Genomic DNA, 55877 nt, shown 5'->3' with positions numbered 1-55877 from the left:
TCGCCGCGCTTGCTGATCGGGGCTTCGGGGACGTTCGGCATGTTTCGGTGCCGAACTGGTCTGACAACGAGTTGCGGCAGTTGATGGCGAGGGAGCCGCGGCTGGCGAGTGTGCTGGATGCTGCACCCCAAAAGTTCAGAGAACTGGCGGTCGTGCCTTTTAATACACGGCTCATATGTGACTTGCTCGCCGCCGACGTCCTCGGCGAGAACCTGGAACGTGTTTCGTCCCAGGTGCAACTGCTTCAGCTTTTCTGGCGGGAGCGAATCGAGTGTTACGGAACGTCCGGCCGAGCTGTCATCATTCGCGCAGTGCAGTCGATGCTGGAGTCCGGCTCGCTGCAGGCACCATTCGACAAAACAGCTGCTGACAGCGGTGACCAGGTCGACAAACTTCAGAAAGGCGGGATCCTCGTCCCGATAAACGGCGGTCGGTCGTTTCAGTTCCGCCATCACATCCTGTTCGATTTCGCTGCGGCTGCGGTGTATCTGGACCCGAATGGCATCGTTAATGGCTCGCAGCGGTTTCCGAAGGATGACGGGCGCGGGCTGATGCTCGCCCCGGCGTTGCTATTCGTGTTGCATGAGCTGTGGGATCAAAGCGTCGATAGGGACCGGTTCTGGAGCGCTGTCGCCAAGCTCATCACGGACCGAGCGGGCGACCCCGTTTTGCGAAGTTCAGCAAGCCGTGCGGGCGCTGAGTTTCCCGTTGATGTCGACGATACGGCTTGGCTTGTGCAGGAAGTTGGGCGCAACAACCCGTTGCTTCCGGATGTTCTAAACCATGTGGGTGGAGCACTGGCGGTGCGCATTGACGATCACTCGTCGACGCCGTTGCAGCCATGGATTGCACTTGCGAGTGGCATTGGAGCTTATGTTGGGCGCGTGACCGGTGCGGTGCGATTCCTCGTTGCCCAGTTGCTGCCGCGTGCGAAATCCCAGGAGGAGCGTGCCGGCCTTGGGTCGGCCGCGCGTGCCTTGCTGGCGTATGCCTTCGAAAACGGCAACGCGCAATGGCTGGTGGCTTCAGCCATTGATCTGGTGCTTGATACATATTCGACGAACAGCGACGCATCTCGCACATTGCTTGCGCGGATATTTGAGGCAGAGCAACTTGAGCTACATAGCTGGGAATACGTGCCGTTGCTGGGACGCAAGATCGGGAGTATCGCGGATTGCGACCCGGACTTCGCCAGCTACATCTATAACCGCACGTATGAAATCGGTGTAACTGACGAAAGGAAAACGAGGATCGGCAACAGCCAGATTCTGTCGATGACGTCTACGGCGCGGCAGGACTATGACATGGCTCGTTACTCGCTTGCGCAATATTTCCCCACGTTCCTCCAACACCATTCATCGGCAGCAGTCGATGGGCTCGTAGCCGCAGTGGACGGATTCTTCGCCCGAGAGCACCCGCGGACCGAACCTGTTCGTGAATTCGAACTGACGGTCAACAACCAAAAGTATCGTCTGGAGGAAGATTTAAGCTGTGTGTGGGGGCATGATCCGGAGCGCGTCTACGGATATGACGCGGATTTGCTGGTGGTCAAGTTCGTAGAACATCTTAGGACGGCTACTGAACAGGTAGCTATCGAGATAGCTCGTGATGTCATTCTGCGGTGTTCGAAAGCGATTTTTTGGGCGAGATTGTTCATGGTCGCTGCCGAGCGTCGCGACAAACTCCTCGACCTGATGTGGCCGTTCGCCGTTCTTGAACCGATGCTTGTTTTGCCTGACACACGCAAAGATGCGATTGACGTTGTTACAGGGGCATGGGATCGACGCACTGCTGAAGAGCGCATCGACCTCGAAGAAGGTGCGTTTGCATTCGACTTTTCAGGCTATCAGGACGAGGACGGTGCGCGGCGCGCGTTCGTGGAACGACTATTTGCCAGCATCGGAGCGGACCGACTCCTAACGGATCGGGCGCGAGAGATGATCGCAAGGGAAATAGACGAGTCAGAAGGCAAAAACGAACGGTTGATGCATTTTTCAACGTCTTGGGAGCGCGCTGATCCTTACCAGTGGATCCAGGGTCTGGACAGGAGTTTACCGGCAAATGCGGATCTGATGGCCGCGCTTGAGTCGACGCAGGATCTGCTCGCACTTGCTCCAGGGAAGACACCTGCGAACGATGTGACTCTCGACGCTGCGCTTAAGTCGCTTGAGGCTCTTGATGTTCGCGCGAGTGCGCACGGTGTACATGCCGTGTTGCGCCTACAGGCCGAAGGTACGATCGGACAGGGGTGTTCACAGATCCTGACGATGAAACTTCTGGGGGGGAAAGCGGAGGCCCCGAATCTTGAACCCACGGTCAATCGCCTGATTGACCTCATCATGTTGGCGGCAAACTCTGCCAGCCCAGAAGTGCAAGAGGAAACGGAACAGCGTTTCGAAGAATCCGCTGCATGGGGTTCACCTGCGGCGCGGCTCGAAGCGGCGGAAGCGATTCTCGATTTGTGCTTGCAGGCTCCCGAGCGATATCGTGAACTCGCACCGGTAATCGATCGACTCCTCGCCGATCCGCATCCCGCGGTTCGCATGCATGCGGCGCTGATGCTTATCAGAATCTGGGACCTCGACAGGCACGGATTCTGGTCGAGGCTCGAAACGCGGCTGCAGAAAGAGACAAACCGAAGCGTTCTTGTGCACCTGACGAGCGACTTGGTGGACCGTCTGCTGCACGCCGAGCCGCAGAGATGTCTGACACTGCTTCGGCAATTGATCGACCGGGTTCAAGCCGACGGGCCGCGAGCAAAGGATCTGCTTGCGCATATTGCTGGACAGATCACGGTGCTATGGGTACGACATTCGCTCGAAGAGGCGCGCGAGAGTCTTGAACGCTACGTGAGTTCGCCGACAGTGCACTCCTCCGAGCTTCTTCACGTCCTGATGGCATTGCGCGGTGCTTACGTCATCGGACTCAACGCGGACAGCCCGCTCGATGCGAGTGTCCGTCAGCGCGCATTCAGCTTGACGCTGGATATTGTGTCGGCTGCAAACCTTGTGCTTGGTGAGTTGATTGGAAAGAAGAGCGCCAGCGAGCAAGAAGCCGCTACGGTGCGCGATCTCGCGCAGGTGGTCGATTCCGCATGCAACCAGCTTTATTTCACGGTCGACGAAGTAATCGACGGCACAGACATAGCACGGAACCTTGCCCCGCAAGAGGTTTTGCAGTTCGTGCGGGAAGCACAACCTGTGTTGGAGCAGATCGGGGAGTACGCGACTCCGCACACGGTCTACTACTTGTTGCAACTTGTCGAAAAAGTACTCGACTACGCGCCTCAAACCGCGCTCGACGTGACCTCACATGCGCTGTTGAATGGCGGTGCTCGCACCGGCTATCAGTTCGACCCCTTGGGTGTCGACCACTTCGTCAGTCTGGTGGGCCGGCTTCTGGCAGACCACAAGGACATATTCCAGGCACCGACGAGCCGTACGGCGCTTATCGCATGCCTTGAATGCTTCCTGGATGCAGGCTGGCCCGCTGCGCGGCGTCTGCTTTATCGACTGCCTGAGCTGATTCAATGAACAGCGAAAAGACGCTAAACGATTTCCTGACGGGGTTTGCCACGCTTCTAGACGAAGTCGAACGCGAGCTTGGCGCCGCCGCTCCGGACCCGTACGCGGGGGCAGGTCAGGGGCGGCCGCTCGAGGCTCAAACCAGGGTTCGGTTCTTCGACCGGTTTGTCTCTCTCCTTGGCTGGGATCTCGGCCTGGGCGGAGACATGGCACAGGAGGCTCGAATTCGCGCGGAGACGACCACCTACATGGACTATGTAGGCGTCACGCGTCTGACGAGAGTGCCTGTGGTGTTGCTGGAGGTCAAGGCGTGGGACAAGCCCTTTATTGGCCGAGCTCGGGGCCGCAGCGGAGCCGAAAACGCCGCAGAACTACTGGTTGAGGGTATCCGGTTTTTCTTGGACGGTGGAGCGAAAAGTGTGTCCCCGGTCACGCATGAGTGGTACGAATACATCGAACAGGTAACCGGCTACGTGAAAGGTCTCATGGAGCAGCACGGTCACGAGCTCGCACGAGCCGTGCTCGGGAGCGGCCAGTGGCTCATTATCTTCACGGCACCTGTGAAGACGTTCGTCAACGGCAATGTGTCCGGTGCGGATATCATTGTCCTGAACAGGGCGGACTTCATCGCGAATGCGCCTCGGATATTTTCAGAGCTGTCGCGGCAAGTTCTGGTTCGGGATGTTCCATTTCCTCTGCGACCTCCTCAACTGCCCGACTACCTTTCAAGCGATCGGTTGCGCGCTGCATATAGGGGTTTGCTCGTTCACTATCAGGGTAAGGGCACGACGATTTTTGCCCGCAAACCACAGCTTTTCGTCTATCCCGCGGTCGTCTTGGAACGAACAGACGGTGTTTTGCTGACGGCTGTGAAGGAGTCGCTCGAATTCGAGCTGTTCGTTTCCCGAGGACAAAATGCTGAAGGCGACCACGATAGTGGGCGGGACAACATCGACGATCACGTGATGGGCGTCCATGCAGCTTCGGAAGAGTTGCTCGCCGAATGCTCGCGCGAACTCGGAATTGCGATAGAGGTCTCTGCGATCACCGAATTCGGTGGTTTCCCGCAGGCGCTGGAGCTTAACGCGGCCCCGCAACCGAGAATTCAGTTCGTCATGCGGGCTACGGCTTCGGGGGACGAATGGATCATCGTGACCGGCGAAGCTTCACACTTTCTGAGGCGAGGTCCTGCAGTCGATCGTTGCCGGTTTCACGTATGGGCCGAGTGTCATCGCGCCGGAGAAGCGCTGATGCAGTCAGCGATCAATTTCCCACGGGTGCAAGAGCCACGGTCCTTCTTTACGGACGGTCAAAGGCACCACTGTGCCCACCGCACCTTAGACGAACGGCGCACTTCAGCCTGCTACGTCCGGTCGATTGACCAACGCGTGTGCTGCCAGGCCTGCGTGTTCTCGACGCAATGCTGGTCCGGCGAGCGCGCGAGGAATTTGCCCTGCGGCAGTTGATGGCCCGCAGCTGTGGCGACGGCGCTCATGTCGTCCGTGAACTTGAGCCGGCTAACGTTTGCACGCTGATTGATGCCGTCAACGACCACGAAGGCAACCCGAAGCACCCAACGAATACCAAGATATGAATATCAGCAATAGCGATCAACGCGATGCGGGCGCACGGAGATTGAATGACCGTTTGCTGAGTGAAGCAGTCGTCTGAACGTCTTAGCGATGCGTTGAACGAAGGTCCCTTCTTGGCCGAACTGAGCCAGACAACCTGACACTGTCTGCTTGGTCCGGTGAGCCGGGCTCTAGCAGGGCGTGAGTTGAACGGCGCGCGCAGCTTAGACTGCGTCGCGTACCCGCATGATCGTCTGGCGGCTCGTGCCAAATCGCCGAGCAAGCGCGGCCACGCTTGCCCCCGCGCCCAACGCGCGCAGCACGTCCGCCCGCTGCTCGTCCGACAGGGCGGACGGCCGCCCCATCGCCTTGCCTTCCGCCTTCGCGCGAGCGATACCAGCGTGTGTGCGCTCAATCAACAGATCCCGCTCGAATTCGGCCACCGCGTTCAACACCTGCATCGTCATCCGGCCGGCCGCGCTCGTTAGATCTACGCCACCCAGGGCAAGACAATGAACCCGGATACCGCGTTCGGCCAATCCCTCGACCGTGGCCCGCACGTCCATCGCATTGCGGCCGAGTCGGTCGAGCTTCGTCACGATCAACACGTCGCCTTCTTCCATCTTGACGAGCAACTGCGCAAACCCTGGCCGCTGATCGGCGCTTACGCTCCCCGAAATGCTTTCCGATACAACGCGGCGCTTGTCGACCGAGAAGCCGGCCGCCTCGATCTCTCGTAACTGGTTCGCGGTGGTCTGGTCGGACGTACTGACGCGGGCATAGGCAAAGGTTCGGGACATATCGGGCACTCAATCTGTACGAAATCGATGTCCGAATGTAAGGCAATGTCCAAAATATTTCAACCCTTATTTACGGACAGGGCAGAATGCCCCTGTCCGTAAGGGATCGCTTTTGGACAGGCGCATTTGATTGGAGGCCGATTACCTTCTGGTCGGTCGCTCGGACAGACAGGAAGGTGCCATTATTCGAATGACAACAACCAGTTGCAGTCGTTCTAGCGGGCCGTCTGCTATGCAGCGGTCTCCGGACCTTCGTTCGCGACGGTCAAATTCACGCTGCCGCCCAGGTTGCAGCCACTGAATCGCACGGCGCACGGTGAGGCGAACGACTGGTCAGAGAGGAGCTGCCGTTAACGCTGTCGCGCTAATCCCGGCCTGTGAGAAGTCTCTAGCGAAACCTACTCTGTGTCTGTATCCTCCGCTTCAATCGCGGGCTCATCATCACCAAAGCTGGCGAAGATGCAGGCGTCGAGTTCGCAGGGGTAGATGTCGAGCTCCGTTGCAATCCGCTGCACCAAGTCTTGAACGAAGAGGTATACCGCTTCGTCAGTCATGGCAGAGCCTCTGGGCACGAAGTTCGCACCGAACTCCCGGAGCCTTTTGAGGACTCTGCTGTCTAACGGTACCTCGTATCTGGACAACCCGATCCATTGAATGAAGTTCCGAGCTTGCTTCTGGCCCAGGCCTGGAAAGTCGCCGGAGCGCAAGTAGTCTGCGACCTGGCGCTCCTTTCGCGACGTCGTGTTCTTTTCAAGGGTTGCCAGTTGCGCCTGCAGTTGCGCCCAGCCATCTAACTTCTGAAGGTTGTTGAGAGTCTTCGCAAGATTCTTCGCGATGGTCACCGAGCGCCGTAGACCTGCTCGGGTGCATTCTGTCTCGATCAAACGTTGAACGTCCCTGGAATTCCTGCATCTCTCCAAATTGAGAGCCGGGCTGTCCGAATGGAGGAATTTGCTCGCGGCTGACTTCGGGCCGGACCGCTGCTGCGTGGTCACGTTGCAGCCGACGAGAACTCGCCAGATTTCCTCTTCCGAGAGGTCAAGCGCTTCACTCCGCTTTACGTTTCGGGCGCGACGCCGAATTGCAAAATCCTTGTTCTTGCTCTCCTCGACGAGGCGCTTCCACCGAGAAATGGTGGTGGCGCTGATGCTCCAGTTCGCAATCATTTTATTCCCCTCCCATGCGTCTAGGTCAATTCGCCCAGCGCCGGACCGGTCGTTCCCGGCCAGGTCGTCGGCGGTGCAGATCGAGCGCCGGGCCGCGGTAGCGCAGCCGTCATGCGATTCGGAACTCATCGAATGTCGGTCGACGATCCGCAGCGGACCCTCTACTTGCCCGATAGCGGCCATTGACGTGGATCGAACGCGCGAGCGCGATTGTTGTGCTTGCAAAATTCATCAATCGTCATCGGTGGCTCGTTTTTCAGCGTTGTCTTCTTTGCCAGAGGTATAACGGCAGGCGCGAAAACAACGCGACGTGCGGCGGCGCTCATGGCGGCCTCCCCGTCAGGCTTCAATAGCCGCCACCGACTGCAACGCCAGCCGCGCTATCGTCATCGAGGCAGTCCACGCAGCGCGTACTTGCGTTTATTCGCGACTCTCTTGAGCGGGCACAAACCACTCTTTTTCGCTTTCCGGCAAGAGTAAGGGAATCGCAAACTGAATGCGACTGACCGCCGTCTCTTTCGACGCCTTGTCGCCTTTTGCTCCTGCACTAAGCCCCAAAACCTTAATTCCACCTCCAACCCCGGCGCTGCTGGCGTCTTCGGCGGTAAGGGCTATGTCGAAATCCACGATTGTCGATTTGAGTCGTGCGCTTTCTGAAAATCGCTCATGTGAAGCGTATTTGTGCCCTCCATCCGAACGCGGAACAACATAGGCGCCATACTCAGAATTCTGAGCCTCGCGAATTCCCGCAATGACTTCAACGAGCGATTCTCTTATAAAATCGCGCAGCTTCATATCTCACCCCAATCACAGTTTTTTCACGCAATCGGCAATCATGAAATTCAGGGTTGAAGCCTTCGCGAAATAGTCGAGCAAGTAATTTCGCTCCCCAGATTTCAGCGATCGCATCCCGATTGCAGCCGCCCACGACAACCAATCCGACTGCCCATTTTTCAGAAGATCCGCTCGAATCTCCTTAAACCCAAAACCTTGCTCCGGGATTTCGAGAATTTTTGATCTTGCAATTTTAAATTCCGAAGATAGCTCGTAAATCCTTAGAAGAATATCGCCATAAATCTTGCAACCAGACAAAAAGTTCTCGGCAATACACCCAAGCCAAAATAGCTGATACTCAAGGAAAAAAGTCCCGATTTTTAAGTAATCAAGTATGACTGCGGCCAAATCATTTCTTTCCTTGATAGTCCCGCATATCGCGTGAATATGCTTCATCAAGTTTGGAAACCTCGCAAGCAATGCGGGGATATGCTCAAGCACACTGTCACTGTAAGATCGCAAAAATATCAGTATGCGCTCTGCATCCGATTCATCGAGAGCGTCATCTTTCAGAAGTGCGAGGAGCCCATCGATCTGCTCTTGCGACAGATTATTCTCCACTTCGTTGTCCACTTCGATAGCAGCCACGCCGGAAGCCGTAGGAACGAGTTGAATTTCGTGAACAATTTCATAAAGAGCATTTTGCAAATTTGAAAGCGTTTCCTGCACGTCTCCAGACGGCTTGTCGTAATGCGTTTTTGAAGGATTGATATTCAGCCCATACTGCCCAAGCATATGTTGAATTCGAATAAAATCCTGCTGAAGCACGGACGGATCGTTATCAAATATCGTGAAATCATCCATAAACCTTACGATCAAGGATGATTTGAGAAACTTGCTAAGATCGATGTATTTCAGAAACTCATTCCCAATCATTTTGCAAGGGTAAATTCCCTGGGGAAGAAAGTCAACGCTGCGTCCAGCATTAATTTCCCGCATATATTTACCGAAGGCATTGGCGTCCAGGGCGGAGACCTTGTCCATTGCGGAAAACCAATGTGACAAGTCATGATGATAAATGCTATTGAAGTATGATGCGATATCAAATTGAATCTTATGTTTGTATTCTGCCTCACCTTCTTCCAATGCCTTTTTATATTCCATATAGGCAACGTGAACGGGAATGTGAGAGCCATTCTTGAATCGATAACCAAAACTTCTTCGAGCAACGCTAACCTCAGGACGAAACACTCCACGATTCCTGTATACGAGATCGTATATAAAATATTCTGCAATAGGATCCAGCTTCACGGTTCGCCGCAAATGCCCCCGGGGCTTTGTCGCGTATACCCTTTGTTGTGCAAGAAAATTGTCAGTAACCACGTCTTCTTTTAATATTTTTTCATTGATGTATGTGGAGATTTCCGTGCCATGATTTTCCGCCATAAAAAGATTAAGTTTCAGCGGAAATAAGGTGGCTGGAATATCCGCCTTTAAAAAATCAATTGTTGACATGGTCTCTCGATGCGCTATGAATTTTGCTACGCCTCACAATGACAGCACGCGATCACTATTTGCGCGAAGTTTTGCGCAATGGGAGCAGCAAGTGCGCGCCGACGCCTCATGACTTTACTAGAATTTTCGTGTCATCGAAACACGGCTGGGGCTTTATTTTCTGGGCCGATTTAGTTTACTGCTCTGAAAGTATTCGCCTCTCCCATTCGCGGACGCTGTCGGCTGTAATTAACGCGTTGAGGCCGACGCGCAGCTCGGAGTGCGTGTGGCCTCGCTGCTTCATCTCATAGTAATGCGACCGGCTCCGGGCGTGCCAATTTCGCGACTGGCCGCTCTTGGCCGAACGAGCCGGTCGCCGCCCTGCGACGCGGGGTCGACGCAGATTGACCCTGAGCGGTCGCTGACACTTTTCCCGAAACGGACACTCGCCGTTCAAGTTTTCGGCAAGCGTAACGGGACGCTGTACGATCCGCTAAGGATCTGGTGAAATCAGCGCTGGGTAGTCGCGGAGATCGTCGACGATGAAAGTGGGAAACTCAGTCCGGCTGGCAATAGATGACTGGTCGCGTGGGGAGCTCGAGGCTGCAATGCTCCACTCCTGTAATGCCGTCGACGGTACTGCGAGAAAGCTGCATTCAGGGTGGGGAAACAAGAAACGCTTCACACAGGTGATCCGCGATAACTACGGCATCTTCGGTCCTATGGCGATGCCTGGCATCAACGTGGAAAGAAGCAGATTTCACCACGTGGCAATCCAAGGGCCAACGACTTCTGATGGCGTGCCTGACGTCGCGGACATCGTGTATGGAATCCATCGGTGTACGCATGGTCACGGCGATGATCTGCCGCAAGGCTTCGAGTTGGTGTCAGACGCGCGATCTCTGCACGTGACACACCTTGAAGCAAATCAACCAAGCGGGAGTATTCGGCTCAGCGATCGAACCATTTTTGGCCTTTTGGCAATCGCAGTGTTTGCACCTGTGAATCGAGCCGAGCGCGTGCCGGATGGGTATTACCTGACATACAGCACGCATACTTTCCCGATCAACGATTGGTGGGGGCGGGCCGACGATTTCTTGAGAACGCTCATGCAGATCCAACAAACGGAGCCCTTGCCAGACTTGACGCTGGATTTTTCCACGTGGAGTCGGAAGGCCGGTACGGCTGGAGTATGAAAGGTTTGACGCCGATTTCGCGAGTGCATCGTCATCTGTGCGGCGATCCCGGTTTTGTGTTGTCGACAATGTGGGCGACTGAATCGAATGGCCGTTCCTGGTTGCAGTCGCTGAGTTTTGAGGAAAGCTGTCACTCAACGTCATAGCTCAGCGGACGACAAAAAGCGCAGCTCCTTGGCCGGACAGTGACACCGTATATTGCGGTCTCAGATAATCCGAGACAAATCTTTTATGGGGGCAGACCTTTCGATATAATTGCGGTACTTGTTGGCACCTAATCGAACACGGCTCTAGGAATCTGTGGGCGATGCAAGGGAAAAAGGCGGGGAATGCTCAATCGTTGAGCATATTTTGTCGCGCTGACGAGAGGGTGCCGGGGGTGTGCTACCAACACATCCCGCCGGCGATTTTTGGCTTGGCTGCCTGTTCCATAATTGGAGGAACCACAAGAGCCCCCGCGCCTAGGAAACGCATAGCTCTTGTTAGGACGAATGATACCGCGCGCGGCGCGCCGTGCAAAGTAACTTTGCAAGATTACTTTGTGCGTCTCCTGGAAACTTCATTGCGCCCGTACTTTGATAGTACGGCGCGGTTTATTGCTGCCGCTTTCCTCTTTTTTGCGGAACAGGCCATTTCTGAACAGAAAATGGCTCTTAAGATTCTTCGACTTATTGGTGTGCTGGATTGCGTCGGCGTCAAGAAAACGACGCTGTATCGCTGGATTCGTGAAGGCAAGTTTCCAGCGCCGGTCCAGTTAGGGACCAGGAGCGTCGGCTGGCGCGCGCAAGACGTCCAGAACTGGGTCGAATCCCGCCAATCGACGCGGGAGCAAGCATGAGCGCGCCCTCCCTTACGATCGATCGCGGCGGCCCGTATGGTCGCGCGATGGGCGTGGCCGTCACGGCGCGCGACGCCGCGTTCGTGCGTTGCCGCGACGCCCGCCTCCGCAAGCTCGCAGGAATCCTCGATGACATCGAGGGTTGCTTCTGGAATCGTGGCGACGACACCGGGAAGCTCGTAGCGATCGCCGTCACGCTCGCCTCGACGCTCGCGCTCGAAGCCCCGCACCTGACGACAAAGCAACTTGGCACCGCCTGCGAGAAGTTCGTCCAGGCGATCGCCGCTGCTGAACAGGATTCGGCGAACTACCGTCGTCGGCAGTATCGACAGCTGCGGAAAGCCTATCGTGCGCTTTACAACGACATCGATGCGCAGTGCACGGACGGGACGCGCCGCTTGCAAGTTAGTGCCCTGCTGCGGGGTGTCGCGCTCGGCCAATCACTGGCGCAGGGCAGCTCGCGACTGGATATCGAACAGCTCAAGCTGGCGACCGCCGTGCTCAAGGGGGAGGCCGCCTGATGCTCGCCCAAAGTTGCTTTGCACTAGGCAATATACGGCGTGGGCGTCGCGATTTGCGTCGTCCAGTATCGCGCGGTATCCTGTGCGCGTCGCTGACACAGAAGCGACCGGGTTTGGAAGCCCGATTGTTCCAAGGCGGACGACCGCCGCAGTGCGGTTTTTTTACGTCCGTGTGCCTTCGCGCGCCTCTACGATCAATGGGTGGGCGACGGTGGGGAGGCTTCGGCCTGCCGGTTCCCTTGGACGCCGGTCTTCCAACCCTGCTGTCTGCCCGCCCACCCCATTTGGAAGTGGGGAGCGGGTTCAACCCGTCCAAGGAGGTCGCATTCAATGCGCCAGCTCTCGCACGCCCGTACCGGGCAGCAATCCCACCTCATTCAATCCATCGTCCGCGCAGCACTGCGCGACGCAGCAACCGCCAGCACGTATCAGGACGCGCTCGATGCAACCGGCGCGGCACTGGCCGCGATCGCGGCGCTCGTCCGTGCGGAGGTGCGTCATGGCTGAGCTGCGCTGCAAGATTGGCGATCTGGCGATCGTCACGCAATGCGATGCGCGCTCACGCATCGGCATGCTGGTCGAAGTGGCATCGGCTCGTCCGACGCCTGATCACGATTGGCGTGTGCGGATTTTGGGCGGCTCCGTCTCGGGGCGTAGCGTCTGCGGTCGCCGGTCTGGCGACTTCACGCACGCGGCCGTCTTTGACTGGAACCTCACGCCGATTCGCGGCGAAGCGGAGCTGGATTGCACGATCGACGTCGGGCAGCTCCTCGCGTCGATTCTGGAGGTGCGCCATGTCTAAATACCGCCTGCCGAACGAAGTTACGATGATCGCCATGTGTGCGGCCCATCAGTTCGCCCAGCTCGAAGCCCTGTTCGATGCTGTCCGTTCGCATCTTGCGGAGGGCACCTACGAGCGAGCGCTCGTCGACATGGGGCAAAGCGTCGCGAGCCGGTACTCCGCCGAAATGCGCCGCACCGCGCAGCCGGAGGTGTGCCATGACTGACCAGCGCATCCGAACCGCGGTTATCAATGGCTTCGACAATGCGCCGCCGCTCGATACCGGCGCTCCGATCGAGCTGCAATTCGCCGTGGACCTGGGCGCGATCTGCGCCGACGCATGGCTCGACCTGAAAGGCGACGTGCGGCTGCACGACTACGCGGCGCATCAAGCCGCCGCATTCGCGCGCGGTATGGAAGCCTCCATGCAGGACGCAGGCGACGTCGACGCGCACCGCGTGACGATCAGCCGGCAAGCGTTCGCGGCCGGCCTGATGGGGCGCGTACAACAGCACCTGTTTGCGGCGCTCGGCCTCGTTACGCGCGAACCGCGCACGACGCACTAAGGGGCGGTCATGGCAAAGACGAACAAGAATGCCGTGCAACCGCTCGCGTCGCACTTCGTGGCCGAGGTGAACCGTCCTGACCGCGACCGCATCGGGACGCGGATCAGTGACGCAATGGAGCTGCTAGACAGCCTGCATTGGGCGGCCGACAAGGCTATGTCCGATGACGACTACTGGCTTGTGCTGAGCCTGTTCCGCGCGTCCCTGCCGTCGATCGGTGCGGCGCTGGAGGCGGCCAACGACGCCCTTGGCGAGTCGCGGCTCGGCCGCTACGTCTACAGCAACGACGTCACGGCCGGCGGTGCGGTTCTGTCGGTGCCTCGCGCGGCTGGCTGACGCTCCGCCGCAAGGCAACGTCGAATCATTCAATTCTTCGCGCGTCGGGTAGCTGCTTGTCCGATATGGACTACTAATCGGAAGTCGACCGACGCGCGTCCAGTGGGAACCTATGAGTAACGCACCCATGTCCGAATTCGAGCGGGCGAGAGTCGCGCTCGGCTATGTCCCGCCTGACGACCGCGATACATGGCGTCAGGTGGGGATGGCGCTCAAGGCCGAGTTTGACGAGGAGGGCTTCGCCCTCTGGAACGAATGGAGCCAAGGCGCGCAGAACTACAACGGCAAGGACGCGCGCGATGTGTGGAAGTCGTTCAAGGGCGGCAAGATCACCATCAACACGCTGTTTCATCTCGCCAAGCAAGGCGGCTTCGATCCGCGCGCGCATCGGGCGAAGCCGGTCGATCCAGCGGAGCGCGAGCGGCAGAAGGCCGAGCGCGCGGCACGCGAAGCGGCCGAGCTGGCCGAGTTGACGGAGAAACAGCAGGCCGCGTCGACGCTTGCTGAATCGATCTGGTCGGCGGCCGAGCCGGCACCGGCCGATCATCCGTATCTTGTCCGAAAGCGCATCCCGGTCGACGCGCTGCGCGTCTATCGCGGCGGCTTGTGCATCGGCACGGCCGCATGCGACGGCGCCCTCGTCATCCCCGCCCGTGACGCGGAAGGCAAGCTGTGGACGCTGGAGTTCGTCCTGACGGACGGCCAGAAGCGCTATCTGCCGAACGGCCGCAAGGCGGGCTGCTTCTCGTTGATCGGCGGCCCGCTATCTTCCGCGCCGTCCACGCTGCTGATTGGCGAGGGTTACGCTACGTGTGCGACGCTCGCGGCCGCAACGGACTATCCGGCCGCCGTCGCGTTCGACGCCGGCAACCTGCACGCGGTCGCGACGGCGCTGCGCGGCCAGTATCCGGACGCCCGCATCGTCGTGTGCGCCGATGACGACCACACGACGAAGGGCAATCCGGGCGTGACGAAGGCCCGCGCGGCGGCCGAGGCCGTCGCCGGCATCGTAGCCGTGCCGGACTTCGGTCCGAACCGCCCGGCAGCCGGCACCGACTTCAACGACCTGGCTGCACACCTCGGCCCGGAAGCGGTGGCCGCCGCCGTGCGCGCTGCGCTCGCGCCGGCCGGTTCGTCGGATGCGGGCAAGCCCAAGGTCGCGCCAGCCGCCCCGAAGCCCGCCAAGCGCCCGAAAACGGCCCGCGCGCAGGATGGCAAGTCGCGGTTCGTCGTCGACGACAAGGGCGTGTGGTTTCACGGCTTCAACAATCAGGGCGATCCGCTGCCGCCGCATTGGGTCAGCACGCGTATCGATGTGATTGCGGAGACCCGGAACGAGATGAACAGCGAGTGGGGCTACCTGCTCGAATTCACCGATCGCGACGGCATCCTGAAACGGTGGGCGGTGCCGGCCGGCCTCTTTGCCGGCGACGGCACGGAGCTGCGCCGGATGCTGCTCGACATGGGCGTGAAGCTCGGCGTCACGCAGATCGCCCGCACGCAGATCGCGAACTATGTGCAGATGGCGCAGCCGGACGAGCGCGTGCGCTGCGTGCCGCGCGTCGGCTGGCATCACGGCGCGTTCGTGCTGCCCGATCGCGTCATCGGCACCGGCAAAGAGGCGTTGATCTATCAGGCCGATACGCCGATCCAGAGCCAGTTCAAGGAGCGCGGCACGCTGGACGACTGGCAACGCGAGGTCGCGGCCTACTGCGTCGGCAATAGCCGGCTGCTGTTCTGCGTCGCTACCGCCTTCGCTGGTCCGCTGCTGCATTTCTCCGGGCTTCAGTCTGGCGGCTTCCACCTGCTCGGCACGACGTCCAAGGGCAAGTCGACGGGCGGTGTCATCGCCGCGTCCGTGTTCGGCTCGCCGGACTACGTGCGGAGCTGGAAGGCGACCGACAACGCGCTCGAAGCGGTCGCTACGCAGCATAGCGACGCGCTGCTGATCCTCGATGAAATCGGGCAGGTCGAGCCGCGCCTGGTCGGCGATGTGATTTACATGCTCGCGAACGAGTCAGGCAAAGCCCGCGCGTCGCGTAGTGGCTCGGCCAAGCCGGTTCTCACGTGGCGGCTGCTGTTCCTGTCGAACGGCGAAAAGAGCGTGTCCGCGCTGATGGCCGAGGGCAACAAGCCCATGAAAGGCGGTATCGAGGTGCGCTTGCCCGCGATCCCGGCCGAGGTGGGCGAAATGGGTGTCGTGGAGAAGCTGCACGGCTTCCCGACGCCGGCCGCGCTGATCGAGCATCTAGAGCGCCACGCCGGCAGGCACTACGGCACGGCGGGGCCGGCCTTCATCGAATGGGCATCGTCGCAGGCCGATGAGCTGGCCGAGCATCTGCGCATGCGCGTCGACGAGCTGGTCGGGCAGTGGGTGCCGGACGGTTCGCATTCGCAGGTCGCGCGCGTCGCTAAACGGTTCTGCCTCGTTGCGGTGGCCGGCGAGTTGGCGACGGCGCACGGGCTGACTGGCTGGCCGCAGGGAGAAGCGGTCGAGGCTGCGCGTCGCTGCTTCGAAGGCTGGCTCGAACTGCGCGGCGGCACGGGCAATTCGGACGAAGCGGATGCGGTGCGACAGGTGCTGCACTTCCTCGTCGCACACGGCGACAACCGTTTCGTGTGGATGAACCGGGCGCAGGACGACCATCGACCGAACGCGCCGCACCGTGCGGGCTGGAAACGACTCGTGAAACACGACAAGAGCAGCATCGCCATTGAGTCGGATCAAGCGTATTACGCGGAGTTCGGCGAGAAGATGAGCGCCGAAGACGCGGAAAGCGTCGAGACGGAATACCTGATCGAATCAACCGTGTTTCGTAAGGAGGTGTGTGCCGGCTACGATCATCGGATCGTCGAGAAGGCTTTGATGAAGCGGGGCGTGTTGATGCCGCGCAGCGATGGGCGTCCGTATCGACAAGAACATATCCCCGGCATGACAAAGAGACTCATGGTGTATCGCGTCCTGCCGTCCATCTTCTCGCTCGAAATCTGAGATCCGCCGCCGCCGTCCGGGAGGGCGGTGGCGGGCATTCCTTTGCGCGGCATTTTTCGCCCGTGCGTCAAAGTTACTTTGAGCGATACGCTCCAGACGGAACTGGGTGGGCAGTTGCCGCGAATATTGCAGCAACCGTAACAATCCGGGCGTGTTTATCTCCAGTATCTCCAGCGCTCTCCAAATCGTTTGGAGATGCGCGAAGCCTTACCCCATAAGGCTTTGTGGCCGATTCCGCCGTTTATCTCCAAATCTCCAACTCGTTTTGCACTGAGCGGACAGGCGTCGACCGTCTGCTTCTACCGCGAAGCCAGACGGGGCGCGGCTCTCCGGGATTCGACGGGCGTCGATGACGTGTTTTCGAGGGGGGGTGTCCGCGATGCGCCTCGATCGGACATTGTTGCGCCTGCCGCAAGTGTCAGGGTGGCCGGAAAGCGGGGGACCCTGCGTCTAGGGCAAAGACGCGGGGGCTCACACCCGCGTCTTTTCTCTACTGACGGCAAACATAGGGGGGGCACATAATAATAAGGGGCCAAATCATCGGCTTGCCCTATGCCTAGGCCGCTTGCGTTTTACTGGTGGGAAACGCACGGAAGGGGGTCATACTCGTAGCGGTACGGATCTATCTTGCCGCCGCGATCGGAATGATTTCCGCACCGGCTTTGAGCTTGTCGAGGTAGTCCGCCCACTGTTGCATCATCGAACGTCGGGCCTTGATGAATTTCGTTCGGTTATACGCCCGCCCCAGGCTGTCAGGGACGGTATGCGCTAGTTGGTGCTCGATCACTTCCGGCTTTTCCTCCAACTCTTCATGCAGGATCGTCCGTGCCATTGCCCGGAAGCCGTGACCGGTAATCTCGGTGCGAGTGTCGTAGCCGAGCCGACGAAGGGCTGCATTGATAGCGGCCTCGCTCATCGGCCGATTTCGGTCGCGAGCACCGGGGAACACGTAGACGCCTTCGCCAGTCAGGGCGTGAAGCTCGCGCAAAATCGTGACAGCCTGCGCGGCCAGCGGAACAAGGTGATCCGTTTTCGTTTTGTTGACGAAATAGCGCCATTCGCCTTTGTCGAGGTCGAATTGCGCCCATTCTGCCTTCCGCAACTCGCCCGGCCTAACGAACAGCATGGGGGCTAGCTTGAGCGCGCAGAGAACCGGGAACGTGCCTGTGAAGCCGTCGAACGCGCGAAGCATCTCGCCCACTTTCTCCGGCTCAGTGATTGAGGCAAAGTGTGTTGTCTGCGCGGGCGGGATTGCATCTACCAGATCGCGGGCCGGATCGGCCTTGCAGTGCCCCTCTTTGATGCCGTAGCGGAATACCCGGCTAATCTCGCTGCGGATGCGATGGGCGGTAAATCTGGCTCCACGCCCGTCTACGCGCTTCAGCACGACCAGTATCTCCGGGGCGTCGATTTCAGCGATAGGGCGCTTGCCGAGCCATGGGAATACATCGTTCTCCATGCGGGCGAGCGTCTTGGCATGCTGCGCTGGCTCCACGCTCGTCTTGCGCTCGTCCATCCAGCCGCGAGCGACAACCTCAAACGAATGGGCGGCTGCGAGCAGGCTGGCTCTTTTTTCCGCCTTCTTCGCTTCACCCGGATCGATGCCGGCAGCGAGCTTTTCACGGGCTTCGTCGCGCTTCTTCCGTGCGGCCGCCAATGAAACTTCCGGATAGACGCCGAGCGAGTAGCGCTTTTCCTTGCCCCCAAACCGGTATTTGAGGCGCCACCATTTGCCCCCGCTCGGGGCGATTTCTAGATAGAGGCCGCCTCCGTCGAACAGGCGCACGGGCTTGTCGGCAGGCTTGGCGTTCCGGATGGCTGTATCGGTTAATGGCACGGGGGCAACTCCAGACAGGTAAGGCAATTTCGGATGGGTTGCCCCCAATGTTGCCCCCGCTTGCCCCCGGCTGTCTACGCACCACACGGCACTTTGCCGGAATGAAAAAACCCGCGAAGCCTTGTGCTGTCGCGGGTTTTGGGACTTCCGGGAATTTCCCGGAACTATGTCGTGGTGCCCAGGGCCGGAATCGAACCGGCACGCCTTGCGGCGGGGGATTTTGAGTCCCCTGCGTCTACCAATTTCACCACCTGGGCTTGATCCTGGCCGCGCATACGGTGGTGCGCGGCGAAACGCGGATTATGGCGGAAAACGGGGCACCGGGCAAGCAGCCCGATGCCCGGCATGCAAGTCACTGGCTCAGATAGACGAACCGGCCCTGCTTCACGATCCCCATCACACTCGCGCGCTGGTCGAGCCCCACGTGATCCTTGTCACTCGTATTGACGACGCCGTTCGGCACGACGAGCTCGTGCGCGCGTTCGAGTTCGCGCCGCAGCGCCGCGCGGAAGGCCGGCGTGCCGGGCTGCGCGACCTTCAGCGCGCGGCCGACCGCATCGGCCAGGCGCGGATACACGCCCGCCGCGTCGCCCGCGAACTGTGTGACCGTGCCGGCGCCGTACTTCGCGTCGTACGCATCGACGAACGCGAGCGCGGCCTGGCGGGCCGGGTGGTCGGCCGGCAGCGTGCGCGCGACGACCACCGGCTGGGTCGGGAACAGCGTCCCGTCGACGTCCTTGCCGCCGAGCTTGATGAATTCCGGCGTCGCGATCCCGTGCGTCTGGTAGATCGCGCCCTTGTAGCCGCGCTCGATCAGCGTGCGCTGCGGCAGCACGGCCGGCGTGCCGGCGCCCGCAACCAGGATCGCGTCGGGTTTCGCCGCGATCAGTTTCAGCGCCTGGCCGGTGACGCTCGCGTCGGTGCGGTTGAAGCGCTCGGTCGCGATCACGCGGATCTTGCGCAGGTCCGCGAAGCGCGTGAATTCGTTGAGCCAGCTGTCGCCGTAGCTGTCCGCGAAGCCGATGAAGCCGACCGTCTTCACGCCGTGGTTGGCCATGTAGCGCGTCATCACGTCGGCCATCGCGCGGTCGCTCTGCGCCATCTTGAACGCCCAGGTCCGCGCGCCTTCCTGCGGCTCGACGATCGAGCCCGAGCCGACCAGCGTGATCATCGGCGTCTGTGCGGCGGCCACCGCGTCGAGCGCCGCGAGCGCGGCCGGCGTGATGTTCGGGCCGACCACGACGTCGACGTGATCCTCGTCGACCAGCTTGCGGATGTTGCGCACCGCGGCGCCCGGGTCGGACGCGTCGTCGAGCACCGTGACCTGCACGGGCTGCCCGGCGATCGTCTTCGGCCACATCAGGATCGCGTTCTTGCTCGTGATGCCGATCGCGGCGGCCGGGCCGGTCGACGACAGGTCGACGCCGACCTTCAGGTCGGCCTGCGCGGCCGCGCAGGTCAGCACGAGGGCGACGCCGGCGGCGCGGCGCAACGAGGCGGGCAGCCGTGGCAGGGCGGGAAGCGTCATGCGGGAATCTCCGTCGGGCAACAAAACGGGGCGCGACAGGCGCCCCCGTGTTCATTTATACCTGTCCGTCAAAGCTCATACGATTCGGCTTCGCCCTTGAGCGCCTGCTCGATCAGCTTGCGGTTCAGCGTCGGCGACAGCAGTTCGACGAGCGTATACACATAGCTGCGCAGGTAGGCGCCCTGCTTGAGCGCGACACGCGTCACGTTGCTGCCGAACAGGTGGCCGACCGGGATCAGCCGCAGGCCGCGATCGCGCTCGGGATTGAACGCGATGTCGGCCATGATGCCGACGCCGAGGCCGAGTTCGACATAGGTCTTGATCACGTCGGCGTCGATCGCCTCGAGCACGATGTCCGGCGACAGCCCGCGCAGCGCGAACGCATGATTGATCTTCTTGCGGCCGGCGAACGCGTCGTCGTACGTGATCAGCGGGTATTGGGCGAGATCGTCCAGCGTGACCGGCTTGCGTTCGAGCAGCGGATGGTCGGCCGGCACGACGGCCGCGTGATGCCACTGGAAGCAGGGCAGCGACACGAGCTCCTTGTAGTCGGAGATCGCTTCGGTCGCGATCGCGAGATCGGCCTGGTCGTGGATCACCATCTCGGCCACCTGCGTCGGGCTGCCTTGCAGGATCGACAGGTGCACTTTCGGGAAGCGCTTCTTGAACTCGGCGATCGCGGCCGGCAACGAGTAGCGAGCCTGCGTGTGGGTTGCCGCGATGGTCAGGTTGCCCTGGTCCTGCGCCGCGTAATCTTTTCCGACCCTTTTCAGGCTTTCCACTTCCTGAAGAATCCGCTCGACCGACGCGAGGATGATCCGGCCCGGCTCGGTGAGCGAGCGCACCCGCTTGCCGTGTCGCGTGAAGATCTCGACGCCCAGCTCGTCCTCGAGCTCGATGATCGCCTTCGACACCCCCGGTTGCGACGTGTAGAGCGCCTTGGCGGCCTCGGTGAGGTTGAAATTCTGCCGGACGGCCTCGCGCACGAAGCGAAATTGGTGCAGGTTCATTTATAACCCTTCCGCATATCAACAGAATTTTTTAGTCGTTTGAAATATAAGGGGAGTTTATTACGATTCACCGGAGTTTTTCAAATATGGATATCTGTTTTCGTCATTAGCAATCCAGCCGGCCTCGGTTGGCGGCGATGACGACGGAACGGAGATTCGGGCGCGACGTGGCTAGGACGTCGCGCGGTCACCACGAAAACCCTGGGGTCCCCGAATGTATCAGTACGACCAATACGACCAGACGATCGTCGACGAGCGTGTCGCGCAGTACCGCGATCAGGTGCGCCGCCGGCTGTCGGGCGAGTTGAGCGAAGACGAATTCCGTCCGCTGCGTCTGCAGAACGGCCTGTACATGCAGCGCCACGCGTACATGCACCGCATCGCGATTCCGTACGGCAACCTGCGCAGCGACCAGCTCCGGATGCTGGCCCGCATCGCCCGCGAACACGACCGCGGCTACGGCCACTTCTCGACGCGCTCGAACATCCAGTTCAACTGGATCGAGCTCGAAGACACGCCCGAGATCCTCGCGAAGCTCGCGTCGGTGCAGATGCACGGGATCCAGACGTCGGGCAACTGCATCCGCAACATCACGGCCGACCAGTTCGCCGGCGTCGCGCAGGACGAAGAGATCGATCCGCGCCCGTGGGCCGAGATCCTGCGCCAGTGGTCGACGTTCCATCCCGAATTCGCGTGGCTGCCGCGCAAGTTCAAGATCGCGGTGTCGGGTTCGAAGCATGATCGCGCGGCCGTGCAGATCCACGACCTCGGCGTGTACCTGAAGAAGAACGCGCAGGGCGAGGTGGTCGCGAGCATCCTCGCGGGCGGCGGCCTCGGCCGTACGCCGATCATCGGTGCGGTGATCAAGGAAGACCTGCCGTGGCAGCACCTGCTCACGTACTGCGAAGCCGTGCTGCGCGTGTACAACCGCTACGGCCGCCGCGACAACCTGTACAAGGCGCGGATCAAGATCCTCGTGAAGGCGCTGTCGCCGGCGAAGTTCGCGCAGCAGGTCGAGGAAGAGTGGCAGCACCTGAAGGACGGTCCGTCGACGCTCACGCAGGCCGAAATCGACCGCGTGTCGCAGTATTTCCAGCCGCCCGTCTACGAGAAGCTGGCCGACACCGATGCGTCGTTCGAACAGCACCTGCTGGAGAACAAGGCGTTCGCGCGCTGGGTCGAGCGTAACGTCGCGCCGCACAAGGTGCCGGGTTATGCGGCCGTCACGCTGTCGCTGAAGGACCACCGCGTGGCCCCGGGCGACGCGACCGACGCGCAGATGGATCTGGTCGCGGACTGGGCCGACGCATACTCGTTCGGCGAGTTGCGCGTGTCGCACGAGCAGAACCTGATTCTCGCGAACGTGAAGAAGCGCGACCTGTTCGCGCTGTGGGAAAAGGCGAAGGCGGCCGGTTTCGCGACGCCGAACGTGGGCCTCCTGACCGACATCATCGCGTGCCCGGGCGGCGACTTCTGCTCGCTCGCGAACGCGAAGTCGATCCCGATCGCGCTGGCGATCCAGCAGCGTTTCGACGATCTCGACTACGTGTACGACCTCGGCGAACTGTCGCTGAACATTTCCGGTTGCATGAACTCGTGCGGTCACCACCACGTCGGCAACATCGGCATCCTCGGCGTCGACAAGGACGGCGCCGAGTGGTATCAGGTGTCGCTCGGCGGCGAGCAGGGCACGGGCCGCAACGGCGCGCGCCTCGGCCGCGTGATCGGGCCGTCGTTCTCGGCGGAAGAAGTGCCCGACGTGATCGCGAAGCTGATCGATACGTTCGTCGAGGCACGCCTCGACGGCGAGCGCTTCGTCGACACGTACGACCGCATCGGCATCGCACCGTTCAAGGAGCGCGTGTATGCGGCGCGCCAGGCAGTGAACGCGTAACCAACCGGGTAGAGGGAATTTGCAGATGGCTTCGATTATCAAGAACCGCGCAGTGATCGACGACGCATGGCAGGTCGTGCGCGCGGCGGAAGACGGTGCGCTGCCCGCGGTCGACGCATTGCCGGCCGGCAAGGTGCTCGTGCCGTTCGCGTGGTGGCAGGCCGAGCGCGCGGCGCTCGTCGCCGCGAAGACGAAGGACGAACTCGGCGTGTGGCTCGCGCCGGACAGCGAACCGGCCGATCTCGTGGCCGATTTCGGCGCGATTTCGCTGATCGCCGTGGATTTCCCGCGCTTCGCGGACGGCCGCGGCTACAGCATCGCGCGCCTGCTGCGCGAGCGCCATGGCTGGACCGGCGAGCTGCGCGCGATCGGCGACGTGCTGCGCGACCAGCTGCTGTACATGTCGCGTTGCGGCTTCGACGCCTTCGCGGTGCGTGCCGACAAGGACATCCATGACGCGCTGAATGCGTTCACGGAATTCACGCAGCGTTACCAGGGCGCGTTCGACGAACCGGCGCCGCTGTTCCGCCGCCGCGCGGCTGCGGATGCGAAGGTGAGCGCATGAGCGCCGCCATCGCGCTGACGCCGGAACTTGCCGCGAAGGTCGAGCGCCTCGATGCGCTGCTCGCGCAGATCGGCGAGCGTCACGACAAGGTGAAATTCGCGAGCAGCCTCGCCGCGGAAGACATGCTGCTCACGCACGCGATCCTGTCGAAGGGCGTGTCGATCGGCATCTTCTCGCTGAACACCGGCCGCCTGCACGCGGAAACGCTCGGCATGATCGACCGCGTGCGCGAGCGCTACGGCTACGAGATCGAGCAGTTCCATCCGCGGCAGGATGCGGTCGACCAGTACGTCGCCGAGCACGGCCTGAATGCGTTCTACGAGAGCGTCGAGCTGCGCAAGTCGTGCTGCCACATCCGCAAGGTCGAGCCGCTGAACCGCGCGCTGGCCGACGTCGGTGCATGGGTCACGGGCCAGCGCCGCGAGCAGTCGGTGACGCGTGCGGAGCTTCACGAGGAAGAACGGGACGAAGCGCGCGGGATCGCGAAGTACAACCCGCTCGCCGACTGGACGGAAGCCGACGTGTGGGCGTACCTCAAGGCGTTCGACGTGCCGGTCAACCCGCTGCATGCGCGCGGCTATCCGAGCATCGGCTGCGAGCCGTGCACGCGTGCGATCCGTCCGGGCGAGGACAGCCGCGCGGGCCGCTGGTGGTGGGAGTCGCGCGACACGAAGGAGTGCGGGCTGCACATCACGATCACGCCGATTCCCGCGAACGCCGAAGCCGGCGCCGCGCACTGAAAGCCGACAAGAAACTGAATATTGCGCCGCCTGCGACAGCGGGCGGCACGAACCCAGAAGAGAAGGACTGAAATCATGAGCACGACGCTCGAGCAATCCGCCTTTGCCCCGCCCACCGGCGCCGACAGCCGCATGGGCCACCTCGACTGGCTCGAAGCCGAGTCGATCCACATCCTGCGCGAACTGGTTGCCGAATGCAGCAAGCCGGCGCTGTTGTTCTCGGGCGGCAAGGATTCGGTCGTCGTGCTGCATCTCGCGCTGAAGGCGTTCGGCCTTGGCGCGAACCGCAAGACGACGCTGCCGTTCCCGCTCGTGCATATCGACACGGGCCACAACTACGAGGAAGTGATCGACTTCCGCGATCGCCGTGCGCAAGAGCTGGGCGCGGAGCTGGTGGTCGGCCACGTCGAGGATTCGATCAAGCGCGGCACGGTCGTGCTGCGCCGCGAAACCGATTCGCGCAACGCCGCGCAGGCCGTCACGCTGCTGGAAACGATCGAGCAGCACGGTTACACGGCGCTGATCGGCGGCGCGCGCCGCGACGAAGAGAAGGCGCGTGCGAAGGAGCGGATCTTCTCGTTCCGCGACGAATTCGGCCAGTGGGACCCGAAGGCGCAACGTCCGGAACTGTGGAGCCTGTACAACGCCCGCCTGCACAAGGGCGAGCATCTGCGCGTGTTCCCGATCTCGAACTGGACCGAGCTCGACGTGTGGCAGTACATCGCGCGCGAGAACCTCGAACTGCCGTCGATCTACTACGCGCACCAGCGCGAGATCGTGCGCCGCAACGGGCTGCTCGTGCCGGTCACGCCGCTCACGCCGATGCGTGACGGCGAGACGAGCGAGCTCGCGCAGGTGCGCTTCCGCACGGTCGGCGACATCAGCTGCACGTGCCCGGTCGAGAGCGACGCGGACGACGTCGAGAAGATCATCGCCGAGACGGCGGTGACCGAGATCACCGAGCGCGGCGCGACCCGGATGGACGACCAGGCATCCGAAGCTGCGATGGAACAGCGCAAGAAGCAAGGTTATTTCTGAAGCACACGAGGACATTCACATCATGAGCATCATCGAGAACACCGAAGACCTCGGCGTGTTGCGTTTCATCACCGCAGGCAGCGTCGACGACGGCAAGAGCACGCTGATCGGCCGCCTGCTGTACGACAGCAAGGCCGTGCTGTCCGACCAGCTGTCCGCGCTGTCGCGCGCGAAGAACAAGCGCACGGTCGGCGACGAGCTCGATCTCGCGCTGCTGACCGACGGACTGGAAGCCGAGCGCGAGCAAGGCATCACGATCGACGTCGCGTACCGTTACTTCGCGACCGCGAAGCGCAAGTTCATCATCGCCGACACGCCGGGCCACGAGCAGTACACGCGCAACATGGTGACGGGCGCGTCGACCGCGCACGCGGCGATCGTGCTGATCGACGCGACGCGCATCACGGTCGAGAACGGCATCGTGCAACTGCTGCCGCAGACCAAGCGCCACAGCGCGATCGTCAAGCTGCTGGGGCTGCAGCACGTGATCGTCGCGATCAACAAGATGGACCTCGTCGACTACAGCGAGGCGCGCTTCAACGAGATCCGCGACGCGTACGTCGCGCTCGCGAAGCAGCTCGGCCTGGCCGACGTGCGCTTCGTGCCGGTGTCGGCGCTCAAGGGCGACAACATCGTCGGCGCGAGCGAGCGCATGCCGTGGTACGCGGGCGAGCCGCTGCTCGACGTGCTCGAGTCGCTGCCGGTCGAGACGCAGGCGCATGACGCGCTGCGCTTCCCGGTGCAGTGGGTCGCGCGCCAGGACGGCAGCTCGGCCGACGATTTCCGCGGCTACATGGGCCGGATCGAGTCGGGCGAAGTGAAGGTGGGCGACGCGATCGTCGTGCTGCCGTCGAACCGCACCGCGACCGTCGCCGAGATCGTCGCGCCGGTGCCGGGCGGCACCGCGTCGGTCGCGCACGCGTTCGCGGGCCAGACGGTGACGATCCGTCTCGAAGAGGACGTCGACGTGTCGCGCGGCGACATGTTCGTCACGACGGCCGAGCCGGTCGAGCCGGCCAGGAAGCTCGAGGCCGACCTGTGCTGGTTCGACGACGCGCCGCTGTCGCAGCAGCGCAAGTACCTGCTGAAGCAGACCACCAGCACGGTGTTCGCGAAGATCGGCGCGGTGAAGCAGGTGCTCGACGTGCATACGCTGTCGCACGCGACCGACCGTCAGGAACTGAAGATGAACGACATCGGCCGCGTGGCGCTGACGCTGCAGAAGCCGATCGTCTGCGACACCTACGATGCGCACCCCGGTACGGGCGCGTTCGTGCTGATCGACGAGGCGACGCATCACACGGTCGCCGCGGGCATGATCCGCGCGTTCTCGGCGTAATCGTCAATCTGCGCGGCGGCGAACCGGCCGCCGCGGCAGGACCCTAGCGAAGCGACAAACATGGGCAAGGTATATCTGATCGGAGCAGGGCCGGGCGCCGCGGACCTCATCACGGTGCGCGGCATGCGGCTGCTCGAGCAGGCCGACGTCGTGCTGCACGACGCGCTCGTCGAGCCGGCGATGCTCGACTATGCGCCGAACGCGCGCAAGATCGCGGTCGGCAAGCGTTGCGGACAGCGCTCGACCGCGCAGCATTTCATCAACAAGCAGATCGTCGATGCGGCGCGCGAGCATGCATGCGTCGTGCGGCTGAAGGGTGGCGATCCGATGCTGTTCGGCCGCGCGGAAGAGGAAATGCGCGCGCTGGAAGCGGCCGGCATCGACTACGAGGTCGTGCCGGGCATCACCGCGGCACTGGCCGGCGCGGCAACGCTGAAGCGTTCGCTCACGTTACGCGGCGTGTCGCGCAGCGTGGCCTTTGCGACGCACAGCCGCGCGCCGGGCAGCGACGAGATCCGCGAAGCTGCGCGCGCCGATTCGATCGTCTACTACATGGGCCGCGACAGCGCGCCCGGCATCGCGCAGGAACTGATCGACGCGGGCCGTGCGCCGGCGACGCCGGTGGCGATCGTCGAGGCCTGCAGCACCGCGCGCGAACGCACGCTGACGCTGACGCTGGCGCAGATGGCGGCCGGCGACGCGCAGGCTTGGCTCGATCCCGCGGAACCGAGCCTGCTGATGATCGGCGATGCCTTCGCCGAGCGCGCACGGCAAGCGCAGGCGAGTGCGCCGGTGCGCCATGCCGCCTGAGCGCGGCTCGAACGCGGTCCGAAACGAAAAAAGCGCCGGCAGATGCCGGCGCTTTTTCTTTGGGGGCGGCGAACGCGTGGGCGGCTACGCGGCGCCGCCGAGCTGGTCGATGCAATAGCGCGCGACCGCGTCGAGCACGCCGTCGTCTTCGCCGACGGCCGTCGCGCAGCGGATTTCGACGCCCGGATGCGCGGCGCGGCATGCATCGACGAGCTGCGGCAGGTCGCGGCGCACGTGGCCGCCCTGGCCGAAGAACACGGGCACCACGGTGATGCGCGCGCAGCCGGCCGCGACTTGCGCGGCCACGGCCTCACCGAGCGACGGCGTCATCAGTTCGAGGAACGCAAGCGACACCTGCGCGGCCGGGGAGGCGCCGCGCAGCCGCGCGGCGAGCCGCTCGAACGGCTCGGCCCAGCGCGGGTCGCGGGCGCCGTGGCCGAACAGGACGATACCGTGCGAATGCATGTCGAAGCCTCCATCGCGACGCGGCGCTCAGTGCCGGTCGACCCACTTGAGCGCGAACAGGCCGAGCGCGAGATAGATGAGGCCCGGCGTCGCGGCGGTGAGCGGCGCGGGCCACGTGTTCAGCGTGCCGATGTGCGAGAACAGCGTGTTGAGCAGCTGGAAGCTCATGCCGAGCATGATGCCGCCGAACACCTTCACGCCGACCACGCCGGCCCGCGTGTGCAGATACGCGAACGGCAGCGACAGCACGAGCATCACGAACACGGCGAACGGATACAGCAGCTTGCGCCACAGCGCGATGTCGTAGCGCTGCGTGTCCTGCTGGTTCTCGCGCAAGTGCTGGATGTAGCGGAACAGGTTGACGATCGACATGCGCTCCGGCGACACGAGCAGCACCGACAGGATCTGCGGCGTCAGGTCGGACCGCAACCGGTATTCGGGCAGCGACACCTGCTGCGACCGGTACACGGGGTTCAGCGCGTCGGCCGGCTGGCCGCTGATCGGCTTGATCGGCGTCAGCTCCGTTTCGGTGACGCCTGTCAGCAGCCAGTGGCCGGGCGGCTCGTAGCGGCCGGTTTGCGCGATCCGCACGTTCTGCAGCTGGAATTTCGAGTCGAATTCGTAGATGCGCACGTTGCTGATCGTCGAGTCGGGCGACAGGCTGCCGACGTTGACGAAGCGCGTGACCTGCTCGCCGTTCTCGCGGGCCGCGAGCGTGTCCTTCACCCACACGCCCGACTGGAAGTTCGACGACACCGATGCGCCGAGCGCCTGCAGCCGCACGCGTTCGGACAACTGGTCGGCGTACGGGCCGACGAATTCGCCGATCAGGTAGGTGACGATCACGAGCGGCACGCCGATCTTCAGCAGCGAGCGCAGCGCCTGGTTGGTCGCGAGGCCCGACACGCGGAAGATCGTGAATTCCGAGTTCGCGGCCATCTGCGCGAACACGTAGATCGCGCTGATCAGCGCGGCGACCGGGATGATCTCGTAGAAGCGCGACGGCGTCTGCAGCGCGACGCGCAGGACCGCGTAGCCGAACTTGTAGTTGCCGTGCCCGACCGAATTCAGTTCGCTGATCAGGTCGAAGAAGAAGAACAGACCGGAGAACGCGAACAGGATGAAGATGAACGTGACGTAGATCTGCCGCGCGAAGTACTTTTCATAGAGCCGCATCGATCATGCTCCCGAGCGGCCGAACAGCGCGCGTGTCAACAACGGACGATTGCGCACGCGCAACCAGAAAATGAACGCGACGATCGCCGCGACGAGCACGTGCAGGCCGACCAGACCGACACCGAACGACATCTTGCCCTGCTCGATCTGCGCCTGCACGACGTTCAGCAGGTTCGAGTACGTGAGGTAGATCAGCACGGCCATCACGAGGTTGATCGTGCGGCTGCGGCGCGGGTTCTGGTACGCGAGCGGGATGCCGAGCACCATCAGGTTCAGCGCGATCAGCGGCAGCCCCGCGCGCCACGCGAATTCCGCGAGGTTGTCGCGCGTCGGGTTGCGCAGCAGGTCGGGCGTGGGCGTGCTGTTGGTGGTCTGCACGTTGACGACCGGCTTGCTCGTGATCTTCACGCCGTAGCGCTCGAACTCCATGATCTTGAAGTTCGGCTGGCCGGGCGTGCCGTCGTAGCGGCGGCCGTCCTCGAGGACGACGAAGCGATCGCCGTCCTTCGAGGTTTCCGTATGGCCGGTTTGCGACACGACCACGTTGAGCTTGCCGTTTTCCGTCGACGTGACGAAGACGTTCTGCACCTTGCTCTGGTCAGGCGACATCTTCTCGATGAAGAACACGCGATGATTCGCGGCCGATTCGCGGAACTGGCCCGGCGCGAGCAGCGAGATTTCGTCGCGCTGCTGGAAGCGCGCCTTGATCATCTTGCTCTGCTGGTTCGACCACGGCCAGCCGACGAATGCGAAGAACGTGATCAGCAGGATGATCGGTGCGGCGAACACGCCGATCGGCTTGATGAGGCGCGTGAGGCTCACGCCCGACGCGAGCCACACGACCATTTCGGAGTCCCGGTACCACCGGGTCAGCACGAACAGGATCGACACGAACAGCGTGACGACCAGCATCACGGCGAGATAGCCGATCACGGTCAGGCCGATCAGCACGAGCACGTCCCGCGGATCGATTTCGCCGGACGCGGCGTAGCCGACGATGCGAATCATCATCGTCGTGAGCATGATCGTGAGCAGCACCATGAACACGGCGCCAGCCGTATACGCAAGCTCGCGCTGGAGGGAGCGTTCGAAGATCATTCTTGATGAGAAGAGGGCGGGAGGCTGCGCACGCGTGGTGGGGCGCTCGCGCCGCCACGGGAAAAATAGCGGATAATTGCGGCTTTCATCCTTAGCCCAGATTTTATCCGAGGACAAGCGCGATGGACTTTAGCATAAAAGGCTGTGATTGGAGCAAAGGCGAGGCCAAGGGGTTCCTGACCGGGAAGTCCGACTGCATCGTGCTCGGCATCTTCGAGGCGCAGACCCTGTCGGGCGCGGCGCTCGACATCGACACGGCCACCAAGGGGCTGATCTCGCGCGTGGTGAAGGCCGGCGACATGGACGGCAAGCGCGGCAAGACGCTGTTCCTGCATGAAGTATCGGGCATCGGCGCGTCGCGCGTGCTGCTCGTCGGGCTCGGCAAGCAGGATGCTTTCAATCAGAAAGCCTACAACGACGCGGTGACGGCCGCGTGGCGCGCGCTGCTGGCGACCAAGGTCGTCCAGGTCACGTTCTCGCTCGCGCAACTGCCGGTCGACGAGCGCAGCTCCGACTGGGGCGTGCGCGCCGCGATCCTCGCGCTGCGCAACGAGACCTACCGCTTCACGCAGATGAAGAGCAAGCCGGAGCCGGCGTCGCACACGCTCAAGCGCGTCGTGTTCAGCGTCGACCCGGCCGACGAAAAGGCCGCCAAGGTCGCGATCAAGCAGGCCGTCGCGCTCGCGAACGGGATGGATCTGACCCGCGACCTCGGCAACCTGCCGGGCAACGTCTGCACGCCGACCTATCTCGGCAACACCGCGAAGAAGATCGCGAAGGATTGGGGCCTGAAGGCCGAAGTGCTCGGGCTCAAGCAGATCCAGGCGCTGAAGATGGGGTCGTTCCTGTCGGTCGCGCGCGCGTCGGTCGAGCCGCCCCAGTTCATCGTGCTGCACTACCAGGGCGCCGCCGCGAAGGCCGCGCCGGTCGTGCTGGTCGGCAAGGGCATCACGTTCGATACGGGCGGCATCTCGCTGAAGCCGGGCGAAGGCATGGACGAGATGAAGTACGACATGTGCGGCGCGGGCTCGGTGCTCGGCACGATCCGCGCGGTCGCCGAGATGGGCCTGAAGATCAACGTCGTCGCGATCGTGCCGACCTGCGAGAACATGCCGGGCGGCAACGCGACGAAGCCGGGCGACATCGTCACCAGCATGAAGGGGCTGACGATCGAGGTGCTGAACACCGATGCCGAAGGCCGCCTGATCCTGTGCGACGCACTCACCTATGCCGAGCGCTTCAAGCCGGCCGCCGTGATCGACGTCGCGACGCTGACGGGCGCGTGCGTGATCGCGCTCGGCGCCCACAACAGCGGGCTGTTCTCGACGAACGACGCGCTCGCGGGCGAACTGCTCGACGCGTCGCGCGAGGCGAACGACCCGGCATGGCGCATGCCGCTCGACGACGAATACCAGGATCAGCTGAAGTCGAATTTCGCGGATCTCGCGAACATCGGCGGCCGTCCGGCCGGCGCGGTGACGGCCGCGTGCTTCCTGTCGCGCTTCACCGAAAGCTATCCGTGGGCCCACCTCGACATCGCGGGCACCGCATGGAAGGGCGGTGCCGCGAAGGGCGCGACGGGCCGTCCGGTGCCGCTGCTCGCGCAGTTCCTGATCGACCGCGCCGGCCAGTGATGGCGGGGCAGACGACGCTGCGGGTGGGCGGGCGATGACGCGGATCGATTTCCACTCGAACGTCGGCGATTCGCTCGCGTACGCGTGCCGGCTGCTGCGCAAGGCCTATCTGGCCGGGCAGCCGGTCGTCGTGCTCGCCGAGCCCGCGCGCCTGCGCGCGCTCGACGAGCGGCTCTGGACGTTCTCGCCGCTCGATTTCATCCCGCATTGCGGCGTCGACAGCGAGCACGCGGCCGGCACGCCGATCGTGCTGGCCGCCGATCTCGACCGCGCGCCGCATCATCACGTGCTGCTGAACCTCGGCGCGACCGTGCCCGCGCAATTCGCCCGCTTCGAGCGCCTGCTCGAAGTGGTCGGCAACGCGCCGGACGAGCTGGCCGCGGGCCGCGACCGCTACCGGTTCTACCGCGACCGCGGCTACGCGCTGAACAACTACAAGCAGGGCGGCTAGCCGCAACCGTCGACGGAGTGTTCCCGTGACAGAAGCCGATTCATCCTCGATCCCGACGCTGACCGACGTGCTGGTGCCCGGCAAGCCGGCGCGCTCGCTCGCGTCCGCCGCTCCCGGGCCGCACGACGGCGCGGCGATTCCGGTGCTCACCGACGTGATCGCACCGGGCGCCGCCGCTGCCGTGCCCGCCGAATCCCGTCAAACCGAAGCCGACCCCGATTCCGTCGTGGTCGAACCCGTGTCGACGCCGCACGTGCCGGCCGTCGAACTGCCGGGCGACGTGGCGACGGCCGCCGCCGCGGGCGACACCGATGCGCCGGCCGAACCCGGCGCATCGGAGCACGTGGTCGCCGAAGAGGCGGCCGTGATGACGGCGCCGCTGCGCTCGTCGCTGGTCGATGACGACCTGCCGCAGCACACGTTCGCCGCGATTGCGCGCGAAGTGGTCGAGCACGCGCCCGACGCGTCAATGCCGGAGGCGGCCCTGCCGAGCGCGGCGCCGCAACCGGAAGCACCGGCGGCCGCCGCGCTGACGCCGGAAGATGCGCAGCACATCGCCGAACGGCTTCGCAATCGCCTGACGACCTATCTGACCGGGCCGGGGCGCGAGGCCATCGAAGCGCGCTGTCGCGATGCGCTGCACGAGCATTCGGCCTGGCTGGTCGGCCAGGTCACGCGCGAGGTCGCCCTCGCGCTGGAAACCGAGGTGATGGACTGGGTGCGCGATGCGGTCGATGAAGAGATCGCCCGTCGCCGCGCCGGTCATTCCGGCTGAACGGCAAGCGTTCGCGGCGGTGAAGAAGGGGGGCGGCCCGGTCAGGGGCCGCGAAGCCGGCGGTGATGCGCCCGATCGGGCGGTGCGCGGTTGCCTGCCTGCCACGCGTTGCACACGGCGTCGGTGCGTCGCGCGGGCAGCCGATTCAGCGAACCGACAACACCCATTGGGCGAGCGTACGTGCTTCGGTGCTCGTCAGTTGCGTATTGGCGGGCATCGGCACGCTGCCCCATACGCCGACGCTGCCTTTCACGATCGATTGCGCAAGATAATCGGCGGCGTCGTTGCGCGTCGCGTACTTGCCGGCGATGTCGTGGAACGACGGACCCATCAGCGGCTTGCCGATCGCATGGCAGGCCATGCAGTTCTTGCGCTGCGCGAGCGCGAGCCCGTCGGTCTGGTCGGCGCGCGCCGCCGCCGCGCCGCCGGCCAGCAGCGTCGCGAGCAGCACGCGCAATATCGTCTGTTTCATGCGGTTCTCCGCCGGCGGGGACGGCCGGCTTCATGGTCCGCGCATTATAGAAGCAAAGGGGAAGCACGTTTTGCGCGTTCCCCCGGTGGCCCGTTTATCGGGGATGCATGCGTGGGTGCGTCTGCATCAACCGGTGACCGCCCCCTGGTTAGCCGGCCGGGCGAGTGCCGCGAATTTCGCGAGCACGCCGCGCGTATAGCGCGGCGCCGGCTGCCGCCACGCGGCGCGGCGGCGTGCGAGTTCCGCATCGTCGACGTTCAGCTGCAGCAGCAGCCGGTGCGCGTCGATCGTGATCGAATCGCCTTCCTGCACCAATGCGATCGTGCCGCCGACGAACGCCTCCGGCGCGACGTGGCCGACCACCATGCCCCAGGTGCCGCCCGAGAAGCGGCCGTCCGTGATGAAGCCGACTGACTCGCCAAGCCCCTTGCCGATGATCGCGGAGGTCGGTGCGAGCATTTCCGGCATGCCGGGGCCGCCCTGCGGGCCGAGGTAGCGCAGCACGAGGATGTCGCCCGCGCGGATCCGGTCGCCGAGGATCGCGTCCATTGCGCTCTGCTCGTCGTCGAACACGCGCGCCGGGCCCGTGATCACCGGGTTCTTCAGGCCGGTGATCTTTGCGACCGCGCCGTCTTCCGCCAGATTGCCCTTCAGGATCGCCAGATGGCCTTCCTTGTACAGCGCGCGGTCGATCGGGAAGATCACGTCCTGATCCGCGCGCGGCACGGCCGGCACGTCCTTCAGCTCGTCGGCGATCGTGCGGCCGGTGATCGTCATGCAGTCGCCGTGCAGCAGCCCCGCGTCGAGCAGGATCTTCAGCACCTGCGGAATCCCGCCGGCCCGATGCAGGTCGGTCGCGACGTACTGTCCCGACGGCTTCAGGTCGCAGATCACCGGCACGCGCTTGCGGATGCGCTCGAAGTCGTCGATCGTCCAGTCGACCTCGGCCGCATGCGCGATCGCGAGATAGTGCAGCACCGCGTTGGTCGAGCCGCCGGTGGCCATGATCACCGACACCGCGTTCTCGATCGACTCCTTCGTGATGATGTCGCGCGGCTTCAGGTCGCGCTTCACGGCCTCGACCAGCACGCGCGCCGATTCGGCGGCCGAATCGACTTTCTCCTGGTCGGGATTCGCCATCGTCGACGAATACAGCAGCGACATCCCGAGCGCCTCGAACGACGAACTCATCGTGTTCGCGGTGTACATCCCGCCGCACGAACCCGAGGTCGGACACGCGTTTTTCTCGACGCCTTCGAAATCCTCCTGCGACATCCGGCCCGCGGTGAATTCGCCGACGGCCTCGAACGACGACACGATCGTCAGGTCGCGGCCTTTCCAGTTGCCCGGGCGGATCGTGCCGCCGTACACATAGATGCCCGGCACGTTCAGGCGCGCGAGCGCGATCATGCCGCCCGGCATGTTCTTGTCGCAGCCGCCGACCACCACCACGCCGTCCATCCACTGGCCCTGCACGCAGGTTTCGATGCAGTCGGCGATCACTTCGCGCGACACGAGCGAGTACTTCATCCCTTCGGTGCCCATCGACATGCCGTCCGAAATCGTCGGCGTGCCGAAGATCTGCGGGTTCGCGCCGGCCGCCTTCACGGCGTCGACCGCCGCGTCCGACAGCCGCTGCAGGCCGGAATTGCACGGCGTGATCGTCGAATGGCCGTTCGCGATGCCGATCATCGGCTTGTCGAAATCGTCCTTCTGGTAGCCGAGCGCGTAGTACATCGAGCGGTTCGGCGAACGGGCCACGCCTTGCGTGATGTTTTTAGAGCGGCGGTTGTACGACATGGGGAGCTCCATCGTTGTTTTGACGACGCCGGCGCGAACGGCGCGCCGGGTGGATCAGTCAAGCATGGAGTTTCCGTTCTGGGATGTCCAATATATTATTTGTCGCCTATTAAGTCGTTTTACGAATGAGTGGAGCATGGCCGATCCGATCCCCGACCTGCGCCAGTGGCGCTATTTCGTCACCGTTGCCGACGAACGCCATTTCGGCCGCGCGGCCGAGCGCCTGTCGATGACGCAACCGCCGTTGTCGCAGGCGATCCGCGCGCTCGAGGACGCGCTCGGCGTCGCGCTATTCGTGCGCACCAAGCGCTCGGTCGCGCTGACGGCGGTCGGCGCGGCGTTGCTGCCGGAGGTGCGCCGACTGCTGGCGTCGGCCGATGCGCTGCCGCCGCTGGCGCGCCGGCTCGCGCGCGGCGAGGCCGGCTCGCTGTCGCTCGCGTTCGTGTCGACCGCCGACTACGGGCTGCTGCCGTCGTTGTTGCGTGCGTTCGGCGCGCGCTATCCGCAGGTGCGGCTGCAGCTCACTGAAGCGACGAGCGACGTGCAGATCGACGAACTCGTCGCCGGGCGCATCGACGCCGGGCTCGTCATTCCGCCCGTGCCGCCGCGCCACGCGGCCGGGCTGTCGTACCTGTCCGTGGTGCGCGAGCCGCTGGTGGTCGCGATGCCGGCCGGGGCGTCCGACGCGCCCGAGGACGAGCCCGTGCAGCTCGCCGACGTCGCCGCGTTGCCGCTCGTGATCTTTCCGCGACGTTTGGCGCCCGGCTTTTATGACATCATTACGGGCTGCTACGGCGCGGCGGGGGAAACCCCGCGCATCGGCCAGGAGGCGATCCAGATGCAGACGATCGTCAGCCTCGTGTCGGCCGGCATGGGCGTCGCACTGGTGCCGCAATCGCTGCGTAACCTGCGGCGCACCGGCGTGGTCTACCGGCCGCTCGCCGGTCACGCGCCGGTCGTCGAGACGGGTCTCGTTTGGCGTACCGGCGACGTCAGCCCCGTGCTCGCCGGCTTCATCGACGTCGTGCGCGCGCAGGGTCCGGCCGCGTGACGTGAACGATGGCGCGCGGGCGCCGTCCAACGCGCGGTCCTGCACGTGTGCGACGGCCGTACCGTATTCGAAAACTTCTCCGCTAACCCATGATCATTCACCCGAATTTCGACCCCGTTGCGATCCATCTCGGGCCGCTGGCCGTGCGCTGGTACGGCCTCATGTATCTTGTCGGCTTCATCGCTGCGATCGTCGTCGGCCGGGTCCGCCTGAAGCTGCCGTATGTCGCCGCGCAGGGCTGGACCGCGAAGGACATCGACGACATGATGTTCTACGGCGTGCTCGGCACCGTGCTCGGCGGCCGGCTCGGCTACGTGCTGTTCTACAAGGCCGATTTCTACTTCTCGCATCCGCTCGACGTGTTCAAGGTGTGGGAAGGCGGCATGTCGTTTCACGGCGGCTTCCTCGGCGTGACGCTCGCGATGATGCTGTTCGCGTGGCAGCGCAAGCGGCACTGGCTGCAGGTCACCGATTTCGTCGCGCCGATGGTGCCGTTGGGGCTCGCAGCGGGGCGGCTCGGCAATTTCATCAACGGCGAGCTGTGGGGCCGCGTGACCGATCCGACGGCGCCGTGGGCGATGCTGTTCCCGGGCGCGATGCGCGACGACGCGGCATGGCTGCCGAAACACCCGGCACTCGTCGAGAAGTGGCATCTCGCCGACGTGTTCATGCAATACCAGATGCTGCCGCGCCATCCTTCGCAGCTCTATGAAATCGCGCTCGAGGGTATCGCACTGTTCTTCGTGCTGTTCCTGTTCGCGCGCAAGCCGCGGCCGATGGGCGCGATATCCGCGCTGTTCCTGATCGGTTATGGCGTCGCACGTTTCACGGTCGAGTTCGCACGCGAGCCCGACGACTTCCTCGGCCTGCTCGCGCTCGGCCTGTCGATGGGGCAGTGGCTGTCGCTGCCGATGATCCTCGCGGGTATCGCGCTGATGGTCTGGGCGTATCGCCGCCGCGCGGCGAACGCGAATGCGGCTGCTTGAAGTGGCGGCATGAGGTGGCTGCATGAGCTCGCTGCATGACGCGGTATCGATGTACGCGTGATCGGCGCATGCATCGGCTGTCCGGACGCACATGAAAAACGCCGGCCCTCGGGCCGGCGTTTTTCGTTTCCGACAACGGCGCGATGCGCGTTACTTCATCTGCACGGAGCCGTTGACGGTGACCGACACGGTGGCCTTGCCGCCTTCGACCGCGATCGGCGCACTCATCTTCGCGCTGTCCATCGGCGCCGCCGCCATCGCCATCATGCGCGGGTACGGCTGCACGTTGCGGCCGCTGCCGACGTTCACGTCGCGGATCGTGTAGCTGCTGTAGCCGAACGCCTTCGCGGCTTCGTCCGCGCGGGCGCGGAACGACTTGATCGCTTCGGTCGTGAGCTTCTGCTCGGCCGTCCGCTGCGCTTCCGGCGACAGCGAGAACTCGACGTTCGCGACCTGCATCAGGTTCGACAACTGGCCGGCCAGTTTCGACGCCGCGGCGAAATCGCGCGATTCGAGTGCGACCTCGGTGCGGCCGCGCCATGCGGAGATCTTGCCGTCGCGATCGGTGCTCGGATACACGGAGAACGCGCCCGTGTGTGCGGTGACGCCCGACACGCCCTTCGCCTGCGACAGCGCCGCATCCGCGCGCTGGTTCAACTGCGCGGTGAGGCTGCCCGGGTCCTTGGCCTGCTGCTCGTAGAACAGCGTGATGTGGATGATGTCCTGCGGCACGTCGGCGCTGGCCTGCGACGAAAGCGACAGCACGCCGGCCGGCTCCGGAAAGTGCGGGTTCGCCGCCTGGGCATGCGCGGCGGGCGACGCGAGCGTCAGCGCGACGGGAATGGCGGCGGCGAGGGCGAGCGACAGCGCGAGAGCGGATTTCTTGGTCATTGTTGGACTCCTTGTGCGAGGGCGCGCACGCGGATCACGCGTGCGTGACGCGGGCGTACCGCGCGACGAAAAAGAACGACGGCCGGCCCGATCGGCCGACAGCGGTTGCTTAGGCCGCGCGAAAGCGCCGCGAGTTCCGTGACGGCGGTGCGTACTGACCAGATTTGACCTTTTGGCCGGCGCCTACTTCATCAACTTTTCGGTGATGAATCGCCATTCCGCGCGCGTGACGGGCGTGATCGACAGCCGGTTGCCGCGGGCGAGCACGCGCATGTCGGCGAGTTCGTCGTGCTCGCGCAGCGCGGCGAGCGGCACGAGCGGCGACTTCTTCACGAAGCGCACGTCGACGAGCAGCCAGCGCGGCGCTTCCCGCGTCGATTTCGGGTCGTAATAGGGGCTTTTCGGATCGAACTGCGTGGGATCGGGGTAGGGCGTGGACGACACTTCGGCGAGCCCCGCGATACCCGGCTCGGGGCAGCTCGAGTGATAGAACAGCACGCCGTCGCCGATCTTCATCGTGTCGCGCATGAAATTGCGCGCCTGATAGTTGCGCACGCCGGTCCACGGCAGCGAGCGCTGCGGTGCGTTGGCGAGATCGTCGATGCTTGCTTCGTCCGGTTCGGACTTCATCAGCCAGTATTGCATGGTCGTGATCGACGCAGAAGGGGCTGCTGCAAAAGGAAACGGCATCGGGAGTTCCCGATGCCGTTGGATAGGCCCCCGCCTTGGCCGCTAGGCCGGCATCCTGAACCTGAGGTTCAGAATTGGTCGCAGTTAGCAGCACTTCGGGTACATCAGACAGAGTGACGCGCGCGCCCGTGCTACAAATTTCCGCAACCGTGCACATGGCATTGGTTCAAGGAATATATGACCTTGGCGAACCAGGCAGGGAAGCTGACTGAACTGTGTTTCGATGCGCCAATTTGACCACCGTTGACCGTCGAGATCAAGCGGAATCGACGCATCGTTTGAAACGTTACTGCGTCTCGTGCTGTGCGAGCACCGCGCCGAGCTGTTCGTTCATCTGATGCATTGTACGACGGATTTCCTCGGCCGGAAATGCTTCACCGTGCCGCACGCTCGTTTGCAACCGCAGCAATTCCGACGCAAGCGACAGCGCCGCCATCACCGCGATGCGATCGGTGCCGCGCACCGAGCTGTTCGAGCGGATTTTCGACATTTCGGCGTCGACGCGCGCGACCGCTTCGAGCAGCGCCGCTTCGGTCTCGGCCGAACAGGCGAGCCGATAGGCCTGACCGAGAATCGAGACTTCGATCTGCTTGGTGCTCATGCATGTTCTCCGTGGCTGGCCGCGTCATCGCCATCCGTGCGCGCCTGCGCATCGAGCAGGTCGAGCTGGTTGTCGGCTTGCTCCGCGCTCTTCGAGCGCGGCAGCTTTTCGAGAATCGCGTTCAGTTTCACCTGGGCGTCGTCGATCTTCGCCGACAGCGTGTCGCGCTCGGCCGCGAGCGCATTGCGTTCGTCGCGCAGCTGCGTGAGTTCCGCGCGGACCGTGTCCGCTTCCGCGCGCAATTGCGCGACCTGCTCCTCGAGCGCGAGCCGTTCCGAGTGATAGCGCTTGTTCAGCGAAATCAGACGGCCAATATTTTGAGACAGGGTTTCGAGTTCGTTGAGCATTTGCTGCGTCCTCTAAAGACCCAGCATTTTAGCGCGGAATACCGCGCAATCCGACATCTGTAACGTTTCCAGTCGTAACACCCCTGCTTCTTGCCGCGAATGGACGCGTCCCGCGCGGCTCCGGACGCTTCCTTGACGCTCGCGCGACCGGCTCCTAAACTGGCGCCGCCTCGGTGCTCGCGCGCAGGACGCGCGGTTAAACGGGAAGCAGGGTGCGGGCTCGAGGAGCGCGCGAACCTGCGCTGCCCCCGCAACGGTAAGCGGCCGCGTCGCGTGACGCAGGCCGGCTCGGGCGCGTTTCGCGTGCAGGTCGCACGCGGGCGCGGGCCACTGCGCGTCATTGCGCGGGAAGGCGAGCCGGACCGCCGCCAGCCCGGATACCGGCCGAGACGGGGAGCCCGCACGGGCTTCATGGCGCGCGGCCTGCGGGGAAGCGGGGCGTGCAATGTTTCACGGAACGTTCTTCGATGCCGACCCCAATCGTCCGCCACGCGCCCCTGTCGCGCGCGGCCGGCCACCGCAAGCGGAGGCGCCGCGTGTCGTGCGCACGGCCGTGCGCGGCATGAGCGCGGCACGCGCCTTCGCGATCTGGGCCGCGCTGGCCGCCATGGTCGCGCTGCTGTTCGTCGCGTCGCTGTCGATCGGCAGCGTGCCGATGTCGCCGTGGCAGGCGCTCGCGTCGCTCGTGCCGCACGGCGGCGATACCCTGTTTGCCGATATCGTCCGGACGCTGCGCCTGCCGCGCGCGCTCGCGGGTTTCGCGTGCGGCGCGCTGCTCGCGCTGGCCGGCGCGTTGTTGCAGGTGCTGCTGCGTAATCCGCTCGCGGAGCCGTACGTGCTGGGCGTGTCCGGCGGCGCGGCCGGTTTCGCGCTGGTCGCGATGATCGCGGGCGGCGCGTGGTGGCTCGTCGACGCATCGGCGTTCGCCGGTTCGCTCGTCTCGGTCGCGCTCGTGCTCGGTCTCGCGAGGCGCGAGCTGTGGCGCGGCGAATCGCGCGACGCGTCGCCGCGGCTGCTGCTCACAGGGGTCGTGATCGCGGCGGGGTGGGGCGCGCTCGTCACGCTGTTGCTGTCGCTCGCGCCCGACGCGCGGCTGCGCGGCCTCATCTTCTGGCTGACGGGCGACCTGAACGGCGCGACGGCGCCGTGGTTCGCGTGGGGCGCGCTGCTGCTGAGCGCATGCGTCGCGTTGCCGGCCGCGCCGCAACTGAACGTGCTGCTGCGCGGCGACGCGACCGCGCAGGCGCTCGGCGTGCCGGTCGCGCGCCTGCGCATGCGGATCTATCTCGTCGCGTCGCTGGCCGCCGCGGCCGCGGTGACGACGGCCGGGACGATCGGCTTCGTCGGCCTCGTCGTGCCGCATGCGTTGCGGCTCGCGTTCGGCAACGACCAGCGGATGCTGCTGCCGGCCGCGATGCTCGCGGGCGGCGGTGGCGTGATGGCGGCCGACCTGCTCGCGCGCACCGCGATCGCGCCCGCGCAATTGCCGGTCGGCGCCATGACCGCGTTGATCGGCGTGCCGGTGTTCCTGTGGATGTTGCTGAGGAGACCGATGCGATGACGGGCGCCGCACCGCACACCGCTGCCGGCGACATGCGCTACATGGCCGTCGACCTGACGCTGAAGGCCGGCGCGCGCACGCTGCTCGACCGCTTCACGCACGCGTTCCGCCCCGGCGAGATCTGGTGCGTCGCCGGGCCGAACGGCGCGGGCAAGACGACGCTGCTCGCCACGCTCGCGGGATTGCAGCCGCCCGCCGGCGGACACGTCGAGATCGACGGTCGGCCGCTTGCCGTGTGGCACCCCGAACAACTCGCGCAGCGCCGCGCGCTGATGCCGCAGCAACTGCACGATGCGTTCAGCGCGACCGTGTTCGACACGGTGCTGCTCAACCGCTTTCCGTATCTCGGCGGCTGGGGCTGGGAGCGCGACGGCGACCGCGCGGCCGCGCGCGCCGCACTCGCGACGTTCGACCTGAGCCCGCTCGCGTCGCGCGACGTGATGTCGCTGTCGGGCGGCGAGCGGCAGCGGGTCGCGCTGGCCGCGACGCTGTGCCAGGATGCGCCGCTGATGCTGCTCGACGAACCGCTCGCGCATCTCGACCTGCATCACCAGGTCGACTGCCTGACTGCGCTGGCCGCCTGGCTCGCGGCGGGCCCGCGCACGGTGATGTTTTCATGTCACGACCTGAATCTCGCGCGGCGTTTCGCGACGCATGCGCTGTTGCTCGACGGCCGCGGCCATGCGTGGGCCGGCCGCGTGCACGACGTGCTGACGCCGGAGCGCGCGAGCGACGCGTTCGGCTATCCGCTCGTGCTGATCCGCGAGAACGGCCGCGATGCGCTGCTGCCGGCGTGGCCCGCGCGACAATGACCTTTCCCGTTCCGACTTTTCCGATGCGCGGCGCATGCCGTGCCCACCATACGGCTCCTCGATGACCACTTCGACCCAATTCCCGCCCGCGATCGCGCCGCTCGACGACGCGCTGCGCACGCGCCTGCAGCACGTGATCGACCACAAGACCAAGCCGCCCGGTAGCCTCGGCCAGCTCGAGGCGCTCGCGCTGCAGATCGGCCTGATCCAGCGCACCGAGCGGCCGGTCGTGCAGCGTCCCGTGACGATCGTGTTCGCGGGCGACCACGGGATCGCGGCCGAGGGCGTCAGTCCGTATCCGCAGGCGGTGACTGCGCAGATGGTCGCGAACTTCCTCGCCGGCGGCGCGGCGATCAACGCGTTTTCGGGTGTCGCGCAGAGCACGCTCGAGATCGTCGATGCGGGCGTCGCGTCGCCGCTGCCGTTGTCGGACCGGCTGGTGTCGCTGCCGGTCGCGCGCGGCACGCGCAACTTCGCGGCGGAGCCCGCGATGACGCGTGAAGAAGCGATGAAGGCGCTGGCCGCGGGCGCGGCGCGTGTACGCCTGCACGCGTCGCTCGGCACGAACGTGATCGGCTTCGGCGAGATGGGGATCGCGAACACGTCGTCGGCCGCGTGCCTGATGAGCCGCCTGCTCGACGTGCCGATCGACGCATGCGTCGGCCGCGGCACGGGCCTCGACGACCAGGGCCTCGCGCACAAGCGCGCGGTGCTCGGCCGCGCGCTCGTCAAGCACTCGCATGCGATCGCGCCGCTCGACGTGCTCGCGACGTTCGGCGGTTTCGAGATCGCGATGATGACCGGCGCGTACCTCGCGGCCGCGAGCGAGCGGATGACGATCCTCGTCGACGGCTTCATCGCGACCGCCGCGCTGCTCGTCGCCGAGCGCATCGCGCCCGGCGTGCGCGACTACTGCGTGTTCTCGCATACGTCGCACGAGGCCGGCCACCGGCGCATGCTCGAGCATTTCGGCGCGAAGCCGCTGCTCGCGCTCGACCTGCGGCTTGGCGAAGGCACCGGCGCCGCGCTTGCGCTGCCGCTGGTGCGCGCGGCGGCCGCGTTCGTCAGCGAGATGGCGAGCTTCGAATCCGCCGGCGTCGACGATCGTGACGCCTGAGCGCACGCGCGGCATGCGGGCCGAACTGCGCTACTTCTTCGTCGCGCTCGGCTATTTCACGCGCGTGCCCGTGCCGCGCTCGATCGGCTACGCGGCCGGCGATCTCGACCAGGCCGCACGCTATTTCCCGCTCGTCGGCGCGTGCGTCGGCGCATGGGGCGCGCTCGTCTATCTCGTCGCGCTGCGCGCGCTGCCCCCGTCGATCGCGGTCGGGCTGTCGATGGCGGCGACGCTGCTCGCGACGGGCGCCTTCCACGAAGACGGCCTTGCCGACAGCTGCGATGCGTTCGGCGGCGGCTACACGCGCGACGACGTGCTGCACATCATGCACGATTCGCGGATCGGCACGTTCGGCGCGGTCGCGCTCGTCATCGCGCTCGGTTTGAAATGGCAGGCGCTGGCGTCGATGCTGCCGCTGCGCGCCGCATGGACGATGATCGCCGCGCACGCGGCGAGCCGCGCGATGGCCGTGAGCCTGCTGACGACGCTCGACTACGTGCGGCCCGAAGGCAAGGCGAAGCCGGTCGCGCAACGAATGGGCGCACGTGCGGCGTGCGTCGCGGCGGTGTTCGGACTGCCGTGGCTGTTCTGGCCGGACTGGCGCATGGGGGGTGCCGCATGCGTGGCGCTCGTGCTCGTGCGCGCGTGGGCGGCCCGCTATTTCGTGACGCGGATCGGCGGTTATACGGGCGACTGTCTCGGCTTCGCACAGCAACTGGGCGAACTGGCGATCTATCTGGTGGTGCTCGGATGGACGTCGTCCTGATCCGTCATCCGGCCGTCGGCATCGAGCCGGGCGTCTGCTACGGGCGCAGCGACGTGCCGCTCGCCGAATCGGCCGATGGCGGCGCGCAGGCCGTGCGCATGCATCTGGCGGAGCGGGGTATGCCGTCGCCCGAACAGGTGTGGACGAGCCCGCTGACGCGCTGCGCGTCGGTTGCCGAACGGCTCGCGCGGACATTCGACGTACCGCTGCTGTGCGATGCCGACTGGCAGGAAATGGATTTCGGCGGATGGGAAATGCAGCGCTGGGACGATATCGACCGCGCGGCGCTCGATGCGTGGGCAGCCGACCTGATGCATGCGTGCGCGCACGGCGGAGAAAGCGTCGCGCGATTCGTCGCGCGGGTGGCGCGGCAGGCCGATGCGCTGGCGGCGTTCGACGGACCGCAATGGGTCGTCACGCATGCCGGTGTGATCCGCGCATTCGCGTCGCATGTGTTGCGCGTGCCGCTCGACGCGTTGCTGTCGCGGCCCGTGCCGACGGGTGGGGGGGTGTGGCTGCGCAGGGAAGACGCCGCGCGAACGTGGGAAGTCGTGCACTGGGATGCATAGGTGCGCTTGCGTCTGCCTATGAACGACGCTGCGCACCGAGCTGTCTCGAGCACCCACGCATCCGGCATCGGTGCGCGATGCATCCGCAACCCGCCGGAGATCAGCGCGCCGGCCGCCGCGCACGCGCGGCATCCAGATCCTCGCACAGCGCGGCCGCGCCCTGCGCGATCCGCGGCGCCGGCCGCGTCAGCAGATCGCCGTCGATCGCGAACAGGTTGTTGCGCGCCACGGCCGTCAGCGCGGGCCACGTGCGCCAGCGCGCGAGGCTCGGCAGCGGTTCGTTCGAACGGGTCGCGCCGGCGCTCGTCGTCACGATCGCCTCCGGATTCGCCGCGAGCACGGCCTCGTCGGTCACGGTCGGCGCGAGCGGCTTGAGCGACGCGAACACGTTGCGGCCGCCGCAGAGTTCGAACACTTCGTTGATCAGGTGCGTGCCGTTGAGCGTCGTCAGCGGGCGGTCCCACACCTGGAAGAACAGCGTGACGGGCGGGCGTGCCGCGTAGCGTGCGCGCAGTGTTGCGATGTCCCGCGTAAAGGCGGTCGCGGCGGCATTGGCGGCCGGTTGCGTGCCGAGCAGCGTGCCGAGCCGGCGCAACGACGACGACACGTCGTCGAGATGCTTCGGTTCGCTGAAGAACAGCGGGATGTGGAGCGCGCGCAGCGCGTCGGTTTGCCGCTCGGCGTTGCCGTGCCGCCAGACGACGATCAGGTCGGGCTTCAGCGCGGCGATGCGTTCGAGATCGAGCGCCTTGTTGTCGCCGACGCGCGGCACCGCCTGCGCGGCGGCCGGATAGTCGCTGTACGTGACGGTGCCGACAAGCTTCGCACCGCCGCCGGCCGCGTAGACGAGCTCGGTCGCGTGCGGCGCGAGGCTGATCACGCGCTGCGCGGGCGCGGGCAGCGTGACCGTATTGCCGGCGTCGTCGCGGGTCGTGACGTCGGCGTGGACGAGCGGCGCGTGAGCGAGCGCGACCAGCAGTGCGGCGGGCTTTAGCCGGCGGAACAGGCGTGCACTCATGCGGAGGCCTGCTGCAGCAGCGGCACGCAATGGGCGAGCGCATCGCCGAGGCGCTGCCATTCGGCTTCGCTGCCCGGCAGGCCGATGCGCACGCTCGACGGCGTCGGGAAGTACCGCGTCCAGATCCCGCGCGCCGCCAGTGCCGCGTGCAGCGCCGCGGCGCGCGGATCGTCGGTCCAACTGAAGAGCGATGTCGCGCGCACCGCGAAGCCGTGCGCGCGCAGCAACGCGGCCAGTCGTTCGCCGTTGGCCGCGAGCCGATCGCGCGCGGCAGCTTGCCACGCGCGATCGGCGAACGCCGCGGCGACCGCGTGGCGCGCGGGGCCGCCGACCGTCCATGCGCCGAGCCTGTCGCGCAACGCGACGATTTGATCGGGGCATGCGAGCACGAAGCCCGCACGGATCCCGGCCAGCCCGAAGAACTTGCCGACCGAGCGCAGCACGACGAGCCCCGCGCGATCGACCTGTGGCGCGAGCGATGGCGTCGCGCCGGTATCGGCGAACGCTTCGTCGACGATCAACGTGCCGCCGCGTGCCGCCAGTTGCGCATGCCAGCCGAGCAGGCGTTCGGTCGGCACGAATTCGGCGGTCGGGTTATTCGGATTTCCGACGATGACGTGGCGCAGCGTCGCGGGCAGCGTATCCGCGCGAATGTCGAGCGGGACGACGCGATGGCCGTGGCGCGCGAACGCGGGCGCGTATTCGCCGTACGCGAGCGCCGCGACGCCGGCGTCGCCGGCCGGCAGCAACGCCGGCAACGCGCGGATCGCGGCCTGGCTGCCGGCAACCGGCAGCACGTGCGCGGCATCGGGCGCGTGGTAGTACCGTGCGGCGCAGGCCGCGAGGCCGTCGCCGTCGTCGGGCAGCCGGCGCCAGGCGTCGGCCGGCACGGGCGGAACCGGGTAGCCGACCGGATTGATGCCGGTCGACAGGTCGAGCCACGCGTCGTACGGAATGCCGTGGCGACGGGCGGCCTCATGCAGGTTGCCGCCGTGCGCGATGGATGAATCAGACATGATGGGTGGCCATGACGAGTGCGCTGCTCGCGACCAGCAGCGCGAGCCACAGCGCGAGCGTGCGAGTGACGAGCGACAGCGCGGCGACGATGTGAAGGGCGGTGGCCGTGGCGCCGGTGCCGAGCGCCGGCCGATCCTCGATCTCGCCGTGATAGACGGCCGCGCCGCCAAGCTGCACGTTCAGGCTGCCGGCGCCCGCGGCCATGACGGGGCCCGCGTTCGGGCTGTCCCAGTGGCGCGCCTGCGTGCGCCAGCAGCGCCACGCGGCGGCCGTGTCGCCGAGCAGCGCGTAGCTCGCGGCGGTGAGGCGCGCGGGAATCCAGTTCAGCGCATCGTCGATGCGCGCGGCGGCCCAGCCGAAGGTCAGGAAGCGCGGCGTGCGGTAGCCCCACATCGCGTCGAGCGTGTTCGCGAGCCGGAACAGCAACGCGCCGGGGCCGCCCGCGACGACGAACCAGAAGAGCGCGCCGAAGATCGCGTCGTTGCCGTTTTCCAGCGCCGATTCGACGGCCGCGCGCGACAGCGCACCTTCGTCCGCGTTGCTCGTGTCGCGCGACACGATGCGCGCGGTCAGCGTGCGCGCCGCGTCGAGGTCGTGCCGCAGCAGCGCGGCGGCGATCGGCGCGACGTGGTCGGCGAGGCTCTTCGCGCCGAGCGCGAACCACAGCAGCGCGACGTGCAGCGCCGCCGCGAACGGCCAGGGCAGCGCGGCGACGAGCCATGCCGCGACGGCCACCGGCGGCACGACCGCCGCGAGCCACGCGGCGACGCCGACCACGCGGCCGCGCCGGCCGGTGTTCAGCGCGGCTTCGATGCGCGCGGCGACGCGGCCGAACGCGACGAGCGGATGCCAGCCGGCCGGCTCGCCGATGGCGCGGTCGACGATCGCGGCGGCGACCGCGAGCATCGCGACGACGGGCAGCGACAGCATCAGCATGACGGTGCGCCTGCCTTGAGGTCGAGCGGCAGCCCGGCAACCAGCAGCGTGACGCGTGTCGCGAGCGCGGCGACGCGCTGGTTCAGGCGGCCGAGCTCGTCGACGTAGCGGCGCGTGACCGACCCGAGCGGCACGACGCCGAGCCCGATCTCGTTGCTGACGACGATGACCTTCGCGCGCGCGCCGCGTAGCGCGTGCTCGAGCCGCTCGACGTGCGCCGCGTACTGCGCGTCGTCGAGCGGTGCGCCGTCGGCGGGGCACAGCAGGTTCGTGAGCCACAGCGTCAGGCAGTCGACGAGCAGGCACGCGTGCGGATCGTCGAGCCGCGCGAGCGTGCCCGCGAGATCGACGCTCGCGTCGGCGAACCCCCAGTCGGCCGGCCGGCGCGCGCGGTGATGCGCGATGCGCTGCGCGAACTCGGCATCGGCGGCGGTCGCCGTCGCGATGTAGGTGACGGGGCGGCCGCTGTCGGCGGCGAGCCGCTCGGCATGCGCGCTCTTGCCCGAGCGCGCGCCGCCGAGGACGAAGGTGAGGTCGTGCGGAATCATCGCGTGATTGTAACGGCGCGGCCGACCCGGCGCGGGCGATAATGCCGCCTTTGCTTCGCGACACCTTTCACACGATGAATGCACCCGAGCCGCGGCCGCGCGGCACGCTGATGATCCAGGGCACGACGTCCGACGCGGGCAAGAGCACGCTCGTCGCGGGCCTGTGCCGCCTCGCGCGCCGCGGCGGCGCGCGCGTGGCGCCGTTCAAGCCGCAGAACATGGCGCTCAACAGCGCGGTGACGGTCGACGGCGGCGAGATCGGCCGCGCGCAGGCGTTGCAGGCGCTGGCCGCCGGCGTCGCGCCGCATACGGATTTCAATCCGGTGCTGCTGAAGCCGACGAGCGACCGCGGCGCGCAGGTGATCATTCACGGCCACGCGCGCATGAACCTCGACGCGCGGGCGTATCACGACTACAAGCCGGTCGCGTTCGATGCGGTACTCGAGTCGTATGCGCGCCTGCGCGCCGGTTACGACACGGTGATCGTCGAAGGCGCTGGCAGCCCGGCCGAGATCAACCTGCGCGACGGCGACATCGCGAACATGGGCTTTGCCGAGCGCGTCGACTGCCCGGTCGTGCTCGTCGCCGACATCGATCGCGGCGGCGTGTTCGCGCATCTGGTCGGCACGCTCGCCTGCCTGTCGGACAGCGAGCGCGCGCGCGTGCGCGGCTTCGTGATCAACCGCTTCCGCGGCGACCTCAAGCTGCTCGAGCCGGGGCTCGACTGGCTGCGCGCGCAGACGGGCAAGCCGGTGTTCGGCGTGCTGCCGTATCTGCACGGGCTGCTGCTCGACGCCGAGGACATGCTGCCGGCCCAGGCGCGCAGCGCCGCCGCCCGCGGCGATGCCGGCGTGTTGCGCGTCGTCGTGCCCGCGCTGCCGCGCATCAGCAACCACACCGATTTCGATCCGCTGCGCGCGCATCCGCAGGTCGAATTCACGTACTGGAAGAGCGGCCCCGTGCCCGACGCCGACCTGCTGATCCTGCCCGGTTCGAAGAGCGTGCAGCGCGATCTCGCGTGGCTGCGCGATGCGGGCTGGGACGCGCTGATCCGGCGCCATCTGCGCTACGGCGGCAAGGTGATCGGCATCTGCGGCGGCATGCAGATGCTCGGCCGCACGCTCGACGATCCGCTCGGCCTCGAAGGCGCGCCCGGCAGCGTGCCCGGGCTCGGGCTGCTCGATTTCGACACGACGCTGCAGCCCGACAAGACGCTGAAGAACGTGACCGGTCAGCTCGCGCTGCCGGGCGCGGCGCCCGTGCGCGGCTACGAGATCCACATGGGCGACACGCGCGGGCCGGCGCTCGCGACGCCCGCGCTGACGCTGGCCACCGATGCCGCGCGGGACGGCGCGCGTCCCGACGGCGCGAGGTCGGCCGACGGCCAGATCCTCGCGACCTACGTGCACGGGCTGTTCGACGCACCCGACGCCTGCACGGCGCTGCTCGCGTGGGCGGGGCTCGACGGCGCGGCCCGCATCGACTACCCGGCGCTGCGCGAGGCGTCGCTCGAGCGGCTGGCCGACACGTTCGCCGAGCACCTCGACCTCGACGCGCTGTACGCCGAGTTTCGTTGAGACCGCGCCGTCCGCCCTCGCTTTTTCCGCGCGATCGCGTACAACAGAGGAGGGCGGAGGTCCGCCCGAAGGAGGGCGACGATGAGGGCTCGATGGTGGTGGAGCGTACTGCTCGCGGCGCTGCTGGGCGTGTCGGCGGCCGCGCATGCGTGCGATTCGTATGCGCCGGGCGGCGGCCAGTCCGGCGGCGACGCCACGCAAGGCAAGAGCGGTTACTGAGCGGGATGCAGGGCATGATCGGTCATGCCCTTTTTTGTGACTTTATTCGTTCTCGAATGGAATCAATTTAAGCGTGCTGGCGTGTTTATCGGTCGAATGGACTCGAATAGAGTGCGATCCATTCCCATCCACCCCCTAAGGAATCCGTCATGAACGCCACCCGCCTGAACGATTTCGCCGCGACGCTGCTGCGCGTCGCCCTCGGCGTGCTGTACCTCGCGCACGTCGCGCAGAAAGTATTCGTCTTCACGCTGCCCGGCACGGCGCAGTTCTTCGCGTCGATCGGCCTGCCGGGCTGGCTCGCGTACCTGACCACGTTCGTCGAACTGGCGGGCGGCCTCGCGCTCGTCGCGGGGTTCCGCGTGCGCATCGCCGCGCTGGTGCTGCTGCCGTTCATGCTCGGCGCGGTTGCCGCGCATCTGCCGAACGGCTGGAGCTTCGCGTCGCCGCACGGCGGCTGGGAATATCCGGCGTTCTGGGCCGTCACGCTGGCCGTGCAGGCGCTGCTGGGCGGCGGCGCGTTCGCGCTCGGCGCGCGGGAGGCCGCGGTCCAGCGTGCGTGACGTGAAGGAAAGCGGACGAAAGTGGTGCGTGGGTCCACACCACCGGTTCCGGTGACCCCCCGTTTGCCGATATCATCGCTCCCTGTATCCGCAATCGAGCGGCGCCTGCCATGCGGCCGGCGCCGCGCGGCTTTTTCGGGGGAATTCATGACGGTCATCGTGGTGGCGAATCCGAAGGGCGGCGTGGGCAAGAGCACGCTGTCCACCAATCTAGCCGGCTATTTCGCGGCGCAGGGCGCATGGGTCGCGCTGGCCGACCTGGACCGGCAGCAGTCCGCGCATGCGTGGCTCGACCTGCGGCCGGCCGGCTTGCCGGCGATCGAGGCGTGGGAGCTCGATCCGGAAGCGCCGTCGAAGCCGCCGCGCGGGCTCGAATATGCGGTGATCGATACGCCGGCCGGCCTGCACGGCACGCGGCTCAACGTCGCGCTGCAACTGGCCGACAAGGTGATCGTGCCGCTGCAGCCGTCGATGTTCGATATTCTCGCGACCCAGCAGTTTCTGGAACGCCTCGCCGGCGAAAAGGCCGTGCGCAAGGGCAGCGTCGAGGTCGGGATCGTCGGGATGCGGGTCGATGCGCGCACCCGCTCGTCCGACCAGCTGCACCGGTTCGTCGAAGGCCTCGGCCTGCCGGTGCTCGGCTACGTGCGCGACACGCAGAACTACGTGCAGATCGCCGCGCACGGCCTGACGCTGTGGGACGTCGCGAAAAGCCGCGTCGAGAAGGATCTCGAACAGTGGCGGCCGATCGTCGAATGGGCCGAACGTCGCGTGCCGAAGGCCGAGAAGGCCGTCAAGGCTTCCTGAGCGGCCGGGCCGTCCGGCCGGCGCGATACCCGAGACTCAATGAGAAAGGGCCGGATCCCGTGGCTCACGGGTATCCGGCCCTTCAGCGCCAAGCGGCATCGCCGGCCGCGGGGGCGCCGCTCAGCTTACGTCCAGTTCTGCGTCGGCACGTGATCGCGGTGGCCCTTGATCTTGTTGCCTTCGTCGATGAACACGAGCTTCGGCTTCCAGCCGGCCTGCAGTTCCGCTTCGTCGACCATCGCGAATGCCGCGATGATCACGAGGTCGCCGAGCTGCGCGCGGCGTGCGGCCGAGCCATTCAGCGAGATCATCCCGCTGCCGCGTTCGCCCTTGATCGCGTAGGTCGAGAAGCGCTCGCCGTTGTTGATGTTCCAGATGTCGATCCGTTCGTTTTCGATGAGGCCCGCCGCTTCGAGCAGGTCTTCGTCGATCGCGCACGAACCTTCGTAGTGCAGTTCGCAGTGCGTGACCGCCGCACGATGGATCTTCGATTTGAGCATGTGGCGCTGCATGGTGTCTCCGTGATGCGTCGTGAGAGGCGCGGGCGGGCCGCCCGTCAGATTTCCAGGTTGTCGATGAGGCGCGTCGCGCCGAGCTTCGCGGCCGCGAGCACGACGAGCGGCTCGCCGGCTTCGAGTTCGGCGGCGCTCGGTGCGATCAGGTTCGCGCGGCGGCGGATCGCGATGTAGTCGGGCACCCAGCCGCGTTCGGCCAGATGCGCGTGCGCGTGCTGCTCGAGCTTGCCGAGATCGCGTTCGCCGCCGAGCACGCTGTCGCGCACGCGCTGCAGCGTTTTCGCCAGTTCGGGCGCTTCGTTGCGCTCGTCGGTCGTCAGGTAGCGGTTGCGCGACGACAGCGCGAGGCCGTCCTCGTCGCGCACGGTTTCGGCGGCGATGATGTCGACCGGCAGCGCGAGCTGCTGGCACATCCGGCGCACGATCATCAACTGCTGGTAGTCCTTCTTGCCGAACACGGCGACGCGCGGCTGCACGCAGGACATCAGCTTGGTGACGACCGTGCACACGCCGGCGAAGAAGCCGGGCCGGAACTCGCCTTCGAGGATCCCGCCGAGATCGTCCGGCGGCAGCACGCGATACTCCTGCGGCTCAGGGTACATGTCGCGCTCGGTCGGCGCGAACAGCACGTACACGTTTTCCTGCTGCAGCTTCTCGATATCGTCCTGGAGCGTGCGCGGGTACTTGTCGAAATCCTCGTTCGGGCCGAATTGCAGCCGGTTGACGAAGATGCTCGCCACGACCGGGTCGCCGTGCTGGCGCGCGAGGCGCATCAGCGACAGGTGCCCTTCGTGCAGGTTGCCCATCGTCGGCACGAACGCCGTGCGGTTCTGTCCGCGCAGCTGGTCGCGCAGTTCCTGGATCGAGCTGATGACTTTCATGATCGGGTAGCGGGTTCCTCGCGCAGGCGCGCGTTGACGCCGCGGCAGCGGCATCGGGGTCGAAGCGGAGAACGCCGGCGCGCGGGCGGCGCATCGGGCGTCGGCGGATTGTAGAGGATTTGGCCGCGCGACGCATCGATAAAAGAACGATCGTTCACTTTATAGTGGGACGTGTCGGATACCCGCCGGACGGCCGTTCGCCGCGGCGAAGCGGCGAGCGTCGGGATGCACCGGGGAACGGGAAGCGGGGGGCAGCGCTTACGCGGGCAGGTAAGCGAGACGCACGTAGATCGGTGCGAACGGTTCGGCCTGCGTGATCTCGAGCAGCGATTCGCGCGCGAGTTCGAGCATCGCGATGAAGTTCACGACGACGACCGGCACGCCGCGCGACGTGTCGAACAGTTCGGCGAATTCCATGAAGCGCGCGTTCTGCAGCCGGCGCAGGATCAGGCTCATGTGTTCGCGCACCGACAGCTCCTCGCGGGAGATCTTGTGGTGCTGGACGAGCTTCGCGCGCTTGAGCACGTCGGCCCACGCGGCGCGCAGGTCGTCCGAATTCACGTCGGGAAAGCGCGGCGTGACGCTCTGCTCGATGTACACCTCGGCGCGCAGGAAATCGCGGCCAAGCTGCGGCAACTGGTCGAGCCGCTGCGCGGCGAGCTTCATCTGCTCGTACTCGAGCAGCCGGCGCACGAGTTCGGCGCGCGGATCCTCGGCTTCCTCGCCGGTGTCGGCCTTCTTGACCGGCAGCAGCATCCGCGACTTGATCTCGATCAGCATCGCGGCCATCAGCAGGTACTCGGCCGCGAGCTCGAGGTTCGACGTGCGGATCTGGTCGACGTAGCCCAGATATTGCGCGGTGACCTGCGCCATCGGGATGTCGAGCACGTTGAAGTTCTGCTTGCGGATCAGGTACAGCAGCAGGTCGAGCGGGCCTTCGAACGTCTCGAGGAATACCTCGAGCGCGTCGGGCGGGATGTACAGATCCTGCGGCAGCTTGAACAGCGGCTCGCCGTACAGGCGAGCGAACGCCGCGACGCCATCGACCGTGTCGGGCGTCGAATCGGCGCCCGCGGGCGCGGCGATCGCGTCGTCCTGCCGGGCGGCGCTGGCCTCGTCGGCGGCGCTCACGTCGTCAGAAGTTCTGGTAGTAGACGTACGACGTTTGCTTCACGCGCGATTCCTGCTGCTCGGCGCGCTCTTCGAGATCGATCGGCTGCTTGTCCCACAGCAGGGAACGGCCCTTGCGTTGCTCTTCCTCGAGCGTCGGCTTCTGCTGCTTGAGCTGGTTCAGGAACTGCGTGACGTCGGACTGGTACGGCATGGCTGGATCTTCCGTTTCGGGCGGCGCACGATGCGCCGGATTCTCGATGGCGGGATTTTACCGCATCGCGGGGAACAGCCGGCGCCAATCGCGCGTCGAACCGCGGGCCGGCGCCGGCGGGCGTCGTGCCGCGGCCCGGCCGGAGCCTTGGCACTCTTTCACAATCGTTTCGCTGTGACGTCGGCGCCCTGTGGTCAAATACAGGGTTTTCCACGAAAACGTAACACTCCAGGACGGCGAGGTCATATTTGGCGGGGCAGTCGAACCAGCAAGCACACACGGCGCATGACGCGGGCCGGCGCGCGGCACGCGATCGCGCCGACGCCGCGGCCCGCGTCGCGCGGGCGGCCCTCGCGGGTTGCCTGGCCGCGTGCTTCGCGCTGCCGGCCCACGCGAAGTACGACGTCGACATCGACGCGCCGCGTTCGATCCGCAAGCTCCTGAAGACGCACCTCGATATCGCCCGCTTCGCGAAGCGCGACGACATCAGCGACGACCAGTTCGACTTCCTCGTGACCGCCACGCCGCAGCAAGTGCGCGACCTGGCCGCGACGGCCGGCTATTTTTCGCCGGTCGTGCGCACCGACGTGCGCACGCGCGACGGCAAGCGCGACGTGCGCATCGCGGTCGATCCGGGCAAGCAGACCGTCGTGTCGACGGTCGACCTGACGTTCAAGGGGCCCGTCGAAACCGAGGATCCGAAGCAGGAGACGGCCACCCGGTTCGCGTTCTCGATGAAGCCGGGCGACCCGTTCACGCAGTCCGACTGGGACGACGCGAAGGGCGCGGCGCTCCGGCAACTGCAGTCGCGCCGCTATCTCGGCGCGAAGATCGCGTCGTCCGAGGCGCGCATCGATCCGCGCACGCAGCGCGCGACGCTCGCGGTCGCGTTCGACAGCGGTCCGACGTTTACGATCGGCAAGGTCGACGTCGACGGCGTGCGCCGTTATCCGGAAAGGATCGTCACGAACGTCAATCCGCTGTCGGAAGGCGAGATCTACGACGTGCGGCGGATCGCCGAACTGCAGCGGCAGCTGCAGAACACGCCGTACTACGCGAGCGTCGCGATCGACGTCGGCGACGATACGTCGAAGCCCGAGCGCACGCCCGTGCACGTGAAGGTCAGCGAGTTCCCGTACAACAACATCCGCGGCGGCGTCGGCTTCGCGACCGATACCGGGCCGCACGTGCAGGGTTCCTATACGTATCTCGACACGTTCGGCGCCGCGTGGCCGCTGACCGTGTCGGGCCGGGTCGACCAGATCCAGCAGTACGGGCAGGTCCAGCTGTCGATGCCGCCGGGCGAGAAGGGCTGGACCAACAGCGTGCTCGCGTCGTACACGAACACCAACGTGTCGGACACGCGCATCTACAGCGCGCGCGTCGGCGTGCAGCGCACGCGCACCGGCCAGTTCATCGACTATGCGTATTCGCTGATGTACTACCAGGATCGGCTCGACCAGAACGGCGCGGGGCCGACCACCAGCCGCGCGCTGGTGCCGCAGTGGGCGTGGACCCGCCGCAACGTCGACGATCCGCTGTTCCCGCGCTCGGGCAACCTGATTCACGCGGAGGCCGGCTTCGCGGTCAAGCACGTGCTGGCCGACGAAACCTTCATTCGCGGCTACGCGCGCGGGCAGCAGTACCTGCCGATCGGCAAGCGCGACCTGTTCGTGTTCCGCGCGGAGCTCGGCGGCGTGTTCACGAGCGGCAGCTCGACCGGCGTGCCGGCGTCGCTGCTGTTCCGCGCCGGCGGCTCGAACTCGGTGCGCGGTTACGGCTACCAGAGCATCGGCAACAGCGTCGACGGCTCCGTTTTGCCGACCAAGTACCTGATGACGGGCACGGCCGAATACCAGCACTGGTTCAACCGCGACTGGGGCGCCGCGA

At 65.3% G+C, this 55877-nt stretch carries 57 protein-coding genes, 1 tRNA gene, 1 other RNA gene and 1 riboswitch (2 of these 60 cut by a window edge); of the genes, 32 read left to right on the top strand and 27 right to left on the bottom strand.

Going from position 1 to position 55877, the window contains the following annotated elements:
• Both CFB49_RS13590 and CFB49_RS13585 read left to right on the top strand, forming a co-directional pair.
• Window positions 1-3533, top strand: the 3' portion of a protein-coding gene (locus CFB49_RS13590; RefSeq protein ID WP_143329288.1) for an ATP-binding protein. It extends 1390 nt beyond the left edge of the window; only the last 3533 of its 4923 coding nucleotides appear in the window; the start codon falls outside the window, past its left edge; the stop codon is at window positions 3531-3533.
• Window positions 3530-4990, top strand: coding sequence for a hypothetical protein (locus CFB49_RS13585; protein WP_089491569.1), 1461 nt, complete (start codon window positions 3530-3532; stop codon window positions 4988-4990). The genes CFB49_RS13590 and CFB49_RS13585 overlap by 4 nt, the downstream gene beginning before the upstream one ends.
• 329 nt (window positions 4991-5319) lie before the next feature.
• On the opposite strand, the gene CFB49_RS13580 is transcribed toward CFB49_RS13585, so the two are convergent.
• From CFB49_RS13580 to drt5, 5 genes are all read right to left on the bottom strand, one after another.
• Window positions 5320-5895 (bottom strand): recombinase family protein, encoded by a 576-nt coding sequence (locus tag CFB49_RS13580; protein WP_089491568.1) that lies wholly within the window; start codon window positions 5893-5895, stop codon window positions 5320-5322.
• Window positions 5896-6293: 398 nt separating this feature from the next.
• Window positions 6294-7190 carry a hypothetical protein gene (locus CFB49_RS13575; RefSeq protein WP_143329287.1) on the bottom strand — a complete coding sequence of 299 codons (897 nt, stop codon included), beginning with the start codon at window positions 7188-7190 and terminating at the stop codon, window positions 6294-6296.
• Window positions 7191-7222: 32 nt separating this feature from the next.
• Window positions 7223-7387 carry a hypothetical protein gene (locus CFB49_RS36305; RefSeq protein ID WP_179234899.1) on the bottom strand — a complete coding sequence of 55 codons (165 nt, stop codon included), beginning with the start codon at window positions 7385-7387 and terminating at the stop codon, window positions 7223-7225.
• A gap of 94 nt (window positions 7388-7481) precedes the next feature.
• Window positions 7482-7856: a hypothetical protein gene (locus CFB49_RS35690; RefSeq protein ID WP_143329286.1), complete on the bottom strand. Its 375-nt coding sequence runs from the start codon at window positions 7854-7856 to the stop codon at window positions 7482-7484.
• Between the two features lie 12 nt (window positions 7857-7868).
• Window positions 7869-9350, bottom strand: a complete 1482-nt coding sequence (drt5, locus tag CFB49_RS13570) for an antiviral reverse transcriptase Drt5 (protein ID WP_089491566.1) — start codon at window positions 9348-9350, stop codon at window positions 7869-7871.
• Window positions 9351-9871: 521 nt separating this feature from the next.
• On the opposite strand from drt5, the gene CFB49_RS35685 reads away from it, so the two are divergent.
• The 9 genes from CFB49_RS35685 (at window position 9872) to CFB49_RS13530 (ending at window position 16559) form a co-directional block, all read left to right on the top strand.
• Complete coding sequence (locus CFB49_RS35685; protein ID WP_143329285.1) at window positions 9872-10525, top strand: hypothetical protein; 654 nt, start codon at window positions 9872-9874, stop codon at window positions 10523-10525.
• Between the two features lie 541 nt (window positions 10526-11066).
• Complete coding sequence (locus tag CFB49_RS36770) at window positions 11067-11363, top strand: helix-turn-helix transcriptional regulator (protein ID WP_256979906.1); 297 nt, start codon at window positions 11067-11069, stop codon at window positions 11361-11363.
• A complete protein-coding gene (locus CFB49_RS13560; protein ID WP_089491565.1) occupies window positions 11360-11884 on the top strand; it encodes a hypothetical protein in 525 nt (174 codons plus the stop codon). Before CFB49_RS36770 ends, CFB49_RS13560 begins: the two co-directional genes overlap by 4 nt.
• A gap of 330 nt (window positions 11885-12214) precedes the next feature.
• On the top strand, window positions 12215-12391 hold the full coding sequence (locus CFB49_RS13555; protein ID WP_089491564.1) for a hypothetical protein: 177 nt from the start codon (window positions 12215-12217) through the stop codon (window positions 12389-12391).
• The gene (locus tag CFB49_RS13550) at window positions 12384-12686 is read left to right on the top strand and encodes a hypothetical protein (RefSeq protein ID WP_089491563.1); all 303 of its coding nucleotides are present in this window, start codon (window positions 12384-12386) and stop codon (window positions 12684-12686) included. Before CFB49_RS13555 ends, CFB49_RS13550 begins: the two co-directional genes overlap by 8 nt.
• Complete coding sequence (locus CFB49_RS13545) at window positions 12679-12891, top strand: hypothetical protein (RefSeq protein ID WP_006765346.1); 213 nt, start codon at window positions 12679-12681, stop codon at window positions 12889-12891. Before CFB49_RS13550 ends, CFB49_RS13545 begins: the two co-directional genes overlap by 8 nt.
• On the top strand, window positions 12884-13231 hold the full coding sequence (locus CFB49_RS13540; RefSeq protein ID WP_041189722.1) for a hypothetical protein: 348 nt from the start codon (window positions 12884-12886) through the stop codon (window positions 13229-13231). Before CFB49_RS13545 ends, CFB49_RS13540 begins: the two co-directional genes overlap by 8 nt.
• A 9-nt stretch (window positions 13232-13240) precedes the next feature.
• Window positions 13241-13567 (top strand): hypothetical protein, encoded by a 327-nt coding sequence (locus CFB49_RS13535; RefSeq protein WP_089491562.1) that lies wholly within the window; start codon window positions 13241-13243, stop codon window positions 13565-13567.
• Between the two features lie 127 nt (window positions 13568-13694).
• Window positions 13695-16559 (top strand): DUF927 domain-containing protein, encoded by a 2865-nt coding sequence (locus CFB49_RS13530; protein WP_179234898.1) that lies wholly within the window; start codon window positions 13695-13697, stop codon window positions 16557-16559.
• Between the two features lie 622 nt (window positions 16560-17181).
• Here CFB49_RS13530 and CFB49_RS13525 read toward each other — a convergent pair.
• The 4 genes from CFB49_RS13525 to CFB49_RS13510 all read right to left on the bottom strand — a co-directional run bounded on the left by CFB49_RS13525 (window position 17182) and on the right by CFB49_RS13510 (window position 20934).
• Complete coding sequence (locus CFB49_RS13525) at window positions 17182-18396, bottom strand: tyrosine-type recombinase/integrase (RefSeq protein WP_059497987.1); 1215 nt, start codon at window positions 18394-18396, stop codon at window positions 17182-17184.
• Between the two features lie 172 nt (window positions 18397-18568).
• A tRNA-Leu gene (locus CFB49_RS13520) sits at window positions 18569-18653 on the bottom strand.
• A 95-nt stretch (window positions 18654-18748) separates the two neighbouring features.
• Window positions 18749-19924, bottom strand: coding sequence for an ABC transporter substrate-binding protein (locus tag CFB49_RS13515; RefSeq protein WP_089491560.1), 1176 nt, complete (start codon window positions 19922-19924; stop codon window positions 18749-18751).
• A gap of 68 nt (window positions 19925-19992) precedes the next feature.
• Entirely contained in the window at window positions 19993-20934 is a 942-nt protein-coding gene (locus CFB49_RS13510) for a CysB family HTH-type transcriptional regulator (RefSeq protein ID WP_006478072.1), read from the bottom strand.
• Window positions 20935-21148: 214 nt separating this feature from the next.
• On the opposite strand from CFB49_RS13510, the gene CFB49_RS13505 reads away from it, so the two are divergent.
• The 6 genes from CFB49_RS13505 to cobA all read left to right on the top strand — a co-directional run bounded on the left by CFB49_RS13505 (window position 21149) and on the right by cobA (window position 27320).
• Window positions 21149-22828 (top strand): nitrite/sulfite reductase, encoded by a 1680-nt coding sequence (locus CFB49_RS13505; RefSeq protein WP_089491559.1) that lies wholly within the window; start codon window positions 21149-21151, stop codon window positions 22826-22828.
• Between the two features lie 25 nt (window positions 22829-22853).
• Complete coding sequence (locus tag CFB49_RS13500) at window positions 22854-23393, top strand: DUF934 domain-containing protein (protein ID WP_089491558.1); 540 nt, start codon at window positions 22854-22856, stop codon at window positions 23391-23393.
• Window positions 23390-24133, top strand: coding sequence for a phosphoadenylyl-sulfate reductase (locus CFB49_RS13495; protein ID WP_089491557.1), 744 nt, complete (start codon window positions 23390-23392; stop codon window positions 24131-24133). The genes CFB49_RS13500 and CFB49_RS13495 overlap by 4 nt, the downstream gene beginning before the upstream one ends.
• A gap of 75 nt (window positions 24134-24208) precedes the next feature.
• Window positions 24209-25171: a sulfate adenylyltransferase subunit CysD gene (cysD, locus tag CFB49_RS13490; protein ID WP_006478076.1), complete on the top strand. Its 963-nt coding sequence runs from the start codon at window positions 24209-24211 to the stop codon at window positions 25169-25171.
• 22 nt (window positions 25172-25193) lie between these two features.
• On the top strand, window positions 25194-26510 hold the full coding sequence (locus tag CFB49_RS13485; RefSeq protein WP_089491556.1) for a sulfate adenylyltransferase subunit 1: 1317 nt from the start codon (window positions 25194-25196) through the stop codon (window positions 26508-26510).
• A 60-nt stretch (window positions 26511-26570) separates the two neighbouring features.
• Window positions 26571-27320: a uroporphyrinogen-III C-methyltransferase gene (gene cobA / locus CFB49_RS13480; protein ID WP_069620394.1), complete on the top strand. Its 750-nt coding sequence runs from the start codon at window positions 26571-26573 to the stop codon at window positions 27318-27320.
• A gap of 84 nt (window positions 27321-27404) precedes the next feature.
• On the opposite strand, the gene CFB49_RS13475 is transcribed toward cobA, so the two are convergent.
• From CFB49_RS13475 to lptF, 3 genes are read right to left on the bottom strand one after another with little or no spacing between them, the layout of a single operon-like run.
• Window positions 27405-27785, bottom strand: a complete 381-nt coding sequence (locus tag CFB49_RS13475) for a sirohydrochlorin chelatase (protein WP_069620393.1) — start codon at window positions 27783-27785, stop codon at window positions 27405-27407.
• 27 nt (window positions 27786-27812) lie between these two features.
• Window positions 27813-28961, bottom strand: coding sequence for an LPS export ABC transporter permease LptG (lptG, locus tag CFB49_RS13470; RefSeq protein WP_089435485.1), 1149 nt, complete (start codon window positions 28959-28961; stop codon window positions 27813-27815).
• Between the two features lie 3 nt (window positions 28962-28964).
• Window positions 28965-30059 (bottom strand): LPS export ABC transporter permease LptF, encoded by a 1095-nt coding sequence (gene lptF / locus CFB49_RS13465; protein ID WP_069620391.1) that lies wholly within the window; start codon window positions 30057-30059, stop codon window positions 28965-28967.
• 122 nt (window positions 30060-30181) lie between these two features.
• Here lptF and CFB49_RS13460 point away from each other — a divergent pair, with 122 nt between their 5' ends.
• From CFB49_RS13460 to CFB49_RS13450, 3 genes are read left to right on the top strand one after another with little or no spacing between them, the layout of a single operon-like run.
• Window positions 30182-31693 (top strand): leucyl aminopeptidase, encoded by a 1512-nt coding sequence (locus CFB49_RS13460; RefSeq protein ID WP_069620390.1) that lies wholly within the window; start codon window positions 30182-30184, stop codon window positions 31691-31693.
• A 34-nt stretch (window positions 31694-31727) separates the two neighbouring features.
• Window positions 31728-32144 (top strand): DNA polymerase III subunit chi, encoded by a 417-nt coding sequence (locus CFB49_RS13455; protein ID WP_050012070.1) that lies wholly within the window; start codon window positions 31728-31730, stop codon window positions 32142-32144.
• A gap of 25 nt (window positions 32145-32169) precedes the next feature.
• A complete protein-coding gene (locus CFB49_RS13450; protein ID WP_089491555.1) occupies window positions 32170-32919 on the top strand; it encodes a DUF2486 family protein in 750 nt (249 codons plus the stop codon).
• 145 nt (window positions 32920-33064) lie between these two features.
• Here CFB49_RS13450 and CFB49_RS13445 read toward each other — a convergent pair whose 3' ends face one another.
• Window positions 33065-33391 (bottom strand): c-type cytochrome, encoded by a 327-nt coding sequence (locus tag CFB49_RS13445; protein WP_069620388.1) that lies wholly within the window; start codon window positions 33389-33391, stop codon window positions 33065-33067.
• 126 nt (window positions 33392-33517) lie between these two features.
• Window positions 33518-35191 carry a dihydroxy-acid dehydratase gene (gene ilvD, locus CFB49_RS13440; RefSeq protein ID WP_069620387.1) on the bottom strand — a complete coding sequence of 558 codons (1674 nt, stop codon included), beginning with the start codon at window positions 35189-35191 and terminating at the stop codon, window positions 33518-33520.
• A gap of 136 nt (window positions 35192-35327) precedes the next feature.
• Here ilvD and CFB49_RS13435 point away from each other — a divergent pair, with 136 nt between their 5' ends.
• Window positions 35328-36242 (top strand): LysR substrate-binding domain-containing protein, encoded by a 915-nt coding sequence (locus CFB49_RS13435; protein WP_089491554.1) that lies wholly within the window; start codon window positions 35328-35330, stop codon window positions 36240-36242.
• An 89-nt stretch (window positions 36243-36331) separates the two neighbouring features.
• Window positions 36332-37228: a prolipoprotein diacylglyceryl transferase gene (lgt, locus tag CFB49_RS13430; protein WP_069620385.1), complete on the top strand. Its 897-nt coding sequence runs from the start codon at window positions 36332-36334 to the stop codon at window positions 37226-37228.
• Window positions 37229-37378: 150 nt separating this feature from the next.
• Here the strand turns inward: lgt and CFB49_RS13425 are convergent, their stop codons facing one another.
• The 5 genes from CFB49_RS13425 to CFB49_RS13405 form a co-directional block, all read right to left on the bottom strand.
• Window positions 37379-38119, bottom strand: coding sequence for an SIMPL domain-containing protein (locus CFB49_RS13425; RefSeq protein ID WP_089491553.1), 741 nt, complete (start codon window positions 38117-38119; stop codon window positions 37379-37381).
• A gap of 183 nt (window positions 38120-38302) precedes the next feature.
• Window positions 38303-38764, bottom strand: coding sequence for an EVE domain-containing protein (locus CFB49_RS13420; RefSeq protein WP_059576737.1), 462 nt, complete (start codon window positions 38762-38764; stop codon window positions 38303-38305).
• A gap of 68 nt (window positions 38765-38832) precedes the next feature.
• A non-coding RNA gene (gene ssrS / locus CFB49_RS13415) (6S RNA) lies at window positions 38833-39014 on the bottom strand.
• An 81-nt stretch (window positions 39015-39095) separates the two neighbouring features.
• A complete protein-coding gene (locus tag CFB49_RS13410) occupies window positions 39096-39410 on the bottom strand; it encodes a cell division protein ZapA (protein WP_011352906.1) in 315 nt (104 codons plus the stop codon).
• Window positions 39407-39757, bottom strand: a complete 351-nt coding sequence (locus CFB49_RS13405) for an ATPase (RefSeq protein WP_069620383.1) — start codon at window positions 39755-39757, stop codon at window positions 39407-39409. Before CFB49_RS13405 ends, CFB49_RS13410 begins: the two co-directional genes overlap by 4 nt.
• Before the next feature lie 154 nt (window positions 39758-39911).
• Window positions 39912-40160, top strand: a riboswitch (cobalamin riboswitch).
• A 42-nt stretch (window positions 40161-40202) separates the two neighbouring features.
• Here CFB49_RS13405 and CFB49_RS13400 point away from each other — a divergent pair.
• The 5 genes from CFB49_RS13400 to cobC all read left to right on the top strand — a co-directional run bounded on the left by CFB49_RS13400 (window position 40203) and on the right by cobC (window position 44582).
• Window positions 40203-41318, top strand: coding sequence for a FecCD family ABC transporter permease (locus CFB49_RS13400; RefSeq protein WP_089435480.1), 1116 nt, complete (start codon window positions 40203-40205; stop codon window positions 41316-41318).
• Window positions 41315-42130, top strand: a complete 816-nt coding sequence (locus CFB49_RS13395; protein WP_089491552.1) for an ABC transporter ATP-binding protein — start codon at window positions 41315-41317, stop codon at window positions 42128-42130. Before CFB49_RS13400 ends, CFB49_RS13395 begins: the two co-directional genes overlap by 4 nt.
• A 61-nt stretch (window positions 42131-42191) precedes the next feature.
• Window positions 42192-43247, top strand: coding sequence for a nicotinate-nucleotide--dimethylbenzimidazole phosphoribosyltransferase (gene cobT / locus CFB49_RS13390; protein ID WP_089491551.1), 1056 nt, complete (start codon window positions 42192-42194; stop codon window positions 43245-43247).
• Between the two features lie 13 nt (window positions 43248-43260).
• Window positions 43261-44013, top strand: coding sequence for an adenosylcobinamide-GDP ribazoletransferase (locus CFB49_RS13385; protein ID WP_089491834.1), 753 nt, complete (start codon window positions 43261-43263; stop codon window positions 44011-44013).
• A complete protein-coding gene (gene cobC / locus CFB49_RS13380; RefSeq protein ID WP_089491550.1) occupies window positions 43998-44582 on the top strand; it encodes an alpha-ribazole phosphatase in 585 nt (194 codons plus the stop codon). The genes CFB49_RS13385 and cobC overlap by 16 nt, the downstream gene beginning before the upstream one ends.
• A 100-nt stretch (window positions 44583-44682) precedes the next feature.
• On the opposite strand, the gene CFB49_RS13375 is transcribed toward cobC, so the two are convergent.
• The 4 genes from CFB49_RS13375 to cobU are packed head-to-tail and all read right to left on the bottom strand — an operon-like array spanning window position 44683 to window position 48101.
• Window positions 44683-45600, bottom strand: coding sequence for a cobalamin-binding protein (locus CFB49_RS13375; protein WP_089491549.1), 918 nt, complete (start codon window positions 45598-45600; stop codon window positions 44683-44685).
• Window positions 45597-46616 (bottom strand): threonine-phosphate decarboxylase CobD, encoded by a 1020-nt coding sequence (cobD, locus tag CFB49_RS13370; RefSeq protein WP_089491548.1) that lies wholly within the window; start codon window positions 46614-46616, stop codon window positions 45597-45599. The genes CFB49_RS13375 and cobD overlap by 4 nt, the downstream gene beginning before the upstream one ends.
• Complete coding sequence (gene cbiB, locus CFB49_RS13365) at window positions 46609-47553, bottom strand: adenosylcobinamide-phosphate synthase CbiB (RefSeq protein ID WP_069620375.1); 945 nt, start codon at window positions 47551-47553, stop codon at window positions 46609-46611. Before cbiB ends, cobD begins: the two co-directional genes overlap by 8 nt.
• A complete protein-coding gene (gene cobU, locus CFB49_RS13360; protein WP_069620374.1) occupies window positions 47547-48101 on the bottom strand; it encodes a bifunctional adenosylcobinamide kinase/adenosylcobinamide-phosphate guanylyltransferase in 555 nt (184 codons plus the stop codon). The genes cbiB and cobU overlap by 7 nt, the downstream gene beginning before the upstream one ends.
• A 74-nt stretch (window positions 48102-48175) precedes the next feature.
• Between cobU and CFB49_RS13355 the strand changes: the two genes are divergently transcribed.
• The 4 genes from CFB49_RS13355 to CFB49_RS13345 all read left to right on the top strand — a co-directional run bounded on the left by CFB49_RS13355 (window position 48176) and on the right by CFB49_RS13345 (window position 51267).
• Window positions 48176-49678: a cobyric acid synthase gene (locus CFB49_RS13355; RefSeq protein WP_089491547.1), complete on the top strand. Its 1503-nt coding sequence runs from the start codon at window positions 48176-48178 to the stop codon at window positions 49676-49678.
• 81 nt (window positions 49679-49759) lie between these two features.
• A complete protein-coding gene (locus CFB49_RS36300; protein WP_176730242.1) occupies window positions 49760-49897 on the top strand; it encodes a hypothetical protein in 138 nt (45 codons plus the stop codon).
• Between the two features lie 149 nt (window positions 49898-50046).
• Entirely contained in the window at window positions 50047-50460 is a 414-nt protein-coding gene (locus CFB49_RS13350) for a DoxX family protein (RefSeq protein WP_069620373.1), read from the top strand.
• Between the two features lie 147 nt (window positions 50461-50607).
• A complete protein-coding gene (locus tag CFB49_RS13345) occupies window positions 50608-51267 on the top strand; it encodes a ParA family protein (RefSeq protein WP_089435471.1) in 660 nt (219 codons plus the stop codon).
• Between the two features lie 125 nt (window positions 51268-51392).
• Here the strand turns inward: CFB49_RS13345 and panD are convergent, their stop codons facing one another.
• From panD to CFB49_RS13325, 4 genes are all read right to left on the bottom strand, one after another.
• On the bottom strand, window positions 51393-51779 hold the full coding sequence (gene panD / locus CFB49_RS13340) for an aspartate 1-decarboxylase (RefSeq protein ID WP_006484038.1): 387 nt from the start codon (window positions 51777-51779) through the stop codon (window positions 51393-51395).
• A gap of 44 nt (window positions 51780-51823) precedes the next feature.
• Window positions 51824-52663, bottom strand: coding sequence for a pantoate--beta-alanine ligase (gene panC, locus CFB49_RS13335; protein ID WP_069620371.1), 840 nt, complete (start codon window positions 52661-52663; stop codon window positions 51824-51826).
• A gap of 258 nt (window positions 52664-52921) precedes the next feature.
• Window positions 52922-53794 (bottom strand): segregation and condensation protein A, encoded by an 873-nt coding sequence (locus CFB49_RS13330; RefSeq protein ID WP_021164248.1) that lies wholly within the window; start codon window positions 53792-53794, stop codon window positions 52922-52924.
• Between the two features lie 4 nt (window positions 53795-53798).
• Entirely contained in the window at window positions 53799-53987 is a 189-nt protein-coding gene (locus tag CFB49_RS13325; RefSeq protein WP_006478107.1) for a DUF3460 family protein, read from the bottom strand.
• Window positions 53988-54235: 248 nt separating this feature from the next.
• Between CFB49_RS13325 and CFB49_RS13320 the strand changes: the two genes are divergently transcribed.
• Window positions 54236-55877, top strand: the 5' portion of a protein-coding gene (locus tag CFB49_RS13320; protein ID WP_089435470.1) for an autotransporter assembly complex protein TamA. Its footprint extends 173 nt past the window's final position; 1642 of the gene's 1815 nt are visible here — the first part of the coding sequence; its start codon is at window positions 54236-54238; the stop codon falls past the right edge of the window.

The sequence above is a fragment of the Burkholderia sp. AU17457 genome, from assembly GCF_002223255.1.
In the GTDB taxonomy this organism is placed as follows: Bacteria; Pseudomonadota; Gammaproteobacteria; order Burkholderiales; family Burkholderiaceae; genus Burkholderia; species Burkholderia sola.
Note: the sequence above shows the minus strand (reverse complement) of the source record. Positions and strands in the feature narration are given on the sequence as shown.

Coding starts and splice junctions, on each gene's coding strand:
- CFB49_RS13475 (WP_069620393.1), bottom strand. CDS start 27,785: ATGCATTCGCACGGTATCGTCCTGTTCGGCCACGGCGCCCGCGACCCG.
- CFB49_RS36300 (WP_176730242.1), top strand. CDS start 49,760: ATGAGGGCTCGATGGTGGTGGAGCGTACTGCTCGCGGCGCTGCTGGGC.
- cobA (WP_069620394.1), top strand. CDS start 26,571: ATGGGCAAGGTATATCTGATCGGAGCAGGGCCGGGCGCCGCGGACCTC.
- cobU (WP_069620374.1), bottom strand. CDS start 48,101: ATGATTCCGCACGACCTCACCTTCGTCCTCGGCGGCGCGCGCTCGGGC.
- cobC (WP_089491550.1), top strand. CDS start 43,998: ATGGACGTCGTCCTGATCCGTCATCCGGCCGTCGGCATCGAGCCGGGC.
- CFB49_RS13385 (WP_089491834.1), top strand. CDS start 43,261: ATGCGGGCCGAACTGCGCTACTTCTTCGTCGCGCTCGGCTATTTCACG.
- panC (WP_069620371.1), bottom strand. CDS start 52,663: ATGAAAGTCATCAGCTCGATCCAGGAACTGCGCGACCAGCTGCGCGGA.
- CFB49_RS13530 (WP_179234898.1), top strand. CDS start 13,695: ATGTCCGAATTCGAGCGGGCGAGAGTCGCGCTCGGCTATGTCCCGCCT.
- CFB49_RS36305 (WP_179234899.1), bottom strand. CDS start 7,387: ATGAGCGCCGCCGCACGTCGCGTTGTTTTCGCGCCTGCCGTTATACCT.
- CFB49_RS13345 (WP_089435471.1), top strand. CDS start 50,608: ATGACGGTCATCGTGGTGGCGAATCCGAAGGGCGGCGTGGGCAAGAGC.
- CFB49_RS13355 (WP_089491547.1), top strand. CDS start 48,176: ATGAATGCACCCGAGCCGCGGCCGCGCGGCACGCTGATGATCCAGGGC.
- CFB49_RS35685 (WP_143329285.1), top strand. CDS start 9,872: ATGAAAGTGGGAAACTCAGTCCGGCTGGCAATAGATGACTGGTCGCGT.
- CFB49_RS13560 (WP_089491565.1), top strand. CDS start 11,360: ATGAGCGCGCCCTCCCTTACGATCGATCGCGGCGGCCCGTATGGTCGC.
- lgt (WP_069620385.1), top strand. CDS start 36,332: ATGATCATTCACCCGAATTTCGACCCCGTTGCGATCCATCTCGGGCCG.
- CFB49_RS13405 (WP_069620383.1), bottom strand. CDS start 39,757: ATGCTCAACGAACTCGAAACCCTGTCTCAAAATATTGGCCGTCTGATT.
- cysD (WP_006478076.1), top strand. CDS start 24,209: ATGAGCACGACGCTCGAGCAATCCGCCTTTGCCCCGCCCACCGGCGCC.
- CFB49_RS13540 (WP_041189722.1), top strand. CDS start 12,884: ATGACTGACCAGCGCATCCGAACCGCGGTTATCAATGGCTTCGACAAT.
- CFB49_RS13510 (WP_006478072.1), bottom strand. CDS start 20,934: ATGAACCTGCACCAATTTCGCTTCGTGCGCGAGGCCGTCCGGCAGAAT.
- CFB49_RS13495 (WP_089491557.1), top strand. CDS start 23,390: ATGAGCGCCGCCATCGCGCTGACGCCGGAACTTGCCGCGAAGGTCGAG.
- panD (WP_006484038.1), bottom strand. CDS start 51,779: ATGCAGCGCCACATGCTCAAATCGAAGATCCATCGTGCGGCGGTCACG.
- cobT (WP_089491551.1), top strand. CDS start 42,192: ATGACCACTTCGACCCAATTCCCGCCCGCGATCGCGCCGCTCGACGAC.
- lptF (WP_069620391.1), bottom strand. CDS start 30,059: ATGATCTTCGAACGCTCCCTCCAGCGCGAGCTTGCGTATACGGCTGGC.
- cbiB (WP_069620375.1), bottom strand. CDS start 47,553: ATGCTGATGCTGTCGCTGCCCGTCGTCGCGATGCTCGCGGTCGCCGCC.
- drt5 (WP_089491566.1), bottom strand. CDS start 9,350: ATGTCAACAATTGATTTTTTAAAGGCGGATATTCCAGCCACCTTATTT.
- CFB49_RS13515 (WP_089491560.1), bottom strand. CDS start 19,924: ATGACGCTTCCCGCCCTGCCACGGCTGCCCGCCTCGTTGCGCCGCGCC.
- CFB49_RS13410 (WP_011352906.1), bottom strand. CDS start 39,410: ATGAGCACCAAGCAGATCGAAGTCTCGATTCTCGGTCAGGCCTATCGG.
- CFB49_RS13395 (WP_089491552.1), top strand. CDS start 41,315: ATGACGGGCGCCGCACCGCACACCGCTGCCGGCGACATGCGCTACATG.
- CFB49_RS13350 (WP_069620373.1), top strand. CDS start 50,047: ATGAACGCCACCCGCCTGAACGATTTCGCCGCGACGCTGCTGCGCGTC.
- CFB49_RS35690 (WP_143329286.1), bottom strand. CDS start 7,856: ATGAAGCTGCGCGATTTTATAAGAGAATCGCTCGTTGAAGTCATTGCG.
- CFB49_RS13420 (WP_059576737.1), bottom strand. CDS start 38,764: ATGCAATACTGGCTGATGAAGTCCGAACCGGACGAAGCAAGCATCGAC.
- CFB49_RS13555 (WP_089491564.1), top strand. CDS start 12,215: ATGCGCCAGCTCTCGCACGCCCGTACCGGGCAGCAATCCCACCTCATT.
- CFB49_RS13580 (WP_089491568.1), bottom strand. CDS start 5,895: ATGTCCCGAACCTTTGCCTATGCCCGCGTCAGTACGTCCGACCAGACC.
- CFB49_RS13500 (WP_089491558.1), top strand. CDS start 22,854: ATGGCTTCGATTATCAAGAACCGCGCAGTGATCGACGACGCATGGCAG.
- CFB49_RS13505 (WP_089491559.1), top strand. CDS start 21,149: ATGTATCAGTACGACCAATACGACCAGACGATCGTCGACGAGCGTGTC.
- ilvD (WP_069620387.1), bottom strand. CDS start 35,191: ATGTCGTACAACCGCCGCTCTAAAAACATCACGCAAGGCGTGGCCCGT.
- CFB49_RS13425 (WP_089491553.1), bottom strand. CDS start 38,119: ATGACCAAGAAATCCGCTCTCGCGCTGTCGCTCGCCCTCGCCGCCGCC.
- lptG (WP_089435485.1), bottom strand. CDS start 28,961: ATGCGGCTCTATGAAAAGTACTTCGCGCGGCAGATCTACGTCACGTTC.
- CFB49_RS13535 (WP_089491562.1), top strand. CDS start 13,241: ATGGCAAAGACGAACAAGAATGCCGTGCAACCGCTCGCGTCGCACTTC.
- CFB49_RS13585 (WP_089491569.1), top strand. CDS start 3,530: ATGAACAGCGAAAAGACGCTAAACGATTTCCTGACGGGGTTTGCCACG.
- CFB49_RS13485 (WP_089491556.1), top strand. CDS start 25,194: ATGAGCATCATCGAGAACACCGAAGACCTCGGCGTGTTGCGTTTCATC.
- CFB49_RS13375 (WP_089491549.1), bottom strand. CDS start 45,600: ATGAGTGCACGCCTGTTCCGCCGGCTAAAGCCCGCCGCACTGCTGGTC.
- CFB49_RS13550 (WP_089491563.1), top strand. CDS start 12,384: ATGGCTGAGCTGCGCTGCAAGATTGGCGATCTGGCGATCGTCACGCAA.
- cobD (WP_089491548.1), bottom strand. CDS start 46,616: ATGTCTGATTCATCCATCGCGCACGGCGGCAACCTGCATGAGGCCGCC.
- CFB49_RS13435 (WP_089491554.1), top strand. CDS start 35,328: ATGGCCGATCCGATCCCCGACCTGCGCCAGTGGCGCTATTTCGTCACC.
- CFB49_RS13455 (WP_050012070.1), top strand. CDS start 31,728: ATGACGCGGATCGATTTCCACTCGAACGTCGGCGATTCGCTCGCGTAC.
- CFB49_RS13445 (WP_069620388.1), bottom strand. CDS start 33,391: ATGAAACAGACGATATTGCGCGTGCTGCTCGCGACGCTGCTGGCCGGC.
- CFB49_RS13400 (WP_089435480.1), top strand. CDS start 40,203: ATGTTTCACGGAACGTTCTTCGATGCCGACCCCAATCGTCCGCCACGC.
- CFB49_RS13460 (WP_069620390.1), top strand. CDS start 30,182: ATGGACTTTAGCATAAAAGGCTGTGATTGGAGCAAAGGCGAGGCCAAG.
- CFB49_RS13325 (WP_006478107.1), bottom strand. CDS start 53,987: ATGCCGTACCAGTCCGACGTCACGCAGTTCCTGAACCAGCTCAAGCAG.
- CFB49_RS13575 (WP_143329287.1), bottom strand. CDS start 7,190: ATGAGTTCCGAATCGCATGACGGCTGCGCTACCGCGGCCCGGCGCTCG.
- CFB49_RS13545 (WP_006765346.1), top strand. CDS start 12,679: ATGTCTAAATACCGCCTGCCGAACGAAGTTACGATGATCGCCATGTGT.